General features: G+C 67.7%; 45 protein-coding genes, 1 tRNA gene and 1 pseudogene. 29 read left to right on the top strand and 18 right to left on the bottom strand.

Annotation, left to right across the window (positions count from 1 at the left end; all coding sequences use genetic code 11):
* Window positions 1–106: 106 nt before the first annotated feature.
* The 12 genes and pseudogenes from MLGJGCBP_RS31105 (at window position 107) to MLGJGCBP_RS31050 (ending at window position 10,597) form a co-directional block, all read left to right on the top strand.
* Window positions 107–1,462, top strand: coding sequence for an HNH endonuclease signature motif containing protein (locus MLGJGCBP_RS31105; protein ID WP_442972133.1), 1,356 nt, complete (start codon window positions 107–109; stop codon window positions 1,460–1,462).
* A gap of 97 nt (window positions 1,463–1,559) precedes the next feature.
* Window positions 1,560–1,898 (top strand): hypothetical protein, encoded by a 339-nt coding sequence (locus MLGJGCBP_RS31100; protein WP_328799644.1) that lies wholly within the window; start codon window positions 1,560–1,562, stop codon window positions 1,896–1,898.
* Complete coding sequence (locus MLGJGCBP_RS31095) at window positions 1,895–2,491, top strand: DUF3558 domain-containing protein (RefSeq protein ID WP_160100498.1); 597 nt, start codon at window positions 1,895–1,897, stop codon at window positions 2,489–2,491. Before MLGJGCBP_RS31100 ends, MLGJGCBP_RS31095 begins: the two co-directional genes overlap by 4 nt.
* A gap of 3 nt (window positions 2,492–2,494) precedes the next feature.
* Window positions 2,495–3,850: a hypothetical protein gene (locus MLGJGCBP_RS31090; protein WP_160100496.1), complete on the top strand. Its 1,356-nt coding sequence runs from the start codon at window positions 2,495–2,497 to the stop codon at window positions 3,848–3,850.
* On the top strand, window positions 3,847–4,608 hold the full coding sequence (locus MLGJGCBP_RS31085; protein WP_160100494.1) for an ESX secretion-associated protein EspG: 762 nt from the start codon (window positions 3,847–3,849) through the stop codon (window positions 4,606–4,608). Before MLGJGCBP_RS31090 ends, MLGJGCBP_RS31085 begins: the two co-directional genes overlap by 4 nt.
* A 16-nt stretch (window positions 4,609–4,624) precedes the next feature.
* Window positions 4,625–5,098, top strand: a complete 474-nt coding sequence (locus MLGJGCBP_RS31080) for a DUF309 domain-containing protein (RefSeq protein ID WP_160100492.1) — start codon at window positions 4,625–4,627, stop codon at window positions 5,096–5,098.
* Window positions 5,098–5,736, top strand: coding sequence for an LON peptidase substrate-binding domain-containing protein (locus tag MLGJGCBP_RS31075; protein WP_160100490.1), 639 nt, complete (start codon window positions 5,098–5,100; stop codon window positions 5,734–5,736). Before MLGJGCBP_RS31080 ends, MLGJGCBP_RS31075 begins: the two co-directional genes overlap by 1 nt.
* 61 nt (window positions 5,737–5,797) lie before the next feature.
* A tRNA-Met gene (locus MLGJGCBP_RS31070) sits at window positions 5,798–5,874 on the top strand.
* Window positions 5,875–5,978: 104 nt separating this feature from the next.
* Entirely contained in the window at window positions 5,979–7,202 is a 1,224-nt protein-coding gene (locus tag MLGJGCBP_RS31065) for a cytochrome P450 (protein WP_160100488.1), read from the top strand.
* Between the two features lie 33 nt (window positions 7,203–7,235).
* Window positions 7,236–8,833, top strand: a pseudogene (locus tag MLGJGCBP_RS31060) (phytoene desaturase family protein).
* Window positions 8,834–8,903: 70 nt separating this feature from the next.
* Window positions 8,904–9,743 carry an alpha/beta hydrolase gene (locus MLGJGCBP_RS31055; RefSeq protein ID WP_160100486.1) on the top strand — a complete coding sequence of 280 codons (840 nt, stop codon included), beginning with the start codon at window positions 8,904–8,906 and terminating at the stop codon, window positions 9,741–9,743.
* 50 nt (window positions 9,744–9,793) lie between these two features.
* Entirely contained in the window at window positions 9,794–10,597 is an 804-nt protein-coding gene (locus MLGJGCBP_RS31050; RefSeq protein WP_160100484.1) for a transglutaminase-like domain-containing protein, read from the top strand.
* A 4-nt stretch (window positions 10,598–10,601) separates the two neighbouring features.
* Here MLGJGCBP_RS31050 and MLGJGCBP_RS31045 read toward each other — a convergent pair whose 3' ends face one another.
* Window positions 10,602–10,982: a MarR family winged helix-turn-helix transcriptional regulator gene (locus tag MLGJGCBP_RS31045; protein WP_160100482.1), complete on the bottom strand. Its 381-nt coding sequence runs from the start codon at window positions 10,980–10,982 to the stop codon at window positions 10,602–10,604.
* A gap of 64 nt (window positions 10,983–11,046) precedes the next feature.
* Between MLGJGCBP_RS31045 and MLGJGCBP_RS31040 the strand changes: the two genes are divergently transcribed.
* On the top strand, window positions 11,047–12,543 hold the full coding sequence (locus tag MLGJGCBP_RS31040; RefSeq protein ID WP_160100480.1) for an MFS transporter: 1,497 nt from the start codon (window positions 11,047–11,049) through the stop codon (window positions 12,541–12,543).
* Window position 12,544: 1 nt separating this feature from the next.
* Here the strand turns inward: MLGJGCBP_RS31040 and MLGJGCBP_RS31035 are convergent, their stop codons facing one another.
* From MLGJGCBP_RS31035 to MLGJGCBP_RS31025, 3 genes are all read right to left on the bottom strand, one after another.
* Window positions 12,545–13,516: an alpha/beta hydrolase gene (locus MLGJGCBP_RS31035; protein WP_160100478.1), complete on the bottom strand. Its 972-nt coding sequence runs from the start codon at window positions 13,514–13,516 to the stop codon at window positions 12,545–12,547.
* Between the two features lie 160 nt (window positions 13,517–13,676).
* A complete protein-coding gene (locus MLGJGCBP_RS31030) occupies window positions 13,677–14,228 on the bottom strand; it encodes a gluconokinase (RefSeq protein ID WP_160100476.1) in 552 nt (183 codons plus the stop codon).
* Between the two features lie 33 nt (window positions 14,229–14,261).
* Window positions 14,262–15,656: a GntP family permease gene (locus tag MLGJGCBP_RS31025; RefSeq protein ID WP_160100474.1), complete on the bottom strand. Its 1,395-nt coding sequence runs from the start codon at window positions 15,654–15,656 to the stop codon at window positions 14,262–14,264.
* A gap of 167 nt (window positions 15,657–15,823) precedes the next feature.
* On the opposite strand from MLGJGCBP_RS31025, the gene MLGJGCBP_RS31020 reads away from it, so the two are divergent.
* Window positions 15,824–16,555 carry a FadR/GntR family transcriptional regulator gene (locus MLGJGCBP_RS31020; RefSeq protein ID WP_087559154.1) on the top strand — a complete coding sequence of 244 codons (732 nt, stop codon included), beginning with the start codon at window positions 15,824–15,826 and terminating at the stop codon, window positions 16,553–16,555.
* A 37-nt stretch (window positions 16,556–16,592) separates the two neighbouring features.
* Here MLGJGCBP_RS31020 and MLGJGCBP_RS31015 read toward each other — a convergent pair whose 3' ends face one another.
* The 5 genes from MLGJGCBP_RS31015 to zwf form a co-directional block, all read right to left on the bottom strand.
* Window positions 16,593–18,044, bottom strand: a complete 1,452-nt coding sequence (locus MLGJGCBP_RS31015) for a sugar porter family MFS transporter (protein WP_160100472.1) — start codon at window positions 18,042–18,044, stop codon at window positions 16,593–16,595.
* Window positions 18,045–18,271: 227 nt separating this feature from the next.
* Window positions 18,272–19,450 (bottom strand): ROK family transcriptional regulator, encoded by a 1,179-nt coding sequence (locus MLGJGCBP_RS31010; RefSeq protein ID WP_160100470.1) that lies wholly within the window; start codon window positions 19,448–19,450, stop codon window positions 18,272–18,274.
* 28 nt (window positions 19,451–19,478) lie between these two features.
* Window positions 19,479–20,105 carry a bifunctional 4-hydroxy-2-oxoglutarate aldolase/2-dehydro-3-deoxy-phosphogluconate aldolase gene (gene eda / locus MLGJGCBP_RS31005; protein ID WP_160100468.1) on the bottom strand — a complete coding sequence of 209 codons (627 nt, stop codon included), beginning with the start codon at window positions 20,103–20,105 and terminating at the stop codon, window positions 19,479–19,481.
* Window positions 20,106–20,115: 10 nt separating this feature from the next.
* Window positions 20,116–21,969: a phosphogluconate dehydratase gene (gene edd, locus MLGJGCBP_RS31000; RefSeq protein WP_160100466.1), complete on the bottom strand. Its 1,854-nt coding sequence runs from the start codon at window positions 21,967–21,969 to the stop codon at window positions 20,116–20,118.
* Window positions 21,966–23,444, bottom strand: coding sequence for a glucose-6-phosphate dehydrogenase (gene zwf / locus MLGJGCBP_RS30995; RefSeq protein ID WP_160100464.1), 1,479 nt, complete (start codon window positions 23,442–23,444; stop codon window positions 21,966–21,968). Before zwf ends, edd begins: the two co-directional genes overlap by 4 nt.
* A gap of 151 nt (window positions 23,445–23,595) precedes the next feature.
* On the opposite strand from zwf, the gene MLGJGCBP_RS30990 reads away from it, so the two are divergent.
* The gene (locus MLGJGCBP_RS30990) at window positions 23,596–24,783 is read left to right on the top strand and encodes an ROK family protein (protein WP_160100462.1); all 1,188 of its coding nucleotides are present in this window, start codon (window positions 23,596–23,598) and stop codon (window positions 24,781–24,783) included.
* A gap of 20 nt (window positions 24,784–24,803) precedes the next feature.
* Here the strand turns inward: MLGJGCBP_RS30990 and catC are convergent, their stop codons facing one another.
* Genes catC through catA form a run of 3 tightly spaced genes read right to left on the bottom strand, consistent with a single transcriptional unit; the run spans window position 24,804 to window position 27,094 of the window.
* Window positions 24,804–25,085, bottom strand: a complete 282-nt coding sequence (catC, locus tag MLGJGCBP_RS30985; protein ID WP_160100460.1) for a muconolactone Delta-isomerase — start codon at window positions 25,083–25,085, stop codon at window positions 24,804–24,806.
* Window positions 25,086–25,100: 15 nt separating this feature from the next.
* A complete protein-coding gene (locus MLGJGCBP_RS30980) occupies window positions 25,101–26,222 on the bottom strand; it encodes a muconate/chloromuconate family cycloisomerase (protein ID WP_160100458.1) in 1,122 nt (373 codons plus the stop codon).
* Between the two features lie 29 nt (window positions 26,223–26,251).
* Window positions 26,252–27,094, bottom strand: coding sequence for a catechol 1,2-dioxygenase (catA, locus tag MLGJGCBP_RS30975; protein WP_087559162.1), 843 nt, complete (start codon window positions 27,092–27,094; stop codon window positions 26,252–26,254).
* Window positions 27,095–27,300: 206 nt separating this feature from the next.
* On the opposite strand from catA, the gene MLGJGCBP_RS30970 reads away from it, so the two are divergent.
* The gene (locus MLGJGCBP_RS30970; RefSeq protein WP_160100456.1) at window positions 27,301–28,071 is read left to right on the top strand and encodes an IclR family transcriptional regulator domain-containing protein; all 771 of its coding nucleotides are present in this window, start codon (window positions 27,301–27,303) and stop codon (window positions 28,069–28,071) included.
* On the opposite strand, the gene MLGJGCBP_RS30965 is transcribed toward MLGJGCBP_RS30970, so the two are convergent.
* On the bottom strand, window positions 28,059–28,625 hold the full coding sequence (locus MLGJGCBP_RS30965) for a dioxygenase family protein (RefSeq protein ID WP_160100454.1): 567 nt from the start codon (window positions 28,623–28,625) through the stop codon (window positions 28,059–28,061). The genes MLGJGCBP_RS30970 and MLGJGCBP_RS30965 overlap by 13 nt on opposite strands.
* A 233-nt stretch (window positions 28,626–28,858) precedes the next feature.
* Here MLGJGCBP_RS30965 and MLGJGCBP_RS30960 point away from each other — a divergent pair, with 233 nt between their 5' ends.
* Both MLGJGCBP_RS30960 and MLGJGCBP_RS30955 read left to right on the top strand, forming a co-directional pair.
* Entirely contained in the window at window positions 28,859–29,806 is a 948-nt protein-coding gene (locus MLGJGCBP_RS30960) for an acyl-CoA thioesterase (protein ID WP_160100452.1), read from the top strand.
* 52 nt (window positions 29,807–29,858) lie between these two features.
* Window positions 29,859–31,349, top strand: coding sequence for a multicopper oxidase family protein (locus MLGJGCBP_RS30955; protein WP_160100450.1), 1,491 nt, complete (start codon window positions 29,859–29,861; stop codon window positions 31,347–31,349).
* Window positions 31,350–31,359: 10 nt separating this feature from the next.
* Here the strand turns inward: MLGJGCBP_RS30955 and MLGJGCBP_RS30950 are convergent, their stop codons facing one another.
* The gene (locus MLGJGCBP_RS30950; protein WP_160100448.1) at window positions 31,360–32,298 is read right to left on the bottom strand and encodes an AraC family transcriptional regulator; all 939 of its coding nucleotides are present in this window, start codon (window positions 32,296–32,298) and stop codon (window positions 31,360–31,362) included.
* A gap of 165 nt (window positions 32,299–32,463) precedes the next feature.
* Between MLGJGCBP_RS30950 and MLGJGCBP_RS30945 the strand changes: the two genes are divergently transcribed.
* Entirely contained in the window at window positions 32,464–33,024 is a 561-nt protein-coding gene (locus tag MLGJGCBP_RS30945; protein ID WP_087559167.1) for a flavin reductase family protein, read from the top strand.
* A gap of 28 nt (window positions 33,025–33,052) precedes the next feature.
* Window positions 33,053–34,669: a 4-hydroxyphenylacetate 3-hydroxylase family protein gene (locus MLGJGCBP_RS30940; protein WP_160100446.1), complete on the top strand. Its 1,617-nt coding sequence runs from the start codon at window positions 33,053–33,055 to the stop codon at window positions 34,667–34,669.
* A gap of 23 nt (window positions 34,670–34,692) precedes the next feature.
* Here the strand turns inward: MLGJGCBP_RS30940 and MLGJGCBP_RS30935 are convergent, their stop codons facing one another.
* Window positions 34,693–35,640 (bottom strand): AraC family transcriptional regulator, encoded by a 948-nt coding sequence (locus MLGJGCBP_RS30935; protein WP_087559169.1) that lies wholly within the window; start codon window positions 35,638–35,640, stop codon window positions 34,693–34,695.
* A gap of 206 nt (window positions 35,641–35,846) precedes the next feature.
* On the opposite strand from MLGJGCBP_RS30935, the gene MLGJGCBP_RS30930 reads away from it, so the two are divergent.
* The 7 genes from MLGJGCBP_RS30930 to MLGJGCBP_RS30900 all read left to right on the top strand — a co-directional run bounded on the left by MLGJGCBP_RS30930 (window position 35,847) and on the right by MLGJGCBP_RS30900 (window position 44,012).
* Window positions 35,847–37,058 (top strand): cytochrome P450, encoded by a 1,212-nt coding sequence (locus MLGJGCBP_RS30930; RefSeq protein ID WP_095862376.1) that lies wholly within the window; start codon window positions 35,847–35,849, stop codon window positions 37,056–37,058.
* 2 nt (window positions 37,059–37,060) lie between these two features.
* Window positions 37,061–38,056: a 2Fe-2S iron-sulfur cluster-binding protein gene (locus MLGJGCBP_RS30925; RefSeq protein ID WP_160100444.1), complete on the top strand. Its 996-nt coding sequence runs from the start codon at window positions 37,061–37,063 to the stop codon at window positions 38,054–38,056.
* Between the two features lie 180 nt (window positions 38,057–38,236).
* Entirely contained in the window at window positions 38,237–39,613 is a 1,377-nt protein-coding gene (gene benA / locus MLGJGCBP_RS30920) for a benzoate 1,2-dioxygenase large subunit (protein ID WP_087559172.1), read from the top strand.
* Between the two features lie 14 nt (window positions 39,614–39,627).
* Window positions 39,628–40,137 carry a benzoate 1,2-dioxygenase small subunit gene (benB, locus tag MLGJGCBP_RS30915; protein WP_087559173.1) on the top strand — a complete coding sequence of 170 codons (510 nt, stop codon included), beginning with the start codon at window positions 39,628–39,630 and terminating at the stop codon, window positions 40,135–40,137.
* A gap of 36 nt (window positions 40,138–40,173) precedes the next feature.
* Complete coding sequence (gene benC / locus MLGJGCBP_RS30910) at window positions 40,174–41,724, top strand: benzoate 1,2-dioxygenase electron transfer component BenC (RefSeq protein WP_160100442.1); 1,551 nt, start codon at window positions 40,174–40,176, stop codon at window positions 41,722–41,724.
* The gene (locus tag MLGJGCBP_RS30905) at window positions 41,721–42,515 is read left to right on the top strand and encodes a 1,6-dihydroxycyclohexa-2,4-diene-1-carboxylate dehydrogenase (protein WP_160100440.1); all 795 of its coding nucleotides are present in this window, start codon (window positions 41,721–41,723) and stop codon (window positions 42,513–42,515) included. Before benC ends, MLGJGCBP_RS30905 begins: the two co-directional genes overlap by 4 nt.
* A gap of 144 nt (window positions 42,516–42,659) precedes the next feature.
* Window positions 42,660–44,012, top strand: coding sequence for an MFS transporter (locus MLGJGCBP_RS30900; protein ID WP_160100438.1), 1,353 nt, complete (start codon window positions 42,660–42,662; stop codon window positions 44,010–44,012).
* Here MLGJGCBP_RS30900 and MLGJGCBP_RS30895 read toward each other — a convergent pair.
* Together MLGJGCBP_RS30895 and MLGJGCBP_RS30890 are read right to left on the bottom strand one after the other, a co-directional pair.
* Window positions 43,988–45,055: a 2-oxoacid:ferredoxin oxidoreductase subunit beta gene (locus MLGJGCBP_RS30895; protein ID WP_087559177.1), complete on the bottom strand. Its 1,068-nt coding sequence runs from the start codon at window positions 45,053–45,055 to the stop codon at window positions 43,988–43,990. The genes MLGJGCBP_RS30900 and MLGJGCBP_RS30895 overlap by 25 nt on opposite strands.
* 5 nt (window positions 45,056–45,060) lie before the next feature.
* Window positions 45,061–46,992: a 2-oxoacid:acceptor oxidoreductase subunit alpha gene (locus MLGJGCBP_RS30890; RefSeq protein ID WP_160100436.1), complete on the bottom strand. Its 1,932-nt coding sequence runs from the start codon at window positions 46,990–46,992 to the stop codon at window positions 45,061–45,063.
* 140 nt (window positions 46,993–47,132) lie between these two features.
* On the opposite strand from MLGJGCBP_RS30890, the gene MLGJGCBP_RS30885 reads away from it, so the two are divergent.
* Window positions 47,133–49,835 (top strand): helix-turn-helix transcriptional regulator, encoded by a 2,703-nt coding sequence (locus tag MLGJGCBP_RS30885; RefSeq protein ID WP_160100434.1) that lies wholly within the window; start codon window positions 47,133–47,135, stop codon window positions 49,833–49,835.
* Between the two features lie 103 nt (window positions 49,836–49,938).
* Window positions 49,939–50,775, top strand: coding sequence for a class I SAM-dependent methyltransferase (locus MLGJGCBP_RS30880; protein ID WP_160100432.1), 837 nt, complete (start codon window positions 49,939–49,941; stop codon window positions 50,773–50,775).
* A 40-nt stretch (window positions 50,776–50,815) separates the two neighbouring features.
* Here the strand turns inward: MLGJGCBP_RS30880 and MLGJGCBP_RS30875 are convergent.
* The coding region (locus tag MLGJGCBP_RS30875; protein ID WP_160100430.1) for a 3-keto-5-aminohexanoate cleavage protein at window positions 50,816–51,516 on the bottom strand (701 nt) is incomplete at its 5' end.

Genomic DNA, 51,516 nt, shown 5'->3' with positions numbered 1-51,516 from the left:
CGCCGAACGCTGCGTCCAACAACACAACCCACCCTGAACAGCAGAAATGACGCCCACACAAACCTCAGGAGCGCCACATACGTTCGATTCGGGGGATTCGACAAACATGGGGGTCGGGGTGGATGCTGGGGCGATCATCGCGTTTCTGGCCGAGTTGCCGGAACTCGATCGGGATATCGACGATGCGATGCGCATCGATGTACTCCGCGCACTGGAAGAAGTGAAGGCCGCCTGCGCCGGCGTGCAGGCCCGGGTGACCGCAGACCTCGACGCCTCCATCCGAGCTGAACGAGCCAACCGCAATGTGCCGCTGCCGCAGCGAGGGCGCGGCATCGCCAACCAGGTGGCGCTGGCACGACGGGACTCACCATTTCGCGGTGGTCGCCACCTCGGCATGGCCACCGCGCTCGCCCACGAGATGCCCTGCACTTTGGCGCTGCTCGAACGCGGGTTGCTCAGCGAATGGCGAGCGACAATCCTGGTCCGCGAAACGGCATGCCTGACCCGGGACGATCGCACGGCACTCGATTACCTGCTGTGCGGTGACGCGGCCACACTGGACGGGCTCGGCGACGGGGCGGTGTGCGCGAAAGTCCGCGCGGCCGCCGCAGAGGTCGACGCCGAGGCTGTGGTGCGACGGGCCCGCAAAGCCGTGTCGGATCGGCGGGTCACCTCCCGTCCGGCCCCGGACACCATGGCCTACGTCAGCGCCCTGCTGCCGGTCGCGGAAGGCGTGGCAGTGCACGCCACCCTCGCACGTGACGCCGATTCGATTCTCGCTGCCGGCGACGAACGCACGCGGTCGCAGATCATGGCCGATCTCCTCGTGTCCCGGGTCACGGGCACGCACCACACGGCGACGACACCGCCGATCACCGTGAACCTGGTGATCTCCGACCGTGCCCTCCTCGACAGCGGATCCGAACCCGCCTACGTGCAGGGATACGGTCCCGTTCCCGCCGAACTGGCGGGGCACTGGATTTCCGAGGCAGTCCAGGCCGCGATCGATCCGGCCACCGGGAATGCGACGCGGGTGAACCTGCGCCGTCTGTACGCCAACCCGCAGTCGGGAGCGCTGACCGCGACTGAGTCCCAGGCCCGCTGCTTCCCCGCCGGGTTGGCGAGGCTGATCGATCTACGCGATCGCACCTGCCGGACACCGTGGTGCGATGCCCCGATCCGGCACCACGACCACATCCGACCCCGCGAATCCGAGGGTCCGACCACCGCGCACAACGGCGCCGGGCTGTGTGCAGCCTGCAACTACGCTAAACAAGGCGCAGGATGGCACGCCACCCCTCGCCAGCGGCCCGGAGGACTGCACCAGATCGAGGTCTACACCCCCACCGGACACCGGTACCGGTCGACGGCACCACCACTACCGAAACCATTGCCATTCCGCGAAGTTCAGACCGACTCACCCGTCGAGCGCATCCTCATCGAATTCCTCAACGCAGCCTGAACATTGCAGCGCCGCGCACTAGACCGAGTGACACACCCGTGCGGTAGCATCTCCGCACGCGGCCGAGGGGGTCCTGTCGAGCACTGGGGGGATGGGAATGAGCAAAACACTGCGTCTGGAGGATGACGCAATCGAGAAGTGTGTCGGTGTCTGCGACGAGATGCTCGAGCAATTGGACGATGCACTGAAGAAGGCAAGTCGGCTCGATAGAGTCTCGGGATTTGGGGGATTCACGTCCGCCGTCGAGCTGCAAGATGGATACCAGCAGAAGTTCTCAGGGGGCGAGGGCTCAGGGTCGTTCACAGAACGCTTGAATCAGTTCCGTCTCGCGATCGAGCTCATGAGGCAGACATTCGCCGAAGGCGGACAGGCCTTCGGCGACGCCGACAGTGCAATCCGGCAAGCGCTTGGTTCGATCCAAGGAGGTCTTGAATGACGCGTCGCTCAAGCCTCCGGTCTCTTATTGCACTTACGACCGTCATCCTCGCTGGATGCAGCACTGAGCAGATAGACGGGCAATCGAATCCTGAGTCGACCCCCGCGTCGAGCGCTGTCCGCCTTCCACGGCATGTGGATCACTCGGATCGACCGCAGGTTCATTTTGACCCATGCCTCGATATTCCCGACTCAGCAATTGTGGAAGCCGGATTCGACCCGGCGAGCGAAGAGAACGCCGACTTCACGCCTGATGAATACACCTTCCTCGGATGCACGTATGACACACCGCAACGGCTCTACGGGTTGAACGTACTTTCCGGGAACATTTCGTTCGAAGAAGAGCGCCAGAAGGTGCAAACAACCCAGAAGAACACAAGACCGATCGAGATCAACGGTCGACCCGCACTACTTGAATTCGACTCCGGTAAGCCGGATGTATGTGCGATATCCATGGAAACGTCGTCCGGTTTCGTGATTATCGACCGCAACCTTTTCAAGGGAACGGGAGCACATACTCCCGAATCCGAATGGTGCGCCGGATTGGAAGACACCGCCCGAATCTTCGAGCGCTACATTCCGAAGGAGGGCTAAGCCGTGCCGCCCAACGATGTTGTGTCCGCGATCCTCGACTCGATAAGTCCGAATGGCGCAGGCGAGCAACGCCGCGCAGGCCTGCAGAACTCGGCGGACAAGCTGACCGCAGGATCGGGAACAGACGACCCGTATATCCGGACCATGGAGAGTTTCCACGGTATGGATCACGAAGAGATGTACGCAAAAGTCCAAACCATGGTGCCCGACGCCATCGGTGAACTCGCCCAAGCCTGCCACAGCATCTCGAATTCGCTTCCTCTTGCATTCGGCTTCGCGATTCTTCGTAACACGATTTCCGAACGTTGGGAGGGTGCCGCGGCGGACGCCGCGGCACAGGCGACCGAGAAACTCGCTGCAACGAGTGGTCAGTTGACATCGAGTATCGCGGCAATCGCCGTCAAGCTCGACATCCTGAGCAGTGCGGCTGCGGAGGTGAAAGCCTCTGTGCCTCAGCCGGCTAGTACCGAAGGTGTCCTGTCTCAACTCCCGCTGAGTCCGCTCGCGGCCGAAAGGTCCGAGACCGAGAGGGAAGCTGCACGTCTCGAGGCGGTTCGGAGGTTGGAAGCGATCTACGTGCCGAACTACCGGGATGTCGGCACGAACGTCCCGCAGTTGCCGGAGCCCTACACCCCATCTGGCGACGGTTCCGGCTCCGGTGGCGTGCCGAGTACGTACGGAACGGTGCCACAGGGTTCGAACCCCTGGAGCGCATCCGACAGCAATACCTCCACTGCGTCGGGGAATGGCGATACGTCTGTGAACGGCGAGACCCTCGGGGACGCGGAGTCCGCGGGGGATGATGCGTCGACCACGTCTGCAGCGAATGCCGGAGCCGCTGCCAATCAGGCCGCCGCAAATCAGGGCGCCGGTGCCAACGCCGGATCCGGTTCGGCCGCACAGACTGCGGCTGCGAATGCGCAGAACGCTGCTGGTGCGGGTTCGCAGGGCAGCGGCACGGGCGGCGCGGGTTATGGCGGGGTCGGCGGTAGTGGGAGGTCCGGTGCCGGCGGCTCGGGCGTCGGAGGTTCGGCGCCGAGCACGCGCAGGAAGAACGACAAACGCGACTCCGAGTCCAACTCAGGCGGTGTGGTTCCAGGTGGTCCGATCCCTTCGGGTGGTGCCGCAGCAGGGGCCGGCGCGGCTGCCGCTGCCGCAGCGGCGACACCGGTGAAGCCGAGCATGAGCCGTCCTGGAATGGGTATGGCACCCGGCATGATGGGTTCGCCCGGCCGGGCAGGCGGACATGGGGAGGGTGACACGGAGCATCAGACGCCGAGCTACCTCATCACCGTCGACAACGGTAACGAACTGATCGGCAAACTCGACCCCGTGGCACCGCCGGTGATCGGCGCATGAACTGGCGGCTGACGTCAGCCCAATTCATGTTCCTTTGGGAGGCAACCGATCTCGACCGGATGCCGTACCCACTGAAGTACCGGTCCGCGGCCGCGACGGAAGACCGGTATGCGATCCAGCAACGTGAACTGGAGCAGTGGCGTTCCACGCTCGACGAGCCGAAACTGGTCGCGGCGATCCAGGCGCTGCGGTACCCGCAAGTGTCGGTCACGGTGCTCGCCCCCTCCCCCGAACTCGACTCCGGGATTCGGCGGAGGGGCAGCATCCGTGGCCGGCTCGCCGTCGTCGCCGAACAACTCCGCGGCGAACCGGGCCGCGGCGACATCCGGATCGACGCGGGCGCCGAGAACGTCGACGGGTTCACCGCCCGACTTCTGGACGACCTGCCCGACTGCGCTCCCGGACGAACCGCGTCGCTGACCGCGCACCCCGACGACGTCCAGAACCGAGGCATCGGCACTTCTGTCCTGCAGAATGCCCGAGCCTCCGACGGCGCTCGTCTGCGAGCGATCGTCGGCCGCCCGCGGACCGGGATCGGGTACATCTGCATCCGCGGTGCGCGCAGCGGACTCGACGAGCCGGTTCTGGGTGAACTGACCTGGATCGACGTGGAATCGGATGGCCGCTACCTCTACCACCAGGACGACCGTGTTCACCTGCGGTCGGCGACGGTCCGGATGGTTCGCGACGAGCTGTCGACACGAGTGGCTGCGGCCCTTGCCAACACCTCTGCCAACCCTTCGCCGACCCGCGGCTGAGCGTTACCCTTGTCCCATGACCGATCGGGACAGGGACGGGACGGGCAAGCCGCTCAATGCACGCCCCCGCGACGAGCTCGGCCGGCCCCTGCCCCACGACGCCGAGGGTGTGCCGCGCGTCCCCGACGACCTGCGGTTACCGCCCGACGAGGCGATCACCGAGGCTCAGCGGCTATTCGACCACGGCATGCCGTTCCACGCCCACGAAATCCTCGAGGGAACGTGGAAGATCGCCCCCGAGGACGAGCGGGAACTGTGGCAGGGGCTCGCGCAGCTCGCGGTGGGGCTCACCCACCTGATGCGGGGCAACAAGACCGGTGCGCGGTCGCTGCTGCGCCAGGGCCACGACCGGATCCGGCATTACGAGGTGGAGGCGCCACACGGCCTCGACATCGCCGGCCTCCTGACGTGGTCGGAACACCTGACGGACGAGATCGATCGCGTCGACCCGTTGCCGGCGACGCCCGTACCCCGATTGAGAATCCCCTGATGACTCTGCTTCCCATGTTCCCGCTGGGCTCGACGATGCTGCCCGGGCAGCAGCTCCCCCTCCACGTCTTCGAACCCCGCTACCAAGAACTGGTCCGCGACTGCCTGGACGCACCGGACGGTCCCCGGTTCGGGGTGGTCCTCATTGCCCGCGGCAAAGAGGTGGGCGGCGGCGACGTGCGCCACGATGTGGGCACGATCGCGCGGATCGAGTCCCACGCGTCGATCGGCGACGGCCGGTACGAGTTGTTCTGCCGCACCGAGGAACGCATCAAGGTGTCGAAGTGGTTGCCGGACAATCCGTATCCGATCGCCGAGGTGGATGTGTGGCCGGATGAGAACACCGGCACCCAGACGGCGGATTACGAATTCCCGTCGCTGATCGAGAGACTCGAATTCCTGTACGGCCTCCTCCGCCGTCTCGCGACGGAGACGGGAAACGTCCCGCCCGACGTTCCGGTCATCGGCGGGTTCCGCGGGTCGCTCGGTACGAGGCTGTACGAGATCGCCACCTACATTCCGATGGGTGACGCCGACCGCCTGCAGATTCTCGCGGCGGCCGGCGCGGACGAGCGCCTGCGGGAGGTGTCCGAGGCGATCGAGAACGCCATCGAAATGGTCCAGTTCCGGCTGATGTGACCTAGCCCTCCCCGGGGTTGGTCAAGAGCACTCCGGGAAGGGTGTAGTGTTGTCAATGCAACGCGGGGTGGAGCAGCTCGGTAGCTCGCTGGGCTCATAACCCAGAGGTCGCAGGTTCAAATCCTGTCCCCGCTACCAAGTGGAAACGGCTCCGGAGATTCAATTCTCCGGGGCCGTTTTCGTTGTCCCCACATCCTCCTGGGCTAGAACGTATTCTCGTACGTGAGGCCTCAGGAGGGACCGTGCAGCTCGCCGACGTCGATCTCTACAACCCGGACACCTTCGTGCAGGGCGTGCCCCACGAGATGTTTGCCACGTTGCGGCGGGAGGCCCCCGTCTACCGGCATCTCGACGACCGCGGCGACCCCTTCTGGTGCGTCACCCGGCACTCCGACATCGTGACGGTGAACCGGGACGCCGAGACGTATTCGTCGTGGCGGGGCGCCACCTACATCGACGATCTGGCCCCCGACGACCTGGCGGGCCAGCAGTTGATGATGCTGAATATGGATCCACCGGACCACACGGCGCTGCGGAAGATCGTCAGCAAGGGCTTCACGCCCCGCCGCATCGGTCAGCTGCACAAAATTCTCGCGCAGCGCGCCACGAGCATCGTCGACGCGGTGATCGAGCGCGGCGAGTGCGACTTCGTCGTCGACGTCGCGTCCGAACTGCCGCTGCAGGCGATCGCCGATTTCCTGGGCGTGCCCCAGGAGGACCGCAAGCTGATCTTCGACCTGACGAATCAGATGATCGGCTCGTCCGATCCCGAATTCCACCTCGAGGAAGGTCAGGAACGCGCGGCGGCCGGCCAGATGTTCGCCTACAGCCTCGCGATGTTCGAGGACCGCAAGCGGCACCCGCGCGACGACATCGCGACCGCTCTCATCCAGGCCGACGTGCACGGCGAGAAGCTCGGCGAACTCGATTTCAACATGTTCTTCATGCTGCTCGCGGTCGCAGGCAACGAGACCACCCGCAACGCCATCTCGCACACCCAGCTGGCGCTGATGGAGCATCCCGAGGAGCGCCGCAAGGTGCTCGAGGATCCGTCGAAGCTCGACGCCCTGATCGAGGAGGGGTTGCGGTGGGCCACACCGGTGATGCAGTTCCGCCGGACCGCGACCAGGGACACGGTGCTGCACGACGTCGAGATCGCCGAGGGCGACCGCGTGGTCATCTGGCACATGTCGGGGAACCGTGACGAGGCGGTGTTCGACGATCCGTATACGTTCGACATCGACCGGCCCACCGGCCACTTCTCGCAGCACATCGCGTTCGGCGGCGGCGGTCACCATTTCTGCCTCGGCGCCAACCTCGCTCGCGCCGAAATGAAGGTGATGCTGAGTGAGATTCTGCGTCGGATGCCCGACATGGAGCAGACGGCGCCTGCCCAGCGGCTGCGATCCAACTTCATCAACGGGCTGAAGCACCTTCCGGTGACGTTCACACCGTCGTCCCTCTGAGCGGAGCGCCGTCTTTTCTGACAGCCTGGTCGGGTGAGCAACGTCGACGCAGTGGTCATCGGATCCGGTCCCAACGGGCTCGTCGCGGCCGCGACACTCGCCGATGCGGGCTGGGATGTCGCGGTCGTGGAGGCGCAGCCGACACCCGGCGGTGCGGTGAGGTCTGCCGAACTCGTCCCCGGCTTCACGTCGGACCTGTTCAGCGCGTTCTATCCCCTGTCGACCGTGTCCCCCGCAATCCGCGGGCTGGACCTCGAATCGCACGGGCTGCGGTGGAGTCGCGCGCCTCACGCGGTCGGGCACGCCCGCTCGACCTCCGACGAGGACGCGCCGGTGATTCATCCCGACCCGGCTGACACGGCCGCCGACCTCGAACGCAGGCAACCCGGAGACGGCGTCGCGTGGACGGCGCTGGTCGAGCAGTGGCACCACATCAAGGAACCGCTGCTGAGCACCCTGTTCAGCCCCTTCCCACCGGTGCGCGGCCCGAGCGCCCTGTTGCGCAGACTGGGCACCGCCGAGTCGCTGAGGGTGGCCCGATTCCTGCTCCTGCCTGCGCGGCGGATGGCGCACGAACTGTTCCGCGGCGAGGCGGCACGACTCCTGTTGCTGGGCACGCGATGCACGCCGACACGCCTCCGGACGCACCGGGCAGCGGCGTCATGGGGTACATCCTGACAATGCTCGCCCAGGGCGGCGGGTACCCGGTCCCGGTGGGCGGCGCCGGCGAGTTGTCGGCCGCGATGGTACGCCGGGCCGAGCACGCGGGCGCACATTTCCATTACGGCGACGCGGTGACCGGGATCGAGGTTCGGTCGGGTCGCGCCGTCGGCGTGCGGACAGCGTCGGGTGCGCGCTACACGGCACGCCGGGCGGTGATCGCCGACGTCTCGGCACCCGCGCTGTACGGGTCGCTGCTTCCGGACCACGCCGTCCCCGCCCGCGTGCGCGCCGACCTCGAGCATTTCGAGTGGGACACGCCGGTATTGAAGGTCAATTACGCCTTGTCGCAGAAGATTCCGTGGCGTTCGCCCAGCCTGGGCGGTGCGGGGACCGTCCACCTGGGCGCCGACGACAACGGCCTCGTCCGCTGGATGGCCGACCTGACCACCGGCACCGTCCCGACCAGCCCGTTCCTGCTGTTCGGGCAGATGACGACCGCCGATCCCAGCAGGTCACCGGAGGGCACCGAAAGCGCCTGGGCATATACACATCTGCCGCGCGACATCACCGACAACGCGTCCGCCGATCTGCTGGCCGCGCGGGTCGACGACGTCCTCGAGGCGCACGCACCGGGTTTCGCGGAGCGGGTCGTCGGGCGCGTCGTCCAGCGCCCGTCGGACCTCGAGGCGGCCGACGCGAATCTGGTGGGCGGCGCCGTCAACGGAGGGACTGCGCAACTCCATCAGCAGTTGGTCTTCCGGCCGGGGCCCGGCATCTCCCGCTCGGAAACCCCCGTTCAGGGCCTGTACCTGGGCAGCGCCTCGGCGCACCCGGGTGGCGGTGTGCACGGGGTGTCGGGCCTGAATGCCGCCCGCGCCGCGCTCGGCGAGGACGGACCCCGCGGATGGCTGCGGCGGCGCACCTCCCGCGCCGTGATCGACCTGTTGTCGAAGGGACCGATCCCCTAATTTTCCGCTTGTCGGGGTACCTCACCGTGCGATGATCTGAGTCGTCGAATTCGGACCACGAAGGGGCATCATGCAGCATCGAGAATCGTCCTTCGCCGGCGTCGGTGGAATTCCCATCGTCTACGACGTGTGGCTCCCCGAGCGGCGCCCGCGGGGCGTGCTGGTGCTGTGCCACGGCTTCGGCGAGCACGCCCGACGCTACGACCACGTGATCGAGCGACTCGGCGAACTCGACCTCGCGATCTACGCGCCCGACCACCGCGGACACGGGCGGTCGGGCGGCAAACGGGTCCATCTGAAGGACTGGCGCGAATTCACCGACGACCTGCACCAGTTGTTCGGCATCGCGTCGACGGACTGGCCGGGCACCGACCGGTTCCTCCTCGGCCACAGCATGGGCGGTTCCATCGCACTGACGTACGCCCTCGACCACCAGCAGGATCTGAAGGCACTCATGCTGTCCGGACCCGCGGTCGACGTGACGAGCGGAACACCGCGCGTGGTGGTCGAGATCGGCAAGCTGGTGGGCCGCTTCCTCCCCGGAGTGCCCGTCGAGTCGCTCGACGCGAAGCTGGTGTCCCGCGATCCGGCGGTCGTGGCGGCCTACGAGGCGGATCCCCTCGTCCACCACGGGAAAGTGCCCGCGGGGATTGCGCGCGGAATGATTCTGGCTGCCGAACATCTGCCGGAGCGCCTGCCGTCGTTGAAAGTTCCCCTGCTGCTCCAGCACGGCCGGGACGACGGGCTCGCGAGCGTGCACGGCACGGAACTCATCGCGGAGTACGCCGGATCGGAGGATCTCACGGTGGAGATCTACGAAAACCTGTTCCACGAGGTGTTCAACGAACCGGAGAACGAGGAGGTACTCGACGATCTCGTCGAGTGGTTGCGGCCGCGCGTTCAGGCCTGACTCCGCCGGGGGATTCTGCACCCCCGGACGAGGGATGCCAGGATGGGCTGATGAAACGTCACGTCACCGCCACTCTGGACATCGAGGTCACCGACGCCACCAGTCTCGAATTCAAGATCGCGGTGGCCAGGACCCCCGGTTCGGAGCTGTCGGAGTCGCTGACGTTCACCCTCGACGGCAATCCGGTCGAGGCACGAGAGATGGTGGCGGAGCACGGCACTCGCGTCCACCTGCTGGACAGCCCCCGCGGCTCGCTGCACGTCGAGTACGCGGCTTCGGTTGTGGGCAAGGCCGATCCGCCTCCCGTCACCGACTACGACCTCTCGAAGTATCTGCGCCCGAGCCGATATGCCGAGGCGGACAAGTTCTTCGGTTTCACCGGCGGGGAGTTCAACCTGTCCAAGCCGCACCCGGAACTGCTGCAGGACATCACCACGTGGGTGGGGTCGCGGCTGCTGTACCAGGCGGGGTCGAGCAGATCCACCGACAGTGCCGTCGACACGATGCTGTCCGGGGCCGGGGTGTGCCGTGACTTCGCCCACCTCACGGTGGCACTCTTGCGGGCCGTCACCATCCCGGCACGACTGGCAGCGGTGTATGCGCCGGGGTGCGATCCGATGGACTTCCACGCCGTCGTCGAGGCGTTCGTCGATTCCGAGTGGCGGGTGGTCGACGCCACCCGACTGGCCCCGCGTTCGGCACTGCTGCGGATCGCGACGGGGCGCGACGCCGCGGACACCGCGTTCCTGGACAATCACGGCGGGGCGATCACGCTCGAGAACACGGTGGTGACCGCCGTCGTCGACGGCGAGTTCCCGTCCGACGACTACGCGACACCCACCTCGTTGACGTGACGAATCAGGTTGTTTCCGTAAGCCTTTCGGTGAGCACGCCCAACTGAATCTTCTTGGCGTCGGCGTGCACCTCGCGGCCGGCATCGGTAACGTCGACGAAGACGCCCCGCCGGTCCGCCTCGCACAGCGCCCTGGCGACCAGGCCCGCCTTTTCCAGCCGGGCCACACTCCGGGACAGCGCGCTGGGGCTGAGGTACATCTCGGCCGCCAGGTCCTGCATCCGTGGCCGGTCGCACGTGGCGTCCATCAGTCGGTCGAGCGTCTCGAAGTCGCTCATGCTCAGGCCGTGCGCGTGTTGCATCTCACGATCCAACTCGCAGGCGATCGAGTTGTATCTGCTCGCGAGCAGCCGCCACGTGTCGCGCAGGTCCGCTTCTGAGCTCATGATCCGCACCCTAGCGCGCGCACGAAAAACGTGCAAGCGAATTAAATGCAAACGAAATTAGTGCTTGCGCATTGATTGCACGTGCATCTACATTCTCCCTGTGACTATCAGCGACGCCACCCCGGACCTCGCCACCTCGTCGGGCGCCACCACCGCCCCGCCGACCGACCAGGCCTGGACTCCCCGCCTCTGGGGCGTCCTGGCCGTGCTGTGCCTCGTGATGTTTCTCGACGGTCTCGACGTCTCGATGGTGGGTGTTGCACTGCCCTCCATCGGAACCGAACTGGGGCTGTCGACCACCTCGCTGCAATGGATCATCAACGGATACGTCCTCGGATTCGGTGGTCTGCTGCTGCTGGGCGGACGCACCGCCGACCTCCTCGGACGCCGCCGCGTCTTCCTGATCGCGCTGACCGTGTTCGCGATCGCGTCCCTGGTCGGCGGACTCGTCGACGACGGCACGCTGCTCATCGCGAGCCGCTTCGTGAAAGGACTCGCCGCCGCGTTCACCGCGCCGACCGCGATGTCGATCCTCACCACCACGTTCAAGGAGGGGCCCGCCCGCAACCGGGCGTTGTCGATCTTCTCCGTCTTCGGAGCCAGCGGCTATTCGTCCGGCCTGATCCTGGGCGGGCTGCTGACCAGTGCCGGGTGGCGCTGGACGTTCCTGATGCCGGTGCCGTTCGCGGTGCTCGCCCTGGCCGCAGGCGCCGTCCTGATCCCCCGCGACCGTGCCGCCGACACCGGTGGCCACGACATCGTCGGAGCCGCGACGCTGGTGTCGGGCATGTTGCTCGCCGTCTACACCGTCGTGTCGGCGCCGGCCCGCGGCTGGGCCGATCCGCTCACGCTGGGATCGTTCGCACTGGCCGCTGCCCTGCTGGCGTCGTTCTTCGTCGTGGAGAACCGGGTGGCGCACCCGCTCGTTCGGCTGAGCATTCTGCGGGTCGGCTCGATCGTGCGGGCCAACCTCAGCATCGTCGCACTTTTCGGCTCCTACCTGAGCTTCCAGTTCATGATGACGATCTTCCTGCAGTCGGTGCTCGGATGGTCGCCGCTGGAGATGGCGCTGGGCCTCCTCCCCGCGGGCATCATCGTGGCCTTCGGGTCGCCGTTCGTCGGCCGCCTGATCGACGCGTTCGGCACCGCCCGGATGATCATCGCGGCACTCACCTCGCTGAGCCTCGGCTACCTGTGGTTCCTCTTCGCCGGGAGCGATCAGCCGAACTACACGGTCGCGATCCTGCCGAGCGTGATGCTGCTGGGCGTCGGCTTCGCGCTGGGCTTCACGTCGATCATGGCCCAGGCCACGTCGGGTGTCGACGACTCCGAGCAGGGGTTGGCGTCGGGACTCGTGCAGACGTCCGCGCAGGTCGGTGCCGCGCTCGTGCTGGCACTGACCACCGCGCTCGTCACCGCAGGCTCGCACACCGCCACCGGCATCAGCGGCGCCGGGTTCCACCAGTTCCACTCCGGCCTCGTGCTCGTCACGGGAGTCGCGCTGCTGGGACTGCTGATCACGGTGTCACCGCTGCTGCGCCGGGTGCTCAACCCCGCGTAGCTCAGGCCGAGTGCCGCTTCGACTCCGTGAGTGCGCGGGACGCGAAGTCGACGGTGAGCCCGATGATCGTGCGGCTTTCCCGCAGCACCTTGCCGATCACCGGGAACGCGTGGATCTGCCCACTCCAGATGTGGGTCTCGATCTGCCGGCCCTCCCGGTCGAACCGGTCGGTGAGGATCTCGACGTCGGGCCGCATGATCTCGTACTCGGCGGCGGTGAGGAAGACCGGCGGGAACAGTGCCGGATCCGCGTTCACGGGAGACTGGGCACCCGGAATCTGGTCGGGCCCGGCCAGCCAGCGGTCCTTCAGCTTCGCCACCTGCGACATCGGCAGGTACGCGTCGCGCTTCATGAAATCGGGGTCGTGATCCTCGAGGTCGAGGTTGAGCAGCGGCGAGTATCCGATGACGGCCGCGGGCCGGGTGATGCCCCGCAGTGCGGCGACTTCGGCGACCTTCATCGCGAGGTACCCGCCCGCCGAGTCCCCCGCGACGATCACGCGGGTGGGGTCGTCGCAGACCTTCAGCACCTCGGTGTAGGCGGTCATGGCGTCCACCAGCGACGCCCCGATCGCCCCCTTGGGAAGCTGCCGGTACTCGACCGACACGACGGGCGCACCCGACCGCGCGGCGAGCAGACCGCACAGCGCCCGGTGGGTGGCGAGCCCGCAGAACACGAATCCGCCGCCGTGGAAGTAGAGGATGGTGGCGCCGTCCATCGAGGTGACGGTGGGTCGCGGGTGGGTGATCTTCTCGCACGGCACCCCGCCGAGCGAGATCGCCTCGATGTCGAGCCCCTTCGGCTTGGGTAGCCGGTCGATGAGTTCGTCGAGGACCGCCAGCAGTTCGATGCCGCGGTCCGTCGTCGGCCAAATCGTGAACAGCGGTTTGACGAAAGCCCTGGCAAACCAGAACGTCATGCGCGCCCGCCGACTGACATCCCAGTGCCACACGATCGATCCTCGCGTTCGCATACTGCCCTCCGTTGTATCGGACGCTTGTCCAGCTCACTGGACACCCTAGGGCGATCCGGGTAGAAACGCACCCGCAACCCCCGAGACCTCACGCCACGGTAAGTCGAAGCCGCCCGTTACCGAGCGACTTCGACCGAATTTCCGTCCGATTACCGGAAGTTCACCGGCCGAGCCGCTGCTCCAGCCGAGCGATGATCTCCGTCGCCACCTGTGTCGGCGATCCACCCACGTCCACCACAATGGCGTCCTCGTCGGGCTCGATCGGCTCGAGCGTCGAAATCTGCGTGTCCAGCAACGACGGGGGCATGAAGTGATCCAGCCGGGCGGTCAGCCGTTCCCCGATCTGCACCCGCGACCCGGCGAGATGCACGAACACGACGTTGTCGCCGCGCAGGACGTCGCGGTAGCTGCGCTTGAGCGCGGAGCAGGTGATAACCCCGGGAAGACCGTTGTCGGTGTGGTCCCGGATCCATCCCGCGACGAGATCGAGCCACGGCCAGCGGTCCTCGTCGGTCAGCGGCTGCCCCGACGCCATCTTCGCGACATTCGCGGGCGGGTGGAGGGCGTCCCCCTCCTGCAGGTCCCAGCCCATCGCGCCGGCGATGATTCCCGCGACCGTCGACTTCCCGGACCCGGACACGCCCATCAGCACCAGGACGGGATCCGCGGTCTGCGGCGTGCGTCCTACGGGTTCGCGCGTACTCACGTGCATCTCACCAACCTCACTCGACATTCTCGACCCCCTTTAGATGAACACGCTCAGCGCCAGGACACCGGCCAGACCGGTGACGGAGATGATGCACTCCATCACCGTCCACGTCTTCAGGTTCTGCACCACCGTGACGCCGAGGTATTCCTTCACCAGCCAGAATCCCGCGTCGTTGACGTGCGACAGGAACAGCGAGCCGGAGCCGATCGCCAGCACCATCAGCGAAACGTGCGTGGACGTCAGCTCGGCGGCGACGGGCGCGAGGATGCCGGACGCGGTGACGGTCGCGACGGTGGCCGATCCGGTGGCGACCCGGATCAGCACGGCCACGAGCCAGGCGAGGAACAGAACCGGAAGGGCACTGCCCTTGATCGCTTCGGCGATCACGTCGGCGATGCCGGTGTCGATCAGGACCTGCTTGAATCCACCGCCTGCACCGACGATGAGGAGGATTCCGGCGATCGGGGGCAGCGAACTCTCCAGCGACGCCGCGATGGCCTTGCGGTCCATGCCACCGCCCCGGCCGAGGAGCAGCATCCCGGCGAGCACCGCGAGCGCGAGGGCCACGACGGGCGTTCCGAGGAAGTCGAGCAGCGCCTTCGCAGGCGACTCCGAGTCGGCGGCGACGACATCGGCGATTGCCTTGCCCAGCATCAGGACGACCGGGAGCAGGATGGCGCACAGGGTGGCCGCGAAGCTGGGGCGGCGACGCTCGGCGGCGGCTTCGGCGCCCACCCGCTCCTCGACGGTGACGTAGAGCTCGGGGACGGGCACGTCCACCCAACGGGCGGCCAGCTTGCTGAACAGCGGTCCGGCGACGATGACGGTGGGAATCGCGACGACGACGCCGAGCGCGAGGGTGAGTCCGAGGTTCGCATTGAGCGCCGCCACCGCGACCAGCGGCCCGGGGTGCGGCGGAACGAGACCGTGCATCGCCGACAGGCCCGCCAGGGTGGGGATCGCGATGCGCATCAGCGACAGCCCCGAACGGCGCGCGACGAGAATGATGACCGGCATCAGCAGCACGAGACCGATCTCGAAGAACATCGGCAGGCCGATCACCGCGCCGACCAGTGCCATCATCCAGGGCAACGTCCGCGGTCCGGCGCGCCCGACGAGGGTGTCGACGACTCGGTCGGCGCCACCCGAATCGGCGAGCAGCTTGCCGAACATGGCACCGAATCCGATCAGGATTCCGACGCTGCCCATCGTGGCGCCGAAGCCCTCGACGAACGATTTCACCGAGTCCGTGGCGCCGAGACCTGCGCCGATGCCAACGCCGACGGCGCCGATCGACAGCGCGAGGAACGGATGGAGTTTGAGCCAGGTGATCAGCGCGATGATGACGGCGACGCCGACGACGGCAGCCGTGATCAACTGCGCGTCGGTGCCGGCGCTGTCGGCCGCTGCGAGTAGTGACGCGGTACTCATTCTGTTGCTCCAGGGAGATCGGTGTTGGAATGACCGTTGTTCGTGACTCAGGTCACTCTGCCCTATAAACCATATGATTTCAAGGCCGATCTCCAATAAGTACTACTTAGAAGTCTGATCGGGCGCCAACGTGTGTTCAGCGGGGGCAAGCGTGGGACCATCGGCGGATGACCAACGCAGAGGGCGCCGAGTACCGGCAGTTGCACGAAACGGTGCTCGATCGGCTCGGCAGCGACATCGTGGCCGGAGTCCTGGCACCCGGCACCCGCATCTCCGCCGACGACGTGGTCACCCAGTACTCCGTCTCCCGCACCGTCGTCCGCGAGGTGGTCCGGGTTCTCGAATCCCTCGGACTCCTGGCCGTCCGTCGTCGTGTCGGGATCACCGTCCTCGGCGAGGAGCACTGGAATTCACTGGATCCGAGCGTGATTCGCTGGAAACTCGCCGGACCGCAGCGGTTCGAACAGCTTTCGAGCCTGAGCGAACTGCGGTCGGGCATCGAACCGCTCGCCGCGCGTCTCGCGGCGACACGGGCGACGCCGGAGCAGTGCGGGGCGCTCACGGCGGCCGTCATCGGAATGTCGTCGACGTCCCGTGCGGCGGACACGGACGCGTACCTGGCCCACGATTCCGACTTTCACCGCACCCTGCTGACCGCCTCCGGAAATCCCCTCCTGCGTGCGATGTCGCAGATCGTCGTGGAGGTGCTCGAGGGCCGCACCCGGCACTCGCTGATGCCGCATGTCGCGGAGACCGAAGCGATCCGCCTGCACGGCGTGGTGGCGTCGTCGATCCAGATGGGCGACGCCGACGCGGCGGAGGCGGCCATGCGCGCGATCGTCAGCGAATCCGCGACCGCCGTCGAGCAGATGAAGGACGACGAAGACACCCGCGAGTGAAATCCTCGCGGGTGTCCACGTCGTCGCGCTAAACGGTCTACACGACCGAATCGGAGTGCATGGCTTCGAGTTCCACGCCCTTCGTCTCCTTGACCCAGCGCAGCACGAAGACGAGTGACAGCACCGCGCACACGGCGTAGAAGCCGTACGAGATTCCGAGCGAGAAGTCCTTCATGGACGGGAACGTCACGGTGATCAGCCAGTTCGCCGCCCACTGGGCGCCCGCGGCGAGCGACAGCGCGGCGGCCCGGATGCGGTTGGGGAACGCCTCACCGAGCAGGACCCACACCACCGGGCCCCAGGACATTCCGAAGGCCACCACGAACAGGTTGGCGGCGACGAGCGCGATCGGGCCCTGCAGCCCGGTGAGCTGCGGCGTCGTGACACCGTTCACGACGGTGGTGGAGGCGGTTCCGAAGATGAACGCCATGGTCGCGAGCGTCACGGCCATGCCGGCGGAGCCGATGATGAGCAGCGGTCGACGGCCCACCCGGTCGATGTAGGCGATGGCGATGAGGGTGGTGGCGATGTTGACCACGGACGTGATGACCGTGATCTTCAGCGAGCTGCCCTCGTCGAAACCGACGGCCTGCCACAGGACACTCGAGTAGTAGAAGATCACGTTGATACCGACGAACTGCTGGAAGACCGAGAGTCCGATACCGATCCACACGATCGGCATCAGGCCGAATGCGGAGCCCTTCAGGTCGCGGATCGACGGCTGCGTCTCGCGGGCCAGCGTCGAACGGATGCTCTCGATCTTGAGGTCGAGGCCCTTCTCGCCGAGCAGGACCGCGAGGATGCCGCGGGCCTCGGCGATGCGCCCCTGAGCGATCAGGTAGCGGGGGGATTCGGGAATGGTCAGCGACAGCAGACCGTAGGCGAGTGCGGGCACACACATCGCGAGGAACATCCACCGCCACGCCTCGAGCCCGAACCAAAGTTCTTCCTGCGATCCGCCGGCGAGCGCGGCGAGGGCGTAGTCCACCAGGAGCGAGACGAAGATGCCGGTGACGATCGCGAGTTGCTGCAGCGACCCGAGACGTCCACGCACCCGGGCGGGCGAGATCTCGGCGATGTAGGCGGGTGCGATGACCGAGGCCAGGCCCACACCGATGCCGCCGACGATCCGGAACGTCACCAGCATCTCGACGTTGGTCGCGAATCCGGTGCCGATGGCGCTCAGGAGGAACATCACCGCAGCCGCCCGCATGGTGACGAGGCGACCGTAGCGGTCGGCGATCCGCCCGGCCAGCATCGCTCCTGCCGCGGCACCGAGCAGTGCCGAGGCGATCGCGAATCCGAGGAGTGCGGACTCGACCTGGAACTTGCCCTCGATCGCCGACACGGCGCCGTTGATCACTGCGCTGTCGTAGCCGAACAGTAGGCCGCCGAGTGCGGCGACGGCCGCGATCCGGACGGGAACCGAAGTGCCCTCTGCGGTGTCGCCGGGCGCTTCCGCGCCGGGCAACAGGACGTGTTCAGTCATGGGACTCCTCGTGAGCAAGGGGTGATCGAGACTCGGATCGAGCCGAGGCCTACGCAGAGTGCGCAGTCGTTGTGGTGTGGAACACAGTAGGCAACGAAACCACGAATCGTCAAGACATGAACATACAAAGACTCAATTGTCCGCTTTACATTCACCAATGAACACAAGAACCGTGTCGGGCGCAGAGCTCAGCCTTTGAAACGGAGCGAGAATTCAGCGGCGAACGGTCAGGCGGGAAGCGCGGACCGCAGACCCAGCGCGACGGCGCCGAGCACCTGGGCGCGGGGGCCGAGTTCGGCGACCCGGATGTCCAGGGAACGGACCGCGCTGGGCACCGCGTAGCGGCCGACGACCTCACGCATCGGCCCCAGGAGCAGTTCGCCGGCCAGCGCGAGTTCGCCGCCGATGACGAGTCGTTCGGGATTGACGAGATTGCACAGGCTCGCTGCCGCGACGCCCACGTGCCGGCCGGTGTCGGCGAGCACCCGGATGCAGGCGGCGTCGCCGCCCTCGGCCATCGCGACGATGTCGGCGATGCTCAGATCGGGACCGCGGCTCGGGGCGAGCAGCCCGATCACGACGTGCGAGGCGACGAGGGTCTCGAGGCAGCCGCGGTTGCCGCAGCGGCACACCTGCCCGAACTCGTCGAGGGTCAGGTGGCCGATTTCGCCTGCGGTGCCGCCTCTTCCGCGGTACAGGCGGCCGTCGAGGACGAGACCGGCGCCCACACCGTCGGACAGTTTGATGTAGGCGAGATCGGTGGTTCCGCGACCCGCTCCCCACATGTGCTCGGCGAGCACACCGAGGTTCGCGTCGTTGTCGACGTGCACGGCGGTGCCTAGATACTCCGACGCGATGGCGGCCGCGTCGACACCGACCCAGCCGGGGAGGATGGACGGACCACCGACCTCGCCGGTGTCGGTCTCGAGCGGTGCGGGCAGACCCATCCCGACTGCGAGGACGGACTTGCGATTGCAGCCGAGTCGATCGAGGGCCGCGTCGAGAAGTGCGCCCGCCTGCACCACGCCGTCCTCCGCGCGGTGACCCGTACCGAGTTCGACGCGTTCCTCGGCGAGCACCTCGTGTGCCATGTCGGCGACTGCGACGGTGAGATGGCGGTGCCCGAAGTCGATCCCGACCGCAAGGCCCATCCGGCGGGTCAGTCGCACCGCACGGCCGCGCTGGCCGGGATGGTCGCCGCCGGGCACGGCGACCATCCCGGCCGCGGTCAATTCCTTGACCATGTTGGAGACGGTGGCGGGGGCCAAACCGGTGCGACGCGCGATCTCCGCCTGGGTGAGTTCACCCGACGTCTGGAGCGCGCGGACCACACGGTGCTGGTTGGCCGATTTCAGCGAGGACTGAGAACCCGGCCGCTGGGAATCACCGTTGTCACTGTCGCGCACGATTCACCGTACCGCGCCGCTTCACGCGCTACCGGGCGAGTGCCGCCGCCTCACGTGCGAGTCCGCTGATCCGGTCCCAGTCCTGCTGCTTCACGGCCTCGGCGGGCGTGAGCCACGATCCGCCGACGCAGCCGACGTTCGGCAGCGACAGGTAGTCGCCGACGTTCTTCGTCGAGATACCGCCGGTGGGACAGAACCGCGCGGCCGGAACGGGTGAGTGGATCGAGCCGAGGAACTTCGCGCCGCCCGACGCCTCGGCGGGGAAGAACTTGAGTTCGCGGTAGCCGTGCTCGAGCAGGAAGAGCACCTCGGAGACGGTCGCCGCGCCGGGGAGGTGCGGCAGTCCGGTGTCCGTCATCGCCTTCAACAGGGTTTCGGTGCTGCCCGGCGAGACCAGGAACTGCGCTCCCGCCTCGGCCGCCTGCGCAGCCTGCACCGGTTCCACGATCGTGCCCGCGCCGACGCAGATCTCCGGCACCTCGCTCGCGATCGCCTTGATGGCGTCGAGGGCGCACGGCGTCCGCAGGGTCAGTTCGATCATCGGGATGCCGCCGGCCACCAGCGCGCGGGCCACCGGCACCGCGTCGCCGAGGTCGTCCACGACGACGACGGGGATGACCGGGACGCGGTCGAGGAGGGAGGGGCTGTTCGTCACTGAATACTCCTTAGACAGGTTGGGGGTGGAAAACGCTGGCGCCCTGGGTCGCCGGTCCGACGGCGGCACGCAGGCCGGCGAAGAGTTCGCGGCCCGTGCCGACCCATTCGTCGGCGCCCGGCGCACGACCGGTCGCCGGGCGGGCGGCCAGTTCTTCGTCGCCCAGGTGCACGTTCACGGATCCGGTCACCGCGTCGACGGTGAGGACGTCGCCGTCACGCACCCGCGCGAGCGGTCCGTCCGCGGCCGCCTCGGGGGTGAGGTGGATGGCCGCGGGCACCTTCCCGGACGCGCCGGACATCCGGCCGTCGGTGACCAGCGCGACCTTGCGGCCCTGATCCTGCAGAACACCGAGTACCGGTGTGAGCTTGTGCAATTCGGGCATGCCGTTGGCGCGCGGCCCCTGGTACCGGAGCACGGCCACGAAATCGCCGGTCAACGTGCCCGCCTCGAACGCGGCGAGGAAGTCGAGCTGATCGTCGAACACCCGGGCCGGGGCCGTCACCACGCGGTGGTCCGGGTGGACGGCCGACGTCTTCATCACGCACGAACCCAGGTTTCCGGTCAGCATCTTGAGGCCGCCGTTGACGTCGAACGGATCTTCCGGTCCGCGCAAAACGTTGGTGTCGAGGCTGATTCGGGTGCCCGGCTGCCATTCGACGCCCTCACCGGACAGCTTCGGCTCCTCGGTGTACCGGCGGAGTCCGGCGCCGACGACGGTCTTCACGTCCTCGTGCAGCAGTCCCGCGTCCAGCATCGAGGACACGACGTAGCCGAGGCCACCCGCCGCGTGGAAGTGGTTCACGTCCGCCGAGCCGTTGGGGTAGATCCGGGCGAGCAGCGGCACCACCGCGGACAGGTCCGACAGGTCGTCCCACGTGAGGGTGATGCCTGCGGCGCGGGCGATCGCCACGAGGTGCATGGTGTGGTTGGTCGATCCGCCGGTCGCGAGCAGTGCGACGCAACCGTTGACCACGGCCTTCTCGTCCACGACCTCACCGACCGGTGTGTAGTCGTCGCCGAGCGAGGTGAGACCGGTGACGCGTTTTCCGGCCTCCCACGTGAGGGCCTCGCGCAGCGGGGTGCCCGGGTTCACGAAGCTCGACCCGGGCAGGTGCAGGCCCATGACCTCCATGAGTAGCTGGTTGGAGTTGGCTGTGCCGAAGAACGTGCAGGTGCCGACACCGTGGTACGACGCGGCCTCGGCGTCGAGCAGTTGCTCGCGGTCGGCCTTGCCCTCCGCGTACAGCTGGCGGACGCGCGACTTCTCGTTGTTGGGCAGACCGGACGTCATCGGCCCGGCGGGCACGAAGATCGTCGGCAGGTGGCCGAATCCGAGTGCGCCGATGAGCATTCCGGGCACGATCTTGTCGCACACGCCGAGCATGAGGGCGCCGTCGAACATGTCGTGGGACAGGCCGATCGCCGTCGCCATCGCGATGACGTCGCGGCTGAACAGCGACAGCTGCATTCCGTCGCGGCCCTGGGTGATGCCGTCGCACATGGCGGGGACGCCGCCCGCGAACTGGGCGATGCCGCCCGCTTCCATGACCGCGGCCTTCAGCTGCCGGGGGAAGTGCTCGAACGGCTGGTGCGCCGACAGCATGTCGTTGTACGAGGAGACGATCGCGATGTTGGGCTTGACGAAGGCGCGCAGCGCCTTCTTGTCGGCCGGGCCGGACGCGGCGAAGCCGTGCGCCAGGTTCGCGCAGGCCAGCTTGCCGCGCGCCGGACCGCGATCGGCGGCCTGCCGGATGCGCTCGAGGTAGATCGTGCGCTCGGGCCTGCTGCGCTCGATGATGCGTTCGGTGACGGCGGCGAGGACGGGGTGTACGTCGGCGGTGGGTGTGTGCGCGTCGGTCATGCGGTAACTCCTTCGTGCCAGGCGCGGCCGTCGCGCTCGATCAGGGTGGTCGCGTCGGTGGGTCCGTTGGTGCCGGCCGGATACCGCCGCGGTGCGCGCTCGGACTTCTGCCACCCGACGAGGATCTGCTCGACCCATTCCCAGGCGGCCTCGACCTCGTCGCGGCGCATGAACAGGGTCGGGTTGCCCCGGACCACGTCCATCAGCAGCCGCTCGTAGGCGTCGGGCGACGGACGCTTGAACGTTTCGATGTAGTTGAGGTCCAGCGACACCGGCTTGAGGCGGATACCGCCGGGGCCGGGTTCCTTCGCCGTCATGTGCAGGCGCATGCCCTCGTGGGGCTGCAACTGGATGACCAGGCGGTTGGGTTCGCTGTGGCCCTCGCTGCCCGGGAACATGGGGTGCGGGACGGGCTTGAACTGCACGACGATCTCCGAGCAGCGCCGGTCCATGCGCTTGCCGGTGCGCAGGTAGAACGGCACGCCGGCCCACCGCCAGTTCTGGATCTCGGCCTTGACGGCGATGAACGTCTCGGTGGTGCTGTCCGGGTTCTCGACGTCGTCCTGGTATCCGGGGACGGCCTTGCCGTCGGCGAGCCCGGGACCGTACTGGCCTGCGACCGTGCACCGTTCGACGTCCTGCGGGCTCATCGGCTTGAGGGCCTGGAGCACCTTCAGCTTCTCGTCACGCACGGTCTCGCGGTCGACGTAGGTGGGCGGCTCCATCGCGACGAGGCAGAGCATCTGCAACAGGTGGTTCTGAAGCATGTCGCGCAGCGCGCCCGCCGACTCGTAGTAGCCGCCGCGGCTGCCCACTCCGAGCGACTCGGCGACGTTGATCTGCACGTGGTCGATCGACGAGGAGTTCCACAGCGGTTCGAGGAACGTGTTGGCGAATCGAGTGACCAGCAGGTTCTGGACGCTCTCCTTGCCGAGGTAGTGGTCGATGCGGAAGATCTGCGATTCCTCGAACACTGCGCCGACCGCGTCGTTGACGGCGCGGGCCGAGGCGAGGTCGTGGCCGATGGGCTTCTCCAGCACGACGCGGGACTGCGCGTCGGCGAGATCGTTCAGGGCGAGGTTCTCGCAGATCGGCCCGAACAGGCCGGGTGCGCACGCCAGGTAGAAGACCCGGATGGCACCTTCCCGGTCGGCGAGACAGTCCTGCAGGCCCGCCCAGTCCGCCGAGTCCGCGACGTCGACGGTGACGTATTCGAGGCGATTGAGAAATCGCTCACAGGTGTCCGAATCCAGCTGATCGCCGGAGACGAACCGCGCGAGTTCTCCTCGCACCTTGTCGCGGTAGCCGTCGGTGTCGAGACCGGCTCGCGAGGCACCGATCACGCGGGTTTCGGCGGGCAGCTGACCGTCCCTGTCGCGCAGGTAGAGCGCGGGAAGCAGCTTACGAACCGCCAGGTCGCCGGTGCCGCCGAACACGACGAAATCGCACGGTTCCACGGTGGTCGCTGGTGACATGTCATCTCCCTCTGAAAGCCGGATGTGTGGGCCATCACAGACGAGAGTAGGCGACCTTTGGCTTTCAATCAATACAGACTTAAGTATTTCGGCGAACAAAGATCTGAACCTTACGTTGTCAGACGCGTGTCCGGTTGGTTGAATGGCCTGCATGCGGACGCCTCGCTCGACGACCTCCCCGGCGACGGGTGGCGACGTTTTCGCCCTCATTCGCGCAGGGTTAGCCACCACGCGCACCGAGATCGGCAACCTCACCGGGCTGTCCCGCACGGCCGTCGCGGCCCGGGTGTCGTCACTGCAGGCGTCGGGACTCGTCGTCGAACGCGAAGAAGGCGTCTCGACCGGCGGACGCCCGCCGGTGAAACTCTCGTTTCACGTGCAGGCCGGCGTGGTGCTATCGGCCGCCATCGGCCGCAGCCGCACCCAGTTGGCCATCTGCGACCTCGCAGGCGACGTCATCGTCGCCGAGGACGTGGAGCAGGAGATCGGCACGAGCCCGGCCGAGTTGATGCCCGTCATCGCGAGTCGCCTCCTCGCGCTGCGCGAGGGCCTGGGCGAGACCGCGGGGCGGACGGTCGGGATCGGGATCAGCCTCCCCGGCACCGTCGACACCGAACGCGGGTGCAGCCTGAACTCCCCCATGATGTCGGGCTGGGACGGCGTCCCGCTGCAGCCGTTCCTCGCCGACGTCACCGACGCGCCCGTCTTCGTCGACAACGACGCCAACGTCATGGTCCTGGCCGAGCGGCGCGGGGAACGCCGCGACTTCGCCGACATGCTGCTCATCAAGGCATCGACCGGGCTCGGCGCCGGACTCGTGTCCGGCGGTGTGCTGCAGCGGGGCGCCCTGGGCGCGGCGGGCGAGATCGGACACACGAAAACCGCAGCGGCACAAGGGGTGGTGTGCCGCTGCGGTGATGTGGGATGTATCGAGGCCGTCGCCGGCGGGTGGGCACTGGTCCGCAACCTGCAGGAGCAGGGACGCGAAGTCACGCACATCCGCGACGTGATCACCCTCGCCCTCGCCGGCGACGCCGAGGCCCGGCGGATGATCCGCGAGAGCGGGCGTCAGATCGGCGAGGTCCTGTCGGGGGCGATCAACCTCCTCAACCCGGAGGTCGTGATCGTCGGCGGCGACATGGCGCAGGCGTACGACACGTTCGTCGCCGGGCTACGCGAAACCCTGTACGGCAACGCGATCGCCGTGGCAACCCAGCAGCTTCAGATCCTCCCCTGGACGCACGGGGAACTGTCGGGCGTCGTCGGCAGCGCCACCATGGCACTCGACCACGTGCTCAGCGTGCGGGCCGTCGACCGGCTGCTCGCGCGGCAGAAGTAGGCGGCTCCGCCGCCCGTGGCCTACTTGATGTCGGAACCGTGCCGGGTGAGCGGCATGATCTCGATCTTCATGTACGGGAAAAGTGGAAGGTTCCACAGGATCTCGTGCAGTTCGTCGGCCGACTCGACGTCGAAGATGCTGATGTTGCTGTACTGACCGACGATCCGCCAGATCTCGGGCCACTTGCCGGAGCGCTGGAGCTCCTGCGAGTAGGCCTTCTCCTTGGCGATGGTCTCGTCCCGGACCTTCGGGTCGAGGTCGCGGGGAATGGCGACGTCCATGCGCACGTGAAAGAGTGCCATCGGGTGGTGTCCTCCTCAGTTCCTGGTCCAGGTCTTGACTGCGTCCATGTTGAGCTCGACTCCGAGTCCGGGGCCTTCGGGCAGGGACACCTGGCCGTCGGCGTAGCGGATCGGTTCCTGCAGCAGCTCCTCGCTGAACAGCAGGGGCCCGAACAGTTCGCTGCCGAAGTTGATGCCGGGCTCGGCGCAGGCGAACTGGATGGACGCGGCGGTTCCGATCGGGCCTTCGATGGACGTGGCGCCGTGGCAGGCGATTCCGGCGGCCTTGGCGATGGCGACCACTTCGCGGCTCTTGGCGAGGCCACCGCATTTGGTGGTTTTGAGCGCGATGACGTCGGCGGCGCCGCGGCGGGCGACCTCGAGCGCGTCGTGCGGGGTCTGGACGCTCTCGTCGGCCATCACCGGGACGGGGACGAGGCGGTTCAGCTCGGCGAGGACCTCGAGTTGCTCACCGGGGGTGGGCTGCTCGATCAGTTCGACGCCGCCGTCGACGAGGCGGGGCACGTACTTCAGCGCCGTGAGCCGGTCCCATCGGGCGTTGACGTCGATCCGGACACCGGCCTTGCCCTCGAGCGCCTGCGCGATCCGGACCACCCGCGCGGTGTCGACGGCGGGGTCGAGCGCGCCCATCTTCAGCTTGAAACTGAAGTGCCGCTTCGACTCGACGAGACCCAGGGCCTCCTCGATGATCTCCTCGGCCGGTGCGGCGCCGAGGGCCCAGGTCACGTCGACGCCCTTTCGGAAGGCGCCGCCGAGCAGCGTGTGCACGGGCACACCCAGGCTGCGCGCCCAGGCGTCGTGCAACGCAACGTCGACGGCGGCCTTCGCGAAACGCGCGCCCGCGACCACCCTTTCGATGTTCGACATGATGCCGGTGATCTCGTCGACGCCCCGCCCCAGCAGGACCGGGACGATGTATTTCTCGATGATCGCCTGCATCGTCTCCACCGACTCACCGCCCCACCAGGGGCCGCCGGGGACGACGCCCTCGCCGTGGCCGGTCACGCCGCCCGCGGTCTTCACCGCGACCAGCAGGAGCGGCTGCGCGGTCATCGACGTGGTCGCGAACTTGTGGGGACGCACCAGCGGCACATCGAGGATCGTCGTTTCGACGGAGACGATCGACAGGTCGGTCATCGGATCACTTTCTGTACGGGTGGAACGGGTCACGCGGGGTCGAGCACGAAGTTGTAGGTGACGTAGTTCTTGCCGTCGTCGCCGGTCTTCGGGTCGAGGATCAGTTCCGGCTTGGTGGCCGACGCGACGTCGCTGTCGATCCACTCGCCGCCCTTGAAGTACAGCTGCGTGGTGACCGACTCCTTGCCGGGCGCCGACACGATGAGGTGCAGGTGCGCGGGACGCCACGGGTGGCCGTTCTGCGCCTCGATGAACTGGCCGGTCGGGCCGTCGGTCGGGATCTGGTAGGGCGCCGGCTGGATCGTGGTGATCTCGTAGCGACCCTCGTCGTCGGCGATGATCGTGCCGCGCAGGTTCCACTCGGGCAGGTGCGGTGCGAACTGCGAGTAGTAGCCGTCGTTGTCGGCATGCCACAGTTCGACCTTCGCCCCGGCGAGCCCGTTGCCGTCGAGGTCGGTGACCTGACCGGCGAAGACGAGCGGGGTGATCTTCTCGTCCTCGGGACGCATCGGCAGGGTGCACTTGGACGGCAGTTCGGGCGAGTTCTCGATGTAGTACGGGCCCTCGATGCTGCCCTTGGTGCCCTTGCGGGAGCGGGCGAGGACCTCTTCGACGGAGTGCTCGATGAACACGTCGAGGAACAGCGGCCATTCGCCGCCCTCGCCGACGTCGATGAGCCACTGCTTGAACACGCGGTACTCGGGGTAGGTGACGCCGTGCTTCAGGATCACGTCGTTGAGCGCGCCGAGGGCGTCCTTGGCGATCGCCGCGAGCCGCTCGGGCGAGGTGTCGGCGCTGACGCGCTCGGACTTGAACTTGTCGGTGGCGGCGGAACCGGAACCGGCTGCGGTGGGGCTCTCGGTGGTGGTCATCGTTTCTCCTCGGGCTGAAGGAATTCGGACAGGGCGGTTATCGAGTTCTGGGCGACGCGGTTGGTGTTCACACGCCGGAAGTTCTTGCATCTGTACGCTCTGCGTACTAACATCACGCTGTGCGTACACCACTACTGTGCGCGCAGTCACATTGAAATGTCAACCCCGAGTCCGAAGAAGCACACGAATCGCTGGTGGAGGCCGCAATGACCGAGAGCGATCGCGATTACATCCAGAGCATCGAGCGCGGTTTCGCAGTGCTGCTGGCGTTCGACGCCCAGCGCCCGAACCCGACGCTCGCCGAACTCGCGACGGAAGCGGGACTGTCGCGACCCGCCGTCCGCCGGATTCTGCTCACCCTGCAGAAGCTGGGGTACGTCGCGGGGGCGGGAGGCCGGTGGTCGCTCACCCCTCGCGTGCTCAGCATCGGACAGCACTACTCGGAGTCGCACGCGCTGATCGAGGCCGCGATGCCCCGACTGCTCGAGGTGGCCGAGAAGACCCAGGAGTCCGCGTCGCTCGGCGTGCTCGACGGCGCCGACGTGGTCTACGCCGCGCGCGTCCCCGTCCGGCGGATCATGAGCATCAACGTCTCCGTGGGCACCCGCGTCCCCGCGTACGCCACGTCCATGGGCCGCGCCCTCCTCGCCTGGGCACCCGTCGACGTCGTCGAACGGGTGGTCGCCGAGTCGACGTTCCAGAAGCTGGGACCGGAGACCATCGGCTCCGCGGCCGAACTCGACCGCGAACTCGCGAAGGTCCGGGAACAGGGCTTCGCGCTGACGGCCGAGGAACTGGAGAAGGGGCTGATCTCGCTCGCCGCACCGGTCCGCGACGCCGCAGGCACGGTGGTCGGCGTGGTCGCGTGCTCCACCTCGTCGGCACGCAACACTCCGGCGCAGTTCCGGGAACAGGCCGTTCCGTGCGTCCTCGCCGCCGCGGCCGCCCTGAGTGCGGACATGGGCTATACCGGCTGAGGGCCGCACGCCGGTCGGATCGGGTCGAGCACGAAATCGCAGGAGACCGCACCGCCGGCACCGACGTCGACGAGTGTCTCGACGGCGGACTCCCCCACCACTCGCGCACCGCCCACACTGGGAACGACGCGCGTCTCGAGCGGCCGGTAGCCGCGCGCGTGCACGATCACATTGAGGTGACCCACGTCGGCATCACCTCGGGCGCTGGAGAATTCGCACGGCGCGGGCTGCACCGTCGCGATGTCGAAGCGGCCGCCCGCGCACGTGACGACGATGCCGCGCAGGTTGTTGCGCAGGATCTCCACGGAGTACCCGGAATAGCATCCGTCGGCGTCCGCGTGCCAGATCTCGATCTCCGCACCCGACAGCGGTTCGCCGGTGCGGGACCGGACGACGCCCGTCATCCGCAGCGGCGTCCCCGGTTCGCCGGGAAGTGCGGCGAGGTTCGCAGTCCACGGCAGTACCCGCTGCGCGGGGAGGTAGAACTCCCGGTCCACGTAGTCGAGGCAGGCCAGGTCCGCCCGGGGTGCGGTCGTCGTCGAGGTTGAGCTCATCACCTGATCCGATCACTCGTGCACGCTGTGCGTACACAGGGAACGCTGTGCGGTCCTGGTCGAGTGTGCCCGCAGTCACAGACGTTCGTCAACCGCGGTCCGTTCACATCGCGAACGGGTCGGTTAGGGGCAACTGTGGGATAATTTCCCGGCCACCGGCGGACAACGACGTTTCGCCGTCGCCCGGTGCGCGCCCTCGCGCCGGCCACGTCGAACACCCGAGGAACACATCGATGACCACCCCTCCCCGCAGCATCACCCTCCGCTTCCTCGCCGCACCCACCGAGGTCGCGACGCTCGGAGGTGCAGTCCAGGGCGGCCGCATCCTCGAATGGATCGACAAGGCCGCGTACGCCTGCGCGGTCGGTTGGAGCGGTAGTTACTGCGTCACCGCGTACGTCGGAAACATCAAATTCACCCGGTCCATCGAGTCCGGACACCTCGTGGAGGTCGAAGCACGGCTCGTCCACACCGGGCGCTCCAGCATGCACATCCAGTGCACGGTCTCGTCCGCCGATCCGCGGACCGGGCAGTTCACCGAGGCCAGCAACTGCCTGATCATCTTCGTGGCCGTCGACGACTCCGGAAAGCCGACGACGGTGCCGCCGTGGAAGCCCGTCACCGCCACAGACCACGCCGAGTCCGAGGAGGCCGTCATGCGCATCGGCCTGCGGGCCGACATCGAAGAGGCGATGAGCAAGCAGAGCTACACCGACGCGGGCACCGCACCGGAATCACTGACCCGCTTCCTGGCCGCGCCCACCGACGTCAACTGGGGCGGCAAGACTCACGGCGGGACCGTGATGCGCTGGATCGACGAGGCCGCCTACCTCTGCGGCACGTCGTGGAACGGCACCCCGTGCGTGTCCGTGTACGCCGGCGGTGTCCGGTTCTACCGCCCGATCCAGATCGGGCACGTCGTCGAGGTCGACGCCCGCCTGCTGCACACGGGCGCGCAGACCATGCACATCTCGGTGCACGTGCGATCGGGCGACCCGCGCACCCGGGAAATGAACCTCACCACCCACTGCCTCACCGTCGTCGCCGCTGTCGACGACGACGGCGCGGCAACGGCTGTGCGGCAGTGGGTTCCGCAGTCCGGCGAGGATCGCAAGCTGGACGCGCACGCCCGCGAACTCATCGCCCTCCGCGACCGGGCGCGAATCGGCGCCCTCGCCTGACCCCGCCCGGGTAGCGTCACGGGAAAAGGTCTACCCGCGGAAGGAGCGGGGGATGCCCGGCAACCGTCCACTCGACGCGCAGTTGTCCCGGCGGCGCGTGCTCCAGTGGGGCGCGGGAGCCGCGCTGCTCGGACTCACCGGGGCCTGCGCTCGCACCGAGAACACCGAGGCCGCGATCGGGCCGGATTCGCCGCAGGTGCGGGCGTTCGCCGAGGCCGAGTCGCAGCGGTTCCCCGGCGGCCGGCCGGTCGCCTACGAACTGACCGCGGCGCAGTCCGACGTCGACCTCGCAGGCACGCGCACCGCGGCGTGGCTGTACAACACGCAACTGCCGGGCCCGATTCTGCGCGCGAACGTCGGCGACCGGGTCCAGGTGCGGTTTCGCAACCAGCTCCCGGACCCCACGACGGTGCACTGGCACGGACTCGCCATCCGAAACGACATGGACGGGGTCCCGGACGTCACGCAGGCCCCGATCCCGGCGGGGGACGAATTCGTCTACGACTTCATCCCGCCCGACCCGGGAACGTACTGGTATCACACGCACGGCGATCTTCAGCGCGGTCGCGGGCTGTACGGGGCGCTGATCGTCGACGACCCCGGGGCACCTGCGAACTACGACGCCGAGTTCGTCGTCGTGCTGTCCGACTGGCTGACCGATCGCACGCCGACGCAGGTCTTCGACGACCTGCGGGGCGGCACGATGGCGTCCGCGCCGGGCCCCGACATGAAATCGGCCGCGCTCGGCGGCGACGCCGGGGACGTGCGGTATCCGGTGTATCTCGTAAACGGCAGAACTCCCGCCGACCCGGTGGTGTTCACCGCGCGAGCGGGGCAACGCACCCGGATCCGGCTGATCAACGCCGGCGACGACACGGCGTTCCGGGTCGCGCTGGGTGGCCACCGGTTGACCGTCACGGACACGGACGGTTTCCCCGTCGATCCGGTCGACACCGACTCGGTGCTGATCGGCATGGGCGAGCGGTACGACGCCGTCGTCACCCTGCAGGACGGGGTGTTCCCGCTGGTCGCGGTCGCCGAGGGGAAGGGCGCGCAGGGATTCGCGGTGGTCCGCACCGGGGGCGGCGCGGCCCCCGCACCCACGGTGATGCCCGCCGAGCTCGCGGCACCGCCGCTCACCGTGGCCGACCTGCGCGCCACCGAGGCCACGCGGCTACCGGTTCTCGACCCTGCCGCCACCCTGGAGGCGTCGCTCGGCGGCGACATGAAGGCGTATTCGTGGACGGTCAACGGCCAGGCGTATCCCGACCACACACCGCTGACGGTGCACTCGGATCAGCGGGTACGACTGGTCTACACCAACAAGACGATGATGTGGCACCCCATGCACCTGCACGGGCACACGTTCGCGGTGGCCCGGATCGACGGCTCCGGACCGCGGAAGGACACCGTGATCGTGCTCCCCGGCCAGACCGTCGCCGCCGACATCGACACGACCAATCCTGGTCAGTGGATCACGCACTGCCACAACGACTATCACCTCGCCGCGGGCATGGCGACCATCTTCTCCTACACCGGCTGAGCCCGGACCGTCAGCGCCGGAGCGCCTCCGAGGGCGCCACACCGTACTTGCGGCGGAACGCCGCCGCGAACCGGCCGGTGTGGGTGAAACCCCAGCGCATCGCGACCTCGGCGACCGTCGGTGCACCGTCCGCGCGCAGCAGGTCGTCGTGGACGCGTTCGAGTCGCACGTCCAGCAGGTAGTCGCGGGGGCTCACCCCGACGTAGTCGCGGAACCCCTCCTGCAACCGGCGCACGCTGACCCCGGCGACCTCGGCCATGTCGGCCGCCGTCCAGGCGCGCGACGGGTCGGCGTGGATCTCGTCGACCACTCGCTTCACGATCCGCGGACGCGCGCATCCCACCCCGGCCCCGTCGTCCGGGACCGCGGCGAGCACGAGCGCGGTGGTGACCGCACCCGACAACTGCTCCGCGACGAGCGCGTTGCCCAGCACCCCGCCCGATTCCAGCATCTGGTTCAGCAACGACCGCACCAGAGCGAGCCAACTCGCGCCGTTCTCCGTGGTCACGTCGATCTGCGGGGGTAGCTGAATGTCGGGCCGGGCCAGGATCCGCGACATTTCCCGGTGCAGGTGGTCCCGGTCGACGCGGACCCCGATGATGGAGCACTCCTCACTCCAGGTGGTGATGACCGTCGACGTGTCGGGCGGGCAGATCATTCCGGAACCCGGCGCCGAGAGCACCTCGTTCCTGCCGGTCACCGACTCGAGGTGCCCCGACAGCGGGACGTTGACGGCGTACGCGCCGGGGTGGTCGGACCGGATCGACACGTCCGCACCCCAGCCGATGTGGGTGATCTTCACCGGGCCCAGCTCCACGGCCTCCGCGACCGTATTGGTCGCCTTCGACCTGCTCAGCGGGGTGAGGATGTGCGGGAAGTACACGTCCGACACGACGTGTGACGCCTCGTCCCAATCCTCGGGGCGGGAAATCTTCGACGTGACCGACATGGCACCAGTGTGACCGCGCACACTCCGCAATGCAATCGAGGCCCCGCCTCAACTCTCCGCGCAAAGCGGATCACCTCCGCGCTCAGCGGATCGACGCCCCGTTCCCGCAGTCGTACGTTTCTCCGTACCTCAACAGCGCCCCGGACAGGAAGGGAGGCTCCGAACATGGAGCAGCGCGAACTCCGAAACATTTTCGGGCAGTTTGCCAGCGGAGTCACGGTCATCACGTGCGCCAACTCCGACGGTCTGCCGCACGGAGCGACGGTCACCGCCTTCACCGCCGTCTCGATCGAACCGAGGCTGTGCCAGATCACCCTGACCCGAAAGTCGAAGGCCTGCAATTACTTGAGCAAGTCTCCGTTCGCCGTCAACATCCTCGCCGCGGACCAGGTGGACACCGCGATGCATTTCGCCGGGCGCCCGCAGAATCCCGAACCCGTGTGGGCCGACGGACCGACGGCCCCCGTCATCTGCGGCGCCGCCGCCACGCTGTCCTGCGAGCCGTGGGCGGAGTACGACGGCGGCGACCACATCATCTTCATCGGTGAGATCGTGGCCGCCGAATCCAGCGGCAAGGATCCGCTGCTGTTCTACCGGAGCACCTTCCACGATCTCGGTTCGCCGTCCGCGTCGGCCGCGTGGAACGGATCGATGGACGATCCGAACAACGGATGGTTCGACTCCACCACCTCCTTCACCCCATTCCATCTTCAGCCTGCCCACTGATTGCCGAATCCGAAAGGACTTCACTCCCATGACCACCACCGAAAGCACTCCCGAGACCGCGGTCGACCCGACGAAGGTCAACCCTGCCGCCGACTGCGAGGCCAACCGCACCGCCAACTTCGCCACCCGCCCGATGACCGGCGACGAGTACATCGAGTCGTTGCGCGACGACCGCGAGATCTGGCTGCACGGGGAACGGGTGAAGGACGTCACGACGCACCCGGCGTTCCGCAACCCCATCCGGATGACCGCCCGCCTCTACGACTCGATGCACACCGGTGAGCACGTCGACAAGGTCACCACCTCCACCGACACCGGCAACGGCGGCGTGACGATGCCGTTCTTCAAGGCGCCGAAGTCCTCCGACGACCTGCTGAAGGAACGCGACGCCATCGCCACCTGGGCGCGCATGACGTACGGCTGGATGGGCCGCTCCCCCGACTACAAGGCGTCGTTCCTCGGCACCCTGCACGCCAACAAGGAACTGTATTCGCCGTTCCAGGACAACGCCGAGCGCTGGTACAAGGAATCGCAGGAGAAGGTTCTCTATTGGAACCACGCGATCATCAACCCGCCCGTCGACCGCCAGTTGCCGCCGGACGAGGTCGGCGACGTGTTCATGAAGGTGGAGAAGGAAACCGACGCCGGCCTGATCGTCAGTGGCGCCAAGGTCGTCGCGACTGGTTCCGCAATCACCAACTACAACTTCATCGCCCACTACGGCCTCCCGATCAAGAAGAAGGAATTCGCCCTCATCTGCACCGTCCCGATGGACGCGCCCGGGGTGAAACTGATCTGCCGGTCCTCGTTCACACAGAACGCGGCCGTGATGGGCACCCCGTTCGACTACCCGCTCTCGAGCCGGATGGACGAGAACGACACCATCTTCATCTTCGACAAGGTGCTCGTGCCGTGGGAGAACGTCTTCATGTACGGCGACGTGGACAAGATCAACGGCTTCTTCCCGCAGTCGGGGTTCCTGCCCCGCTTCACGTTCCAGGGCTGCACGCGTCTCGCGGTGAAGCTCGACTTCATCGCCGGCATGCTGATGAAGGCCCTCGACGCCACCGGGGCCGGCGGCTTCCGCGGCGTCCAGACCCGCGTCGGTGAAGTGATCGGATGGCGAAACCTGTTCTGGTCACTCACCGAATCCATGGCACGCAACCCCGAGCCGTGGATCGGCGACACCGTCATCCCCAAGCTCGAATACGGTCTCACGTACCGCATGTTCATGATCCAGGGCTACCCGCGGATCAAGGAGATCATCGAGCAGGACGTCGCGTCCGGCCTGATCTACCTGCCGTCGAGCGCCCGCGACTTCAAGTCACCCGACGTCCGCCCGTACCTCGACAAGTACGTCCGCGGCTCGGACGGCATGACCGCCGTCGAACGCGTGAAGATCATGAAGGCACTGTGGGATTCGATCGGCAGCGAATTCGGTGGCCGCCACGAACTGTACGAGCGGAACTACTCCGGCAACCACGAGAACGTCAAGGCCGAACTGCTGTTCGCCGCCGAGAACCGTGGCGACGTCGCCTCCATGAAGGGCCTCGCCGAGCAGTGCCTGTCCGAGTACGACCTCGACGGCTGGACGGTGCCCGACCTCATCGGCAACGACGACGTCTCGTACTTCGGTAACAAGTAGCGTCTACACACGCGCACTCCCCGTCAGAAGCGAACGAGCTCTGACGGGGATTTGCCGTACCTGCGGCGGTACGCGGCGGAGAACCGGCCCGCGTGCGTGAAGCCCCATCGGGCAGCGACTTCGGAGACGGTGACACTCGACCCCAGCGCCTTCAGGTCTTCGTGGGCGCGGCTCAGCCGGATGTCGAGGAGGCATTCGGAGGGGCTACGTCCGACGTACTGGCGGAACCCTTCCTGCAGGCGGCGGACACTGGTGCCCGCCAGCTCGGCCATGTCGGCCGCGGTCCAGGCACGGGCCGGGTCGTCGTGGAGTCCGTCGAGAACGCGTTTGACTATCCGCGGTCGCGGGGAGCTCGGGCGGGCGTCCTCGTCGGGGGTGACGGCGAGGATGAACGCCGACGTGATCGCGCCGGCGAGTTGCGGGCCGACCACCGGGTTCGCGAGAAGGTCGGCCGGCTCCCGCAGTTGCGCAGTCAGTGAGCGCACCAGACGGAACCAGCTGTTTCCCGCGGCACCGGTGAGATCCAGCTGTGCGGGCAGGCGCAGCCCGGTCCGCAGCTCGGAACCGAGGATCCGGTCGGCCTCCCGCTCGAGGAAGTCGCCGTCGAATTTGACGCCGAGCACCGAGCAGTCGCCGCTCCACCGGGTGATCAGGGTCGGCTCGTCCGCCCGGAAGACGGTGGCCTGTCCCGGCCGCGACACCACCGTGCCGCCCGGCGAACAGGACTCCAGCGAACCGGACAGCGGGATGTTGACCTCGTACGCGCCCGGGTAGTCGCATTCGATCGACACGTCCGCGCCCCAGCCCAGCCTGCCGAGCGTGACGGGACCGAAGTCGACGGTCCGCATCGACAGGGTCATCGCACCGCCCGACGACAGGTCGGTCAGCGTATGGGGAAAGTACGCACCGGCCACCGCTCTCGACGCCGCATCCCAGTCCCGGGTCTCGGTGATCGTCGATGCCATCGTCATGCACCTGCCTCGCTGAAGTATCTCTTCCGACCAATTGAAGCTGCGCCGGGACTCCGAGTCGAGGGTAACTGAGATGCCGATCACAACTTGTCGCGCACATCGTCCAGGCCCCGCGCAGAGTGGCTAGACGGCCCGCCGACCTGCGCAATACGTTCTCCCCAACGCCGCCACGGCCGCGAAAGTTGTTTTCGAAGAGGAGAATTGACATGACCGCCACGCTGTCCTGGATCGACGAGATCACGATGACGGAACTCGAGCGCAACCCGTACCCGGTGTACGAACGGCTGCGCGCCGAGGCGCCGCTGGCGTACGTCCCGGTTCTCGGGTCGTTCGTCGCCACCACCGCCGATCTGTGCCGCACCATCGCCAACAGCCCCGACTTCGAGGGGATCATCACGAAGGCGGGCGGGCGCACGTTCGGCCACCCGGCGGTGATCGGAGTCAATGGTGAAATCCACCGCGACCTGCGGTCGATGGTCGACCCGGCGCTGCAACCGTCGGAGGTGGATCGGTGGGTCGACGGGCTCGTCCGGCCCATCGCGCGGCGCTACGTGGAGCAGTTCGAGAACGACGGCACCGCCGATCTGGTGTCGCAATACTGCGAGCCGGTCAGCGTGCGCGCACTCGGTGACCTGCTGGGCCTGAACGACGTCAGCTCGGACACGTTGCGCGACTGGTTCCACCGGCTGTCGAACTCCTTCACCAACGCGGGCGTGGACGCGAACGGAGAATTCACGAACCCGGAGGGCTTCGTGCAGGGCGACGAGGCGAAGGCCGAGATCCGGGCGGTCGTCGATCCGCTCATCGACAAGTGGACCGTCGACCCCGACGACAGCGCCATCTCGCACTGGTTGCACGACGGCATGCCCGAGGGGCAGGTCCGCGACCGCGAGTACATCTACCCCACCCTGTTCGTCTACCTGCTGGGCGCGATGCAGGAGCCCGGGCACGGCATGGCGTCGACGCTCGTGGGTCTGTTCACCCGCCCCGAGCAGCTGGAGGCCGTCGTCGACGAGCCCGCCCTGATTCCGCGGGCGATCTCCGAGGGAATGCGCTGGACCTCCCCGATCTGGTCGGCCACCGCCCGCATCAGCACCCGGGACGTCACGCTCGGGGACGTGTTCCTTCCCGAGGGATCCGTGGTGCTGCTGTCCTACGGTTCGGCCAACCACGACACCGCCGTCTACGACGCCCCCACCGACTACGACATGACGCGTCCCCCGCTCCCCCACCTGGCGTTCGGTTCCGGCAACCACGCGTGTGCGGGCATCTACTTCGCCAACCACGTGTGCCGCATCGGCCTGGAGGAGCTGTTCGAGGCGATCCCGAACCTCGAACGCGATGCCGGCGCGGACGTCGAGTTCTGGGGCTGGGGTTTCCGCGGCCCGACCGCACTGCGGACCACGTGGGAGGTGTAGCCGTGACCTTCACCGTCTCGGTCGGCACCGACAGCGTGGACTGCCGCCCCGACCAGCCGATCCTGGACGCCTTCCTCCGGGGCAGCGTGTGGATGCCGAATTCGTGCAATCAAGGCACGTGCGGGACATGCAAGCTGCGGGTGGTGTCGGGGGCCGTCGACCACGGACCGTCGCCCGAGAACACCCTGTCCCCGGCCGAGCGCGAGCAGGGGTTCGCGCTGGCCTGCCAGGCGACCCCGTGCAGCGACACGGTGGTCGAGCGCCTGGACGCGGCGCCCGCGGGCGACGTCCATGCACTGCGGGACCTTGTCGGTACCGTGACCGCGATCGAGGACATCGCCCGCGACACGAGGCGCGTTCTGGTCACGCTCGACAGCCCGCTCGAGTTCTCCGCGGGGCAGTACGTCGAACTGCGGGTCCCCGGCACCGGCCACGGCCGCCCGTACTCGATGGCGAACACACCGGGCGAGTCGAAACAGCTCGAGTTCCACATCCGCAGGCAACCGGGTGGAGCGGCGACGGAAGGCTGGGTGTTCGCCTCGATGTCCGTCGGTGAGCGAGTAGACATGGTAGGCCCGCTCGGCGACTTCCGTCTCGACCCGGAGGACGCCGGTCCGATGATCCTGCTCGGCGGCGGAACCGGTCTCGCCCCGCTGAAATCGATTGCTCGCCAGGCACTGACGACGCAACCGGACCGGGCGATCCACCTGTATCACGGGGTGCGCGGGGAAGCCGACCTGTACGACGTGGACCTGCTGCGGGAATGGGAGCGGGCGCACCCGGGGTTCCGATACGTTCCGTGCCTGAGCGACGAGACGTGGTCCGGGCGGTCCGGGTACGTCACCGATGCGTTCGTGGCGGACTTCGACACCTGCCGCGGCCACTCCGGGTACCTGTGCGGGCCGCCCGCGATGGTCGACGCCGGGATCAAGGCGTTCAAACGCAGGCGGATGGCGCCGCGGCGTATCTTCCGGGAGAAGTTCACCCCCGCCGGCTGATCCCGGTACAAGACGCACGCCGGGGCCGCCGAGACCCCGGCGTGCGCATGCCGAACACGTCCTAGTCAGTACTCGGTAAATGCCTAGTGTGATGCAGGGCACAGGCTGCAAGAGTGGAATCCATTGCCGGACCCGGGCGCCCCCGCAGGGCGCAAGCCCCCGGAGATCTTGGAGGATCCCATGACTGAAACCCTGTACTCAGCGCCGTCCGAGGACGTGCGCGCCAAGCTGGCCGACGCGCTCATCGAAGACTCGGAAACCGGCCGCTACCAGGTGCGACGAAGCGTTTTCACCGACGAGGACCTGTTCGAACTGGAGATGAAGCACATCTTCGAGGGCAACTGGATCTACCTGGCCCACGAAAGCCAGATCCCGAACGTCGGCGACTACTTCACCACGTACATGGGCCGCCAGCCGATCGTGATCTCCCGCAACAAGGAGGGCGAACTCAACGCCCTGGTGAACGCGTGCAGCCACCGCGGCGCCATGCTCTGCCGGCGCAAGACGGACAACCGGACCACGTTCACCTGCCCGTTCCACGGCTGGACGTTCAACAACTCCGGCAAGCTGCTCAAGGTCAAGGACCCCCGCGAGGCCGGCTACCCGGAGCAGTTCAACAAGGACGGCTCCCACGACCTCACCAAGGTCGCGCGGTTCGAGAACTACCGCGGCTTCCTGTTCGGCAGCCTCAACGCCGACGTCCCGCCGCTCGAGGAACACCTCGGTGACACCACGAAGATCATCGACATGATCGTCGACCAGTCGCCCGACGGACTCGAGGTGCTGCGCGGTGCGTCCACCTACACCTACGACGGCAACTGGAAGCTGCAGACCGAGAACGGCGCCGACGGCTACCACGTGTCCGCCACCCACTGGAACTACGCGGCGACGACGTCGCGGCGCGAATCCGGTGAGTCCACCAACGCCACGAAGGCGATGGACGCCGGCAAGTGGTCGAAGCAGCAGGGCGGCTACTACTCGTTCGACAACGGCCATCTGCTGCTGTGGACCAAGTGGGCCGACCCCGCCAACCGCCCCCTCAACGAGCGCCGCGACGAACTGGTCGCCGAGTACGGCGAGGACCGCGCCGACTGGATGATCGGCGTGTCCCGCAACCTGTGCCTGTACCCGAACGTGTACCTGATGGACCAGTTCGGTTCGCAGATCCGGCACTTCCGTCCGATCTCCGTCGACAAGACCGAGGTCACCATTTACTGCATCGCACCCAAGGGTGAGAGCCGGACGGCCCGCGCCGCCCGCATCCGGCAGTACGAGGACTTCTTCAACGCCACCGGTATGGCCACCCCGGACGATCTCGAGGAATTCCGCTCCTGCCAGAAGACGTACCAGGCCGGGGCCGCACCGTTCAACGACCTCAGCCGCGGTGTCACCCACCAAATCCAGGGTCCCGACGAGGACGCCAAGAAGATCGGCATCAACCCGATCTCCAGTGGTGTGAAGACCGAGGACGAGGGCCTCTACCCGATCCAGCACGGCTACTGGGTGCAGGCGCTCACCAAGGCGCTCGACGCCGACGTTGCCGCGAACAACCGCTGAGGGAGACGATCACCATGACTGCAGTAGCCGAAAGCACCGTCACCCAGCACGACATCGAGCAGTTCCTCTACCGTGAGGCCCGCTACCTCGACGACCGCGAGTTCGAGAAGTGGATCGAGTGCTATCACCCCGACTCCGAGTTCTGGATGCCGGCGTGGGCCGACGACGGTGAACTGACCACCGACCCGATGACCGAGATCTCCCTGATCTACTACGCCAACCGTGGCGGCATCGAGGACCGGGTGTTCCGCATCAAGACCGACCGGTCGAGCGCGACGAGCCTTCCGGAACCGCGCACCGGGCACAACATCTCGAACGTCGAGGTCGTCGAGCGCCGGGGCGACGTCGTGGATGTCCGGTTCAACTGGTTCACGCTGTACTTCCGGTACAACACGGTCGACACGTACTTCGGGAACTCGTTCTACACGATCGACTTTTCCGGTGAGCAGCCTCTGATCATGAAGAAGAAGGTCGTGCTCAAGAACGACTACATCCACCACGTGGTCGACATCTATCACATCTGATTTCCTTTCCATTCTTCGCGAATCGAGCTGTTTTCCATGACTTTCCAAGTTGCACTGAGTTTCGAGGACGGGATCACCCGCTTCATCAAGTGTGACGGCGACGAGACGGTCGCCGACGCGTCCTACCGCGCACGCATCAACATTCCCCTCGACTGCCGGGACGGGGCGTGCGGCACCTGCAAGTCGCTCTGCGAGTCCGGCACGTACGACGGCGGCGACTACATCGAGGAAGCGCTCACCGACGACGAGGCGGAGCAGGGCTACTGCCTTCCGTGCCAGATGATGCCGGAAAGCGATCTGGTGCTGCAGATCCCGACGACGTCGGATGTCGCCAAGACGGCTGCGGGCACGTTCACGTCGACGGTCACGGAGATCCGGAGGTTCTCCGAGACCACCATCGGGTTCACCATCGACCTAACGAACCGCGACGACCTCGTCTTCCTCCCCGGGCAGTACGTCAACATCACCGTTCCCGGGACCGAAGCGACGCGCTCGTACTCGTTCAGCACCGGACCCACGTCGAAGGAACTGTCGTTCCTGGTCAAGATCACCGACGGCGGTCTGATGTCGGAGTACCTCCTCGACCGCGCCCAGGTCGGCGACACACTCGAGTTCACCGGCCCGATGGGAAGCTTCTTCCTGCGTGAGCAGAAGCGCCGCGCGCTGCTGCTCGCCGGCGGCACCGGGCTGGCCCCGCTGCTGTCGATCCTCGACAAGATGCGCACCGACGCCGCCGACCACCCCGTGCACCTGATCTACGGGGTCTCGTCCGACGCGGACCTGGTGGAACTGGACAAGCTCGAGGACTACACGAAGTCGCTGCCGCAGTTCACGTTCGACTACTGCGTGTCCGACCCGGCGAGCAGCGCCCCCAACAAGGGGTACGTGACCGGCCTGTTCGAACCCGCGCACCTGAACGACGGCGACGTGGACGTGTACCTGTGCGGCCCGCCTCCGATGGTCGAGGCGGTGCGCGACCACCTGAAGGCGGAGGGCGTGACGCCGGCGAACTTCTACTTCGAGAAGTTCAACAACGCGGCCACGCCGAGCGGGTCCGAGGGAGCCGCAGCGCCGGCGGCCGACCCGGTCGCGGTCGCGGCCCCGGCGGCGCCCGAGTACGAGATCGGCGAGGAGCACCAGCCGCTGTCCGAGTCGGACGCACAGTTCGACGCCCGCATGGCCCTCGAACTGGGTGCAATGGAACTGACCATCGGCCGGATGACGCGGGAACAGCTGTCCGAGTACCGGATTCTCGCCGAGACCTCCTGCGAATCGATCGAGAACGACCACTTCACGGACGCGAGCGCGTTCACCGACACCAACGCCTCGTTCCACGAGTTCCTGTTCCGGTGCACCGCCAACGACGTGCTGCTGGAGGCGTACAACCGCCTGGAGGTGACGCAGCTGATGACCAAGGTGCTCCGCACCGCGGACTGGGTGGACGAGCACATCCAGCACGACCACCTCGACATCGTCGCCGCGTTCGAGAAGGGCGACCGCGCCGCCGCCCACGACCTGATCGTCAGCCACAGCGCGCACGCGAAGGCCACCATGTGCCGCGCCATCGAGAGGAGTGCCGTCGCATGAGCGGATTGATCACGCCGCACCGTTTCGACGGCAAGGTCGTCGCGGTCACCGGCGCCGCGCAGGGCATCGGACTGACGGTCGCCACCCGACTCGCGGCCGAGGGCGCGTCGCTGATCCTCATCGACCGCGCCGACCTCGTCCACGACGTCGCGAAGGGATTGCGGGAGAACGGCACCGAGGCGCACAGCATCACCGCCGACCTGGAGCAGTTCGCCGACGCCGAGGCCGCGATCGGCGAAGCCCGGCAGCAGCACGGCCGGCTCGACGCGCTGATCAACAACGTCGGCGGCACCATCTGGGCCAAGCCGTACGAGCACTACACCGCCGAGCAGATCCAGGCGGAGGTGCAGCGCTCCCTGTTCCCGACCCTGTGGACGTGCCGCGCCGTCCTCCCCCACCTCATCGCGCAGCAGTCGGGCACCATCGTCAACGTGTCGTCGGTGGCCACCCGGGGCGTCAACCGGGTGCCCTACGCGGCGTCGAAGGGCGGGGTCAACGCGCTCACCGCCTCCCTCGCACTCGAAGCGGCGCAGTACGGAATCCGCGTGGTGGCCACCGCTCCCGGCGGCACCGAGGCACCCGCACGCCGTGTTCCCCGCGGTCCCGGCGCGGACACCGATCAGGAAAAGGCCTGGTACCAGCAGATCGTCGACCAGACGGTCGACTCGTCGCTGATGAAGCGGTACGGCACGCTCGACGAGCAGGCCGCCGCGATCGTCTTCCTCGCCTCGGACGAGGCCTCCTACATCACCGGCTCGGTCCTGCCCGTCGCCGGTGGCGACCTCGGCTAGCCCCACAGATCTCGACCGCCTCATCGGCGGGGCGCGTTGCACCGCCTCGCCGATGGGGCATTTCTCTACCCGAATTCAACTGTGACACAGCACACTTTGATGCAAGGCCCGATTCCCCGTCACACCCACCGAGCGGAGATCACCATGACTCAATCCACCCCCGGCACCTGGGCAAGTCCGAGACACCGCAGCGCCGTCACCTGGATCGTCGCCATCGCCACGATCGCGATCATCTTCGACGGCTACGACCTCGTCGTGTACGGCACGATCCTCCCGACGTTGATGAACGATCCCGGCCAACTCGGCGAGATCTCCGCCCAGCAGGCCGGCGCACTGGGCTCGTACGCACTGATCGGCGTCATGGTGGGCGCACTCACCGCAGGCGCGGTGGGCGACTACCTCGGCAGGCGCCGGATGATGCTGGTCAACATCGCATGGTTCTCCGTAGGCATGGGACTCGCCGCGCTGGCCACGAACGTCACCATGTTCGGCCTGCTGAGATTCTTCACCGGCATCGGCGTCGGCGGTCTCGTCGCCACCGCGGGCGCGATGGTGGCGGAGTTCGCCCCTCCCGGAAAGCGGAACCTGTACAACGCGATCGTCTACAGCGGCGTCCCCGCAGGCGGAGTGCTCGCCTCCCTCCTCGCGATAGTCCTGCGCGACACGATCGGGTGGCGCGGCCTCTTCTGGATCGGCGCACTGCCCATCGTGATCCTCCTTCCGCTGGCGCTCGCGAAACTGCCGGAGTCGCCGAAGTGGCTCGTCGCCCGCGGGCAGGAGGACAAGGCCCGTCGCGTCTCCGAACGGACGGGTATCCCGATGCCCGGCGCCGAGGAGATCGCCGCGGAGCGGGCGTCGGTGGAGAAGGTCGGCTTCGCGGCACTCGCGACGCGCCGTTACGCCTGGGGCACCGCGCTTCTCGGGCTGATGAGCTTCTCCGGCCTGCTGCTCACCTACGGGCTCAACACGTGGCTCCCGAAGATCATGGAGGACGCCGGCTTCAACGCGAAGGGGTCGCTGTCGTTCCTGCTCGTCCTCAACGGCGGCGCGATCCTCGGCGGCCTGATCGCCTCGAAGGTTGCCGACGGCATCGGACCGCAACGGGTCGTCGCCACCACGTTCGGTCTCGCCGCGCTGGCCCTGATCCTCCTGACGCTCGGCTTCTCGCTTCCGGTGCTCCTCGCGTCCGTCGCGGTCGCCGGAGTCGGCACCATCGGCACCCAGGTCCTGATCTACGGATTCGTCTCCAACTACTACTCGACGTCCGCGCGCGGCGCCGGGGTGGCCTGGTGCGCCGGATTCGGCCGGCTGGGCGGCATCTTCGGCCCGCTGATCGGCGGCGCCCTGATCAGCGCCGGGATCAGCAGCCAGGTGGCGTTCTACGTCTTCGCGGGCATCGCCGTCCTGGGCGGGATCGTGACGTTCTTCGTCCCGCGCCAGCGGGATGCGGTTGCGACCACCAGCGAGGAGTCCTACTCCACCGTCCAGGTGTCGTGACCGGTCAGCAACCGCTGCAGCGAACCGTCGTCGACGGGGTCCGTCTCCCGGGCGATCTCGTTCTGCAGGCGCACCATGTCGTCGTACGTGTCCCGCGCGACGCTGCGGAACACACCCGTCACGGTATGGGTGAGGTCCTGGTCGGACAGCCTCGACAGTGCGTACGCGTAGTCGGGGTCGTCGGTGTGGGCGTCGTGCACCACGATCTCGTCCCGGTCGACGTCGGCGGTCGCGACGACCTTCAGGCCGAAACCGGATCGGACGACGCAGTATTCGCCTGAACCGCCGAACACGATCGGCTCGCCGTGGGTCAGCGGGATCAGGCGCTGCTCCGCACCGTCCTTGCGCAGGACGTCGAACGAGCCGTCGTTGAAGATCGGGCAGTCCTGGTAGATCTCCACGAAGGACGTGCCGCGGTGGGCCGCCGCCTGCCGCAGCACCTCCGTCAGCCCCTTGCGGTCCGAGTCCATCGCGCGGGCCGCGAACGTCGCCTCGGCGCCCAGCGCGAGGGACAGCGTGTTGAACGGGTGGTCGACCGACCCCAGCGGGGTCGACTTGGTGACCTTCCCGACCTCCGACGTCGGGGAGTACTGGCCCTTCGTCAACCCGTAGATCCTGTTGTTGAACAGCAGGATCGTCAGGTTGACGTTCCGGCGCAGGGCGTGGATGAGGTGGTTGCCGCCGATCGACAGCGCGTCGCCGTCGCCGGTCACCACCCACACCGACAGGTCGGGGCGCGTCACCGCCAGACCGGTCGCGATGGCGGGCGCGCGGCCGTGAATCGAGTGCAGACCGTACGTGTCCAGGTAGTACGGGAACCGGCTCGAGCATCCGATGCCGGAGACGAACATCAGGTTCTCGCGTCGAAGTCCCAACTCGGGCAGAAAACTTCGGATCGTCGCGAGAATGACGTAATCTCCGCACCCCGGACACCAGCGGACCTCCTGGTCCGAGGCGAAGTCCTTGGCCTTCTGCGGTTCGTCGGTCCGGGGCACGTGCGCCGTGGCGCTCAGTCCCAGATCCGTGCCCACCCGACTGATCATCCGAGTCACGCCGACTCCTCCTGCCGGGGTCCGGTCGATCGATAGGTCGCCGACGCGAGCGCGTTGGAGGTCTTCGCGAGTTCGTGCTCCCGCAACGTCCCGGCCAGTGCGGAGTCGATCACCTCGTGCAGTTCGTCGCCGAGGAAGGCGAGGCCCTTCACCTTGGTCACCGACTGCACGTCGACGAGGAACCGCGAGCGGAGGATCATCGCGAGCTGCCCGAGATTCATCTCCGGGGCGACGACGGTCCCGTAACTGCGAAGCACCGCACCGAGGTTCGCGGGCAGCGGGTTCAGGTTGCGCACGTGCACGTGGGCCACCTTCTTGCCCTCACGGCGAGCACGCCTGCACGCCTCGCCGATGGGCCCGTACGAACTTCCCCACCCGACGAGCAGCAGGTCGGCCTCCCCCGAGGGGTCGTCGACGACGGCGTCGGGAACGGTGATTCCGTCGATCTTGGCCTGGCGCAGCCGGACCATCAGGTCGTGGTTGGCGGGATCGTAGGAGATGTCGCCGCTGCCGTCTGCCTTCTCCAGACCGCCGATGCGGTGTTCGAGCCCGGGAGTTCCCGGTATCGCCATGGCACGCGCGAGCGTCTCCCGGTCGCGGACGTAGGGTGCGAACTCGCCGTCCGCCGGTGGCGCCGTGTCGACGCCGGGGTCGATCCGGTCCAGTGCGGACACGTCCGGGACGGCCCACGGTTCGCTGCCGTTCGCGATCGCACCGTCCGACAGCAGAAGCACCGGTGTGCGGTACGTGAACGCGATCCGGGCGGCCTCGACCGCCGCGCCGAAACAGTCCGCGGGTGAGCACGGTGCGATCACGGCCACCGGCGATTCGCCGTTGCGCCCGTACATCGCCTGCAACAGGTCCGACTGCTCGGTCTTCGTCGGAAGACCGGTGGACGGGCCGCCGCGCTGGACGTCGATGACGAGCAGCGGAACCTCCGTCATTACCGCCAGCCCGATCGCTTCGCTCTTGAGCGCCAGCCCGGGCCCGGACGTGCTCGTCACCCCGAGCGCACCCCCGATCGACGCGCCCAGCGCCGCGCCGATCCCGGCGATCTCGTCCTCCGCCTGGAACGTGGTGACACCGAGATTCCGGTGTTTGCTCAGCTCGTGCAGGATGTCCGACGCCGGGGTGATCGGGTAGGTGCCGAGGAAGACGTCCCGCGACGCCAGCCGCCCCGCGGTCACCACCCCGTAGGCCAGTGCCGTGTTCCCGGTGACCTGGCGGTACGTGGCCGGTGGGAGCGTCGCCGCCGACACCTCGTACGTCGTCGCGAAACTCTCCGTCGTCTCCCCGTAGTTCCACCCGGCCCTGAACGCGAGCAGGTTGCCCTCCGCGATCTGCGGCTTCTCCGCGAACTTGACCTGCAGGAACCGCTCGATGCCGTGAGTGGGGCGGTTGTACATCCAGGACAGCAGCCCGAGCGCGAACATGTTCTTCGCCCGCTCGCCGTCCTTCCGGCTCAGTCCGGCGGGTTCCACCGCACCCGACGTCAGCGTCGACATCGCCACCGGATGCACCACGTAGTCCTCGAGGGAATCGTCGTCGAGCGGGCTCGTGGCGTACCCGACCTTCGCGAGATTCCGCTTGGTGAACTCGTCCGTGTTCACGATGATCATGCCGCCGCGCGGCAGATCGGCCACGTTCGCCTTCAACGCGGCCGGGTTCATCGCGACCAGTACGTCCGGGCGGTCGCCGGCCGTGAGAATGTCGTAGTCCGCGATCTGGATCTGAAACGACGACACACCGGGCAGGGTGCCCTGCGGCGCCCGGATCTCGGCGGGGAAGTTGGGCTGGGTGGCGAGGTCGTTGCCGAACGCCGCCGCCTCCGACGTGAACCGGTCGCCGGTCAACTGCATACCGTCGCCCGAGTCGCCGGCAAAGCGGATCGCCACCCGCTCCAGCTTCGTGGAGTTGGCCCCCGTCATGAATGCACCCTCGTCATGAATTGCACCGAATCCTTCGACTCGTGTTCGCTCTGACCAGCAGCTTCTAACCTCACCGTACAAGCGTTCCCAATTTTCGCCAGGAAGACGCCGAAATAGCGCGTCGCGATACGGTGAGTGACGTGAGTGACCCAGGGAGTATCGAGTTCGTCGGACGTTCCCGCGAGCTCGCCGAACTCGAGGCGGCCCTGCACGAGACGGCCCAGCACGGGCCCGTCGTCGTGGTCGTCGAAGGCGTGCCGGGCATCGGCAAGACCACTCTGGTGGAACATTTCCTCGCCGCGCATACCGCCGTGCCCGCGTTCTCCGCGGTGTGTGCCCCGTGGGCTTCGAGCCGTCCCTTCGGAGTCGCCGAACAGCTACTGGGTACGGCCGTCACGTCGCGGGACCCGCTCGACGTCGCCCGTGAATTCGTCATGTCGGTGGGTCCGCGCGCCGGTGACGCGCCGTTTTTCGTCGTGGTCGACGACGCGCACTGGGCAGACCTCGCGTCGCTTCAGTCGCTGACCTCCGCCGTGCACCTGCTCGACCGTCCGGCCACGATCGTCCTCGTCACGAACCCGGATCCGCCCGACGGTGTTCCCGCGGACGTCCTCGACGTTCTCGACCGGCACAGCCGCCACCGGGTTCGTGTCCGCCCACTCGACGCGTCCGACGCTCGCGCCCTCGCGAGCAGCCTCGCGCACGTCGACCTTCCCGCCCCGCTCGCGCACCAGCTGGTCCAGCACACGGCCGGGAACCCGCGGCACCTCACGCAACTCCTCCAGGAAGTCGATCCGGTCGCCTGGGGACGCTGGCAGGCGGTCCTCCCGGTGCCGCACACGTTCGCCGCAAAGGTACGGTCGCTGCTGTCGGAGGCCTCACCGCAGGCCCGGGCGCTCGCCGAAGCGGCCGCAGTCCTGTCCGGGAGTCCGAGATTCGCCGACGCCGCCGCACTCGCCGGCATCGAACACCCGGTGGACGCGCTCGACGAACTTCACCGGGCAGGCCTCCTCACCGCCGGTGAGCACCGCGGTGTGATCGTGCTGACCTTCCCGTCGCCACTCACCCGCGCCGCCGTCTACCACAGCCTCAGACCGACCCGATTGCGCGACCTGCACGATCACGCCGCACGGATCGTCGAGGACGAGGGCAGGCGACTGGACCACCGCGCCGCGGCCTCCCCGTTCGCCGACCCGGCACTCGCAAACGAACTCGACCGCTACTCCGCGAGCAGGGCGACCGTCGGGGCGTGGTCGGCGGTCGCGGACGCACTGATCAAGTCGAGCCGCCTCACCGCGGATCGGCGGGAACGCGAGCAGCGGTTGATTCGCGCCGTCGACGCCCTCGTCGGTACCGGAAATCTGTCCCAGGCAGTGGCTTTCGCCCCGGAGATCGAGAGTTTCCCGGAAAGCCCGTTGCGGGACGCCGTGCTCGGCTACCTCGCGATCCAGCGCGGCCGTCGCGCGGAAGCCGAGGCGCTGCTCACCCAGTCCTGGGCCGCCTGCGACCCGGAGACCGATCCCGCCACCGCGGCCTTGATCTGCCAGCGGCGCGTCCTCGACTCGCTGGCCCGCTGGCACGGACCGGACCTCGTCGAGTGGGGTTCCCGGGCAGTCGCTCTCGTCGATTCGGCTGATCCGTCGGCCGTCGAATCCGCGGCGATCATGGGCCTCGGACTCGCCGCCACCGGCCGGATCGCGGAGGCGAGGGCACACTACGACACCCTGTCCGCGAAGATCGCCCTCGGCGCCCAGTCCCAGCGCTTCGACATGGCCCGGGGCTGGCTCGACCTGGCGCTGGACGATCCCGAAGCGGCGCGCCAGGAACTCGAGAGTGCCGTCCCCACGGCCTTCCGGATGGGCTCCACCCGCATCTCGCTGTGGGCGCAGGCCTGGTTGGCGCGAACACAATTCGCCCTCGGCGATTGGAACGGCGCCATCGCCACCGTCGACCGTGCCGCGCACCAACTCGAGGACGCCACGCTCGATCTTCTCCGGCCCCTCGTCCATTGGACCGGCGCGCAGACCCACGCGCTGCGCGGGAACTGGCCCGCGGCACAGGAGCATCTCCGCCTCGCCGTCGCGAGTTCGCACGACTACCCGATGATGTTCATCCCGTCCTCACTGGCGCGTGCCCAGTGCGCCGAAGTGGAGGCCGACTACGCGGCCGTCATCAGGGCGCTGGAGCCTCTCACCCGCCTGGAACCCCGGGAGGGGGTCGACGAACCCGGCTTCTGGCAGTGGCCAGACGTCTACGCGAACGCGCTCGTGATGACCGGGCACGTCGACGACGCGGACGCGTTCCTCACCCCGCACGAGGAACGGGCCGCGGAACGCGGGCACCGGTCCGCGATGGCGCGTCTCGGCTACGCCCGCGGTCGCATCGCCGGCGCGCGCGGCGACATCGACGCCGCCAGGGACGTGTTCGAGAATGCACTGACCCAACTCGACACCCTGCCCCTCCCCTACGACCGCGCCCGGGTGAACTTCGCGTACGGCCAGACCCTGCGCCGGGCAGGCAAACGACGCGAAGCCGACGCCGTCATGCAGGCCGCGCGGGAAGGGTATTCCGCGCTCGGTGCCACCTCCTACGTGCAGCGGTGCGACCGCGAACTGAAGGCAGGCGGCCTCAACGTCAAACGCAGCCGGTTCACGCTCGAGGAACTGACTCCGCAGGAACGGGCGGTGACCGAACTCGTCGCGGGCGGAGCCAGCAACAAGGAGGCGGCGGGCGAGCTGTTCCTGTCCGTCAAGACGGTGCAGTACCACCTGACCCGCGTCTACGCGAAGCTCGGCATCCGCTCGCGCAGCGAACTCGCGGCGCAGTTCCGCGATCAGGAGTGACGTTCCGGGTGGCGGGAACCCACCCCGAGGGTGCCTGTTCCGGGCGCCCTCGTCCGGCCAGGCTTGATCTCGACCGATGCAGCCGACCCACCGGAGTTTCGAGATGGATGACACGATCGACGCAGTACGAGCCGACCGCGAACTGAAGACCAAACACCGCGCCATGTGGGCGCTCGGCGACTACCCCGCCGTGGCGACGGACGTCATCGCGGACCTCGGCCCCGCCCTGGTCCGGGCGAGCCGGGTCAGGCCCGGTGACCGTGTCCTCGACGTCGCGGCCGGTTCCGGCAACGCCGCCATCCCCGCGGCGCTGTCCGGTGCGACCGTCGTCGCCGGCGACCTCACCCCGGAACTGTTCGACGCCGGCCGCCGCCGGGCCGCCGAACTCGGCGCCGAGGTCGAGTGGCGCGAAGCCGACGCCGAGGCGATGCCGTTCGCCGACAACGAATTCGACACCGTGATGTCGTGCGTCGGTGTCATGTTCGCCCCGCACCATCAGGACAGCGCCGACGAACTCGTCCGCGTCTGCAGGCCGGGCGGGACGATCGGACTGCTCAGCTGGACCCCCGAGGGGTTCATCGGTCAGATGTTCGCGACGATGAAACCGTACGCACCCCCGCCGCCTGCCGGCGCGCAGCCGCCGCCGCTGTGGGGTCGCGAGGACCACGTGCGGGCGTTGTTCGGCCATCGGGTGACCGACGTCGTGGCAACCCGGCACACCGTCCGCATCGACCGGTTCCGGACCCCGGAAGACTTCCGCGACTACTTCAAGACCCGCTACGGCCCGACCATCGCGGTGTACCGGAACATCGCCGACGACCCCGCCCGGGTGGCCGAGCTGGACCACGAACTCGCGGATCTTGCACGGCGTTTCGACTACGGCACCGGCAGCACCGTGATGAACTGGGAGTACCTCCTGCTCACCGCGCGGAAGTGGTAGCGAGCCCGACCACGACGCGGCCGGCCGGGCGGCGTCGACATCAGGCGTGCTGGGTGAAGCCCACCTGGCCGGGACGGCGGTTCGGGGCGTAGCCGAGCTTGGCGAGGGTCTCGTCGGCATCGGCGTAGGTCTGACCGATCCGGTAGATGTCGCGGGCCTCCTTCCCGGTGGCCACCTCCCGGCCCAGTTCCCCGGCCACCCGGACCAACTGCTCGATCTGCGCGACCGACGTCATCTTCTCGCCCTTGCGACCCCAGATCGTGTCCTCGTTCCCGCAGCGGGGGTGCAGGCCCATCGCGATCGCCATCGCGTTCACCGGCAACACCGACCGCATCAGGGTCTCGAGGGTCAGGCACGCACCGTCCGGGACCCGCTGGACGAAGTTCATGATGTTGTACGGGTTCGGGCCGTCGAAGCCGCCACCGATACCGACCCAGGTCAGGTTCAGCGGACCGGTGTACACCCCACGGCGGATCAGCCGCTCGACGGTCTCGAGCTGCGGGATGCTCGACAGCTGGAAGTGCGGCTGGATCCCCGCGGCCTGCAGCCGGCGCAGGTGCTCCTCGACCCACGCCGGGCCGGCCGGGACCGTCATCTCCCGGTACGCCTCCGCCAGCTCGGGGCGCTGCATCGAGGTGCCGGCGATGTCGTCGGCGGTCATCAACTCCATGATGTTCATCTGCGAGGTGTTGATCGCGATCGTCACCTGGTCCGGTGCCGGATCGAGGTCGGCGAGCATGT

The sequence above is a fragment of the Rhodococcus sp. T7 genome, assembly GCF_009872365.1.
Taxonomy (GTDB): Bacteria; Actinomycetota; Actinomycetes; order Mycobacteriales; family Mycobacteriaceae; genus Rhodococcus_F.
Note: the sequence above shows the minus strand (reverse complement) of the source record. Positions and strands in the feature narration are given on the sequence as shown.

Coding starts and splice junctions, on each gene's coding strand:
- MLGJGCBP_RS30990 (WP_160100462.1), top strand. CDS start 23,596: ATGCGGACGCCTCGCTCGACGACCTCCCCGGCGACGGGTGGCGACGTT.
- MLGJGCBP_RS30980 (WP_160100458.1), bottom strand. CDS start 26,222: ATGACCGACCTGTCGATCGTCTCCGTCGAAACGACGATCCTCGATGTG.
- catA (WP_087559162.1), bottom strand. CDS start 27,094: ATGACCACCACCGAGAGCCCCACCGCAGCCGGTTCCGGTTCCGCCGCC.
- catC (WP_160100460.1), bottom strand. CDS start 25,085: ATGGCACTCTTTCACGTGCGCATGGACGTCGCCATTCCCCGCGACCTC.
- MLGJGCBP_RS30880 (WP_160100432.1), top strand. CDS start 49,939: ATGGATGACACGATCGACGCAGTACGAGCCGACCGCGAACTGAAGACC.
- MLGJGCBP_RS30900 (WP_160100438.1), top strand. CDS start 42,660: ATGACTCAATCCACCCCCGGCACCTGGGCAAGTCCGAGACACCGCAGC.
- MLGJGCBP_RS30965 (WP_160100454.1), bottom strand. CDS start 28,625: ATGAGCTCAACCTCGACGACGACCGCACCCCGGGCGGACCTGGCCTGC.
- MLGJGCBP_RS31080 (WP_160100492.1), top strand. CDS start 4,625: ATGACCGATCGGGACAGGGACGGGACGGGCAAGCCGCTCAATGCACGC.
- MLGJGCBP_RS30950 (WP_160100448.1), bottom strand. CDS start 32,298: ATGTCGGTCACGTCGAAGATTTCCCGCCCCGAGGATTGGGACGAGGCG.
- MLGJGCBP_RS30955 (WP_160100450.1), top strand. CDS start 29,859: ATGCCCGGCAACCGTCCACTCGACGCGCAGTTGTCCCGGCGGCGCGTG.
- MLGJGCBP_RS31085 (WP_160100494.1), top strand. CDS start 3,847: ATGAACTGGCGGCTGACGTCAGCCCAATTCATGTTCCTTTGGGAGGCA.
- MLGJGCBP_RS30935 (WP_087559169.1), bottom strand. CDS start 35,640: ATGACGATGGCATCGACGATCACCGAGACCCGGGACTGGGATGCGGCG.
- MLGJGCBP_RS31075 (WP_160100490.1), top strand. CDS start 5,098: ATGACTCTGCTTCCCATGTTCCCGCTGGGCTCGACGATGCTGCCCGGG.
- MLGJGCBP_RS30905 (WP_160100440.1), top strand. CDS start 41,721: ATGAGCGGATTGATCACGCCGCACCGTTTCGACGGCAAGGTCGTCGCG.
- MLGJGCBP_RS31095 (WP_160100498.1), top strand. CDS start 1,895: ATGACGCGTCGCTCAAGCCTCCGGTCTCTTATTGCACTTACGACCGTC.
- edd (WP_160100466.1), bottom strand. CDS start 21,969: ATGACCGACGCGCACACACCCACCGCCGACGTACACCCCGTCCTCGCC.
- MLGJGCBP_RS30890 (WP_160100436.1), bottom strand. CDS start 46,992: ATGACGGGGGCCAACTCCACGAAGCTGGAGCGGGTGGCGATCCGCTTT.
- MLGJGCBP_RS30960 (WP_160100452.1), top strand. CDS start 28,859: ATGACCACCCCTCCCCGCAGCATCACCCTCCGCTTCCTCGCCGCACCC.
- MLGJGCBP_RS31105 (WP_442972133.1), top strand. CDS start 107: ATGGGGGTCGGGGTGGATGCTGGGGCGATCATCGCGTTTCTGGCCGAG.
- MLGJGCBP_RS31050 (WP_160100484.1), top strand. CDS start 9,794: ATGAAACGTCACGTCACCGCCACTCTGGACATCGAGGTCACCGACGCC.
- zwf (WP_160100464.1), bottom strand. CDS start 23,444: ATGTCACCAGCGACCACCGTGGAACCGTGCGATTTCGTCGTGTTCGGC.
- MLGJGCBP_RS30930 (WP_095862376.1), top strand. CDS start 35,847: ATGACCGCCACGCTGTCCTGGATCGACGAGATCACGATGACGGAACTC.
- MLGJGCBP_RS30940 (WP_160100446.1), top strand. CDS start 33,053: ATGACCACCACCGAAAGCACTCCCGAGACCGCGGTCGACCCGACGAAG.
- benB (WP_087559173.1), top strand. CDS start 39,628: ATGACTGCAGTAGCCGAAAGCACCGTCACCCAGCACGACATCGAGCAG.
- MLGJGCBP_RS30945 (WP_087559167.1), top strand. CDS start 32,464: ATGGAGCAGCGCGAACTCCGAAACATTTTCGGGCAGTTTGCCAGCGGA.
- MLGJGCBP_RS30970 (WP_160100456.1), top strand. CDS start 27,301: ATGACCGAGAGCGATCGCGATTACATCCAGAGCATCGAGCGCGGTTTC.
- MLGJGCBP_RS31100 (WP_328799644.1), top strand. CDS start 1,560: ATGAGCAAAACACTGCGTCTGGAGGATGACGCAATCGAGAAGTGTGTC.
- MLGJGCBP_RS31055 (WP_160100486.1), top strand. CDS start 8,904: ATGCAGCATCGAGAATCGTCCTTCGCCGGCGTCGGTGGAATTCCCATC.
- MLGJGCBP_RS31015 (WP_160100472.1), bottom strand. CDS start 18,044: ATGACTGAACACGTCCTGTTGCCCGGCGCGGAAGCGCCCGGCGACACC.
- MLGJGCBP_RS31025 (WP_160100474.1), bottom strand. CDS start 15,656: ATGAGTACCGCGTCACTACTCGCAGCGGCCGACAGCGCCGGCACCGAC.
- benC (WP_160100442.1), top strand. CDS start 40,174: ATGACTTTCCAAGTTGCACTGAGTTTCGAGGACGGGATCACCCGCTTC.
- MLGJGCBP_RS31045 (WP_160100482.1), bottom strand. CDS start 10,982: ATGAGCTCAGAAGCGGACCTGCGCGACACGTGGCGGCTGCTCGCGAGC.
- MLGJGCBP_RS31020 (WP_087559154.1), top strand. CDS start 15,824: ATGACCAACGCAGAGGGCGCCGAGTACCGGCAGTTGCACGAAACGGTG.
- MLGJGCBP_RS31030 (WP_160100476.1), bottom strand. CDS start 14,228: ATGCACGTGAGTACGCGCGAACCCGTAGGACGCACGCCGCAGACCGCG.
- MLGJGCBP_RS31035 (WP_160100478.1), bottom strand. CDS start 13,516: ATGCGAACGCGAGGATCGATCGTGTGGCACTGGGATGTCAGTCGGCGG.
- MLGJGCBP_RS30895 (WP_087559177.1), bottom strand. CDS start 45,055: ATGATCAGTCGGGTGGGCACGGATCTGGGACTGAGCGCCACGGCGCAC.
- benA (WP_087559172.1), top strand. CDS start 38,237: ATGACTGAAACCCTGTACTCAGCGCCGTCCGAGGACGTGCGCGCCAAG.